Genomic DNA, 55449 nt, shown 5'->3' on the forward strand with positions numbered 1-55449 from the left:
TCGATGGTGATGTCAAGTTCCCCCGATGTCATGTACACCACAGTACGCCTCGTTGGCGGTCGGCGCAAGGCCCGATTTCTCCAATCCTGTTGCTGTGCATAACTTTTCGTCTGTGGATAACTTCTTGTCGGCGGATTCTTCTTGTCGGTGGGGTGTGGTATGGGCTGCTGTTCTTGGCGGAAGGTGTTGTGGTGGTGGGGGTTCCAGCGTCAGGTTGCGTGGTCTCGACGCGACCCTGCGCTATCGCTCCGGGTCGGCTCGACCGGCGGATGGGGACGCCTCGACCGAAATATGAGCGCTGTCAACGAGATTCAGGGCGCTGTCAGTGAAGAACCGAGCGCTGTCAACGAGATTCAGGGCGCTGTCAGCGAAGATCAGGCTAGCCGAACCAGCGTTCCAGAACCCGGGCGACGCCGTCGTCGTTGTTGCCGACGGTGATCTCGTCGGCGGCGGCGAGGGCGGCGGGGTGGGCATGACCCATCGCCACACCGTGGTCGACCCAGGTGAGCATCTCGACGTCGTTCGGCATGTCGCCGAAGGCGATCGTCGACGAGGCGTCACTACCGCTGTATTCCAACAGCTTTCGCAGCCCGGAGGCCTTGTGGGTGTCCGGCAGGGACAGTTCGATCAGGCCGTTGTCGGTGGAGTAGGTGATCTGGGCGAGCTCACCGATCGGACCCGAGAGCCGTTGCGCCATTTCGGCACTGGGCATCCGTGGCGCGCGCACCAGGAGCTTGACGGCGGGTTCGGTGTAGATCTCGTGGTCGCCGACCTCCACATGATCCGGGTTGAGCCAGGCGTGTTGGTATCCGGCGGTGGCGACGAACGGTGCGGTGGCGGCATCGTGGGCCGACTCCCCCACCCGTTCGGCGGCGATACCGCAGCCCGGAAGGTGTTCCAGGGCAAGTTTTCCGAGTTCGAGGAGCACGTCCGGGGCCAGGGTCGCCGCCCACAGCACCCGATCGTTCTCGACGTCGTAGACGATCGCGCCGTTCGCGCACACCGCGTGGCGGACCGGCAGCACCGACGGATCGAACTGATCGGTGATCTCGGCGATCCAGCGCGGCGGACGTCCGGTGGCGAGAACGAAATCGACACCCTGGGCGACGGCGTTGGCCAGCACCGACTTGGTCCGTTCGGACACCACATTGTCGTCGTCGATCAGTGTTCCGTCGACGTCGCTCGCGATCAGGGTCGGTCGCTGCCCGACGCCACTCATTTCTTGGCCTTCCGGTCATGCGCAGCGGCTTTCGCGGCCCGCGCCTCCGCTTTGCGTTGTGCCTCTTCGGTTTCGATCACCGCAGCCTCTTGCGGCGTCGGCGCCGACCCACCCAGGCGGGCCGGGACCCAGAACTCACCGGCCGGATGCGAGTAGCGCTCCTGGATCTCGTGCAGCATCGCCGTCATCGTGTCGCGCACCCCCAGGATCTCGGCATCCATGTCGGCATCGACATCGACGACAATCGGCACGCCATAGCTCACGCGGATCGGAATCCCACTGCGTCCCATGTTCCGCCGACCGCCCTTGGTCCACTGACGCTGAGCGCCCCACACGATCGCCGGAACCATCGGCACACCCGCCTCGGCGGCCATCCGCACCGCTCCGGACTTGAACTCCTTGAGCTCGAAACTGCGGCTGATGGTCGCCTCGGGATAGACCGCGACGATTTCACCGCTGCGTAGGGAATCGACCGCCGCGTGATACGCGTCGGCACCCTGCGAACGATCGACCGGAATGGTGCCGGTGTGCGTGACCAGGAAGCGCATGATGCCGATGTCCATGACCTCGGACTTGATCATGAACCGGATTCGACGGCCGACGGCACGTAAGCCGAGGGCAGCGGGAAGAAAGTCGACGTAGGACGTGTGATTGAGGACCAGCACCGCACCGCCGGAGGCCGGGATGTTGTCGAGCCCGGTGAACTGCAGATCGACGTTCTGCGCACGCCGCAGCGTCGACGCGATGATCTCGAGGGTGCGAAAGACCGGCTCCCGGCGCCGAGGTCGGGACCGGGAACCGGTCGGCCCGGCCGCAGTCATCATGCGGCCACCCTATCGGTAGCCTCCGACAGCGAACCCTCAGTCGTCGCTCGACCGCACGAACTCGGGCTGATCGATGATCCGCACCCACGATCCGTCGGGCCGCTGCACGACCACCTGGGCTCGCGCTCCCGCGCCGTCCTTCGGCGGCGTGGAGGTGAGCGCGATGTCACCGAAATACAGGGTCGGCAGCGGCGGCTCCGGCGTGAAAGTCGGCCGGTCGGCCAGCACCGTCGCCCACAGATCGCGAATGGCATCGCGGCCACGGGTCACCTCTCCCGGCGGGAAGGCCATCACCGCATCCTCGTGATACAGCGAGGCTACAGCGTCGGCGTCGCCCGCATTCGAGAACTCGACGAACAGCCGGGTGATGTCCTCCGGGGTGGCGGCGGTGGGTCGGGTGGCGGTGGGTCGGGTGGCGGTGGGTCGGGTGGCGGTGGGTCGGGTGGTGTCCGTCGACATGAGGTCGTCCTCTCCGGTGGTTGATGTGCTCCTCCAGCATCGAACGCATCCACACATAAGTCCAAGACGCATCTTTGATCTGAACTATCATTGGCAGTTATGGAACTCCGGCAGCTGGAGTACTTCGTCGCCGTCGCACAGTCGGGCTCGTTCACCCGGGCGGCCGAACTCACCCACACCTCACAACCCAACGTCAGCGCCCAGATCCGCGGCCTCGAACGCGAATGGGGCACAGCACTTTTCGAGCGTGTCGGCCGCACCGTCACCCTCAGCGACGCCGGTGCCGCCGCCCTCCCGCACGCTCGCGCGGCGCTGGATTCCGCGGCGGCCGCGGCAACAGCGGTCGCCGACGTCGGGCAGGTCATAGCCGGATCGCTGTCGGTGGGCATGGTCGATGGATGCACCATCGGCGCACTGTTCGATGCCTTCGCCGGGTTCCGGAGGGCTCACCCCGGCGTCCGGTTCTCCCTGTGCGAGGACGAATCCCCGGCACTCGCCGACCGCGTGCGCACCGCCGATCTCGACGTCGCGCTCACCGGCCTGGCCGGCACCACTCCGGCCGATCTGGCCTGCCAGGTGATCATCGCCGAGCACATCGTCGCCGTGGTACCGCGCGGTCATCACCTCGCCGGACGTGCCCGGCTCACCCCCACCGACCTGGCGGCCGAAACGCTCGTCGGGTTGCCGCGAGGCGCCGGCATCCGCACCGTCTTCGATCGCGGGTGTCCGGATCTGCGCATCGACGTCGAGGCCAGCTCACCCGATGCGATCCTGGCCCTGGTCCGCAACGGCGTCGGCGTCGGCATCCTCAGCGAGTCGATCGCGGCCGGTGCCACCGACACCATCCGTGGCCTGCGCATTCGGGGCGTCGACGAGCAGGCGCTGCTGGCCCTGCTGTGGCGCCGGAGTCCCTCACCGGCGGTGGCGGCATTCGTCACCCGGGCCCGCACAGCCTTCGGAGTGGACCGAGTGACGAGGTGACCTACTCCGCCGAACCACCCTCACGCTGCGCACGCTTGGCCGCCTTCGCGGCCTGCTCCTCGGCGTCCATCCGGTTGGCCTCCTCGAGAGTCGGCGCGGAGCCGCCGAGGCGCGCGGGTACCCAGAACGCACCCTTCGGATGATCGGGGTAGCTTTCCTGCAACTCGAGCAGCTTCTCGCTCATCACCTTGTGTAGTTGGGCGGTGAGGGCGTCGGGATCACCGACCGGCTCTATCGGCTCGGCCACCCCGATGGCGATCGGCGTCTTGGTCCGACCCAACCGCTTCGGATGGCCCTTCGTCCACACCCGCTGCGCGCCCCAGATGACGGTCGGGATGATCGGCGCACCCGATTCGATCGCCATCCGCGCCGCACCCGACTTGAATTCCTTCAGCTCAAAACTGCGGCTGATCGTCGCCTCCGGATACACGCCGACGAGTTCGCCGTCCTTCAGGTACTCGACGGCGGTCCGGTAGCTCTCCGCCCCCTGAGCACGATCCACCGGAATGTGCTTGAGCGAGCGCATGATCGGACCCGAGTACTTGTTGTCGAAGACCTCTTTCTTCGCCATGAACCGCACATACCTCTTGCCCTGCAGGAAGGCCGGGATGCCGGCGTAGGTGAAGTCGAGGTAGCCGGTGTGATTGATGGCGACGACGCCGGGCCCGGTCTTGGGCACGTTCTCGACGCCGGACACCGAGAACTTGAGTCCCTCGGCCAGCCACAGGAGGCGCGCGGTGGTGATGACGGACGAGTACACGGGTTCCATGACAGACGAGCTTAGCGAGGTGGTTACGGGTGCGTAGCCGCGTGCCGAGAACTCGGCGCCGACGCGGCCGTCACGGCGCTCACAGCGAGAACCCGGCCATGCCCTGCATCCCGAAGAACATGTAGGCCATGCTCAACGCCATGAACGCCATCGCCAGCCGGTCCGGCCACCCGGACGGCAGGTAGGCGTCATCACCGGCGGTGTGGCTGTGTTCGGAGCCGGTATCGCTGCCCGCTCCCGGGGGCACGACCGAGTATCCGCGGAAGATGTCGCTGAGCCACCCGATCGCCTCGGCGACGAACCACACGATCAGGACGACACTGAGCAGTCCGCTCCACGACGCCATCGGCAGCCACATGTAGATCATTCCGGCCTGCTGAGCGAGCAGCAGCAGCCACAGCAACGAGAACGATCGTCGGCGGGCGAGCAGGCTGACGAGATAGGCCAGGACGAGCGCGCTGATGACGACGAAGAACCACATCTGTGCCCGCGAGACATCCGGCCCCCAGGACTCCGGCGGGCGGAACGACATGATCAGGTACATGTAGATCATCGACAGGCACATGACGATGTGCCCGAGGTGGAACCAGCGATTTCCGTGTCCGCGGATCACGCACGGCACGTGATGCAGAGCCGCGCCGAGCAGCAGGATCGACACGAGGATCGTCAGCCAGGGCGGGAACCAGTCGATCCCCGGTGCCATCTCGTGCATATCGGACTGCATCTCCATCGGCATGCCGGGCATCTCGTCGGCGAGCGTGATCATGGCGTTCCCCTGAACCTGGTCGGTCGTCATCTGCAGGGCGGTCATCACGATCACCCAGGACAGTGGTCGCCGGGGACAGCCCTGCGGTTCCGCGATGTGAGCGCGGTCATGCGTCGACAGGGCCGCACACGCCTCGCCGGAGGCGGCGCCGACAAACACAGCCCTACGGCCCACGACGTCACCACGCCGGGCTCGTTAGATTGGTATGTCGAAGCGACAGGCGCGCAGCCCCGCGCATGCGAAGCAGAAAGGCCCCACGTGCAGATCACCAGCATCGGCCATGCCGGATTCCACATCCAGACCTCGGCCGGGTCGATCCTCTGCGATCCCTGGACCAATCCGGCGTATTTCGCCTCGTGGATCCCGTTCCCGGACAATTCCGAGCTGGACTGGAAGGCCCTCGGCCAGTGCGATTACCTCTACGTCTCGCACCTGCACCGCGATCACTTCGACGAGCAGAACCTGCGGGACAACGTCAGCAAGGACGCGACGGTGCTGTTGCCGGACTACCCGGTGCCGGACCTCAAGCGGGAACTCGAGAAGCTCGGTTTCACCAAGTTCGTCGAGACCACCGACTCGGAGAAGACGACGGTCACCGGCCCCAAGGGCTCCCTCGACGTCATGATCATCGCGTTGCGCGCCCCCGCCGACGGCCCGATCGGCGACTCCGGTCTCGTCGTCGACGACGGCGAGACCGTGGTGTTCAACATGAACGACGCCCGCCCCATCGACCTCGACGTCATCGACGAGCAGTTCGGCCGGGTCGACGTCCATCTGCTGCAGTATTCGGGTGCCATCTGGTATCCGATGGTCTACGACATCCCGCGCCGGTCCAAGGCCAACTTCGCCGCACAGAAGCGTCAGCGGGGCATGGATCGGGCCCGGTCCTACATTGAGCAGGTCGGCGCCACCTGGGTGGTGCCGTCGGCCGGTCCGCCGATGTTCCTCGACGAGGACCTGTTCTCGCTCAACGACTTCGGTTCGGGGATCGAGGGTCCGGACAACAAACGCCCGGGCGACGTGACCTCGATCTTCCCCGATCAGGAGACCTTTCTGGAGCAGATGCGGATTCACGGCACCGACGACGGCGTGAAGCATCGCGGGCTGATGATGGTGTCCGGTTCGGTCGCGAACTTCACCGGCGACGTCCTCGACGACGTCACGCATCCCTATGCGCCGCACGATGTTTTCGGCGAGAACAAACAGGCCTACCTGGAGCGGATGAAGGAGAAGTTCGCCCCCGTGATCGCCGCGGAGAAGGCCGGCTGGGCGTCGGCCGAGGGCGATCCGCTACTGCCACCGCTCAAGGAACTCTTCGAGCCGATCATGGCGGCGTCGGATCTGATCTGCGACGGCATCGGCTATCCGGTCGGCCTGGTGATGGGTGATGAGACGGTTGTCCTGGACTTCCCGAATCGCATCGTTCGCGAGCCGAAGGAGGGAGAGGGCAAGTACCGCTACGGTTTCCGGATCGCCCCGGAGATCGTACGCACCGTCCTGCGCGACGACGAACCGGACTGGGTCAACACCATTTTCCTGTCGACGCGCTTCACCACCTGGCGCATCGGCGGGTACAACGAGTACCTGTACACCTTCTTCAAATGCCTCACCGACGAACGCATCGCGTACGCCGACGGCTGGTTCTCCGAAGCCCACGACGATTCGGCGTCGATCACCAAGGACGGCTGGGAGATCCAGCGACGATGCCCTCATCTCAAGGCCGACCTGGGCAAGTTCGGGGTGATCGAGGGAGAGAAACTCACCTGCAACCTGCATGGGTGGCAGTGGGATCTGCCCACTGGCCGCTGCCTCACCTCCAAGGGACATGAGTTGCGCGCCAAGCATCTCGGCGGCTGAGCATGGCCGACCGCACGTACGGTGGGCGGTCGGTCGCCGACCGCTCCGCCGCACGTCGGCGTCAGTTCCTCGACGCGGCACTCGAAGAGTTCTCGACCGCCGGCTATGCGGCGTCGTCGGTGACGTCGATCTGCCGCACCGCGGCCCTGTCCCGTCGCCAGTTCTACGAACTCTTCGTTGACCGTGAGGCACTGCTGATCGCGCTCTACGACGAGATCCAACAGGGCGCGCGCGATGCGGTGGCGAATGCGTTGTCGGCCAGCGATTCCGATGACCGACGCCATCTGGTGACGGTGGCCATGCGTGCGTTCATGGCCTCGGTGGTCAGCGATCCGCGCCGGGCCGAGGTGGCGTTCGTCCAGATCGTCGGCGTCAGCCCCGCGGTCGAGAGCCACCGTCTGGACGACCGTGAGGTGTGGGTCGGCTTCTTCACCGCCGCGATGGCCGAGTACGCGCATCGAACCCCGACCGATCGGGACGACGATCTGGCGATCGCCTTCGTCGGCGCGCTGACCTCGGTCATCCACCGGTGGAGCACTGATCCGGCGCCCGATCGCGTCGACGCTATCGTGGATCTACTCGCCGACATCCTGCTGTCCTTCATCACCCTCTGAGGCCCGCTGAGATCGAACCTGTCCACGGCAGGTGTTGTGTTCCACCTCACTGCACGGTAGCTTCAGCAAGACAAGTGAGACGTAGGCGTCTCACATTGACGGTCTGGGGTGAGCGAATGCGCGGTTGGAACACGAGACGGATGACACGGGTCGTGGTGGCGATGGCCACGACAGCGATCAGCGTCACCCTGGCGGGAGTGTGTACACCGGATGTCGTGTCGGCCGCGCCGACCACGCAATCGACGGTCGGTGTCCAGCCCGCACTGCCGTTTCCGGTGCCGCCGACCATCCCCGAGTTCGATCACGCCTTCTATCAGCCCTCCCCGACGGTGGTCGCCGCCAAGCGACCCGGCGAGATCATCGCCGCTCGCCGCGTCAATCTCGCTGCCCTGTCGGTGATCCCGATCAATGTGGACAGCTGGCAGATCTCGTATCGATCGACCAATACCCGCAACGAGCCGATCGGCGCCGTGGCCACCCTGATCAAGCCGCGCGGCGCCCTACGGCCGGGGCCGTCCAAGCTCGTCTCCTGGCAGAGCGCAGAGGACTCGACCTCGATGTACTGCGCACCGTCATATGCCCTGCAGCAGGCCTCCATCCCGGGGCAGTTGACCGGATCGGCGGACTCGACATACGAACTGCTGCAGATCACGTCACTCGTGTCGGCCGGCTGGTCGGTGGTGATCCCCGACCACGAGGGACCCGATTCCGCATTCGCCGCAGGACCGCTCGCCGGGCGGATCACCCTCGACGGAATCCGAGGAGCCCGCAACTTCGCTCCGCTGGGATTGAAAGATGACCTCCGCGTCGGGCTGATGGGCTACTCGGGCGGGGCCATCGCCACCGGTTGGGCATCAGAACTGCACAAGACCTATGCCCCCGAACTACCGATCGTCGGAGCGGCCGAGGGCGGCATCCCGGCCGACATCGCCGCCCTGGTCAACCTCGCGAACAACAATGCCGCATCCGGACTGATCCTGGCCGGCGTGATCGGGGTCAGCCGCGAATATCCCGAACTCGAACACTTCTTGCAGCAGCACGTCAATCCGCTCGGCAAAACCCTGCTCGCAACCAAGAATCCGCTGTGCCTGACCTATCAGGCCGCGTTGGCCCCCTTCCTGAACATCAAGGGACTGTTCACCCTGCCCGGCGACCCACTCACCTACCCCACCCCACGAAAGGTGCTGGGCGCGTTGAAGATGGGCACCACCACACCCGACTTTCCGATGTTCATGTACCAGTCCAACCCCGACTGGATCGCCCCGGTCGGCCCGGTCAACCGTCTGGTGGCGACCTACTGTGCCAACCCCGACGCCCAGGTCACCTACACCCGCGATCACTTCAGCGAGCACATCACCCTCGCCGTCGAAGGCTTCGCCCCCGCCGTGGTGTGGATGCGGGATCGCTTGAACGGCATACCCGTTCAAGCGGGCTGCAGCACCACTGATCAGGGATCGATGGCGTTGAACCCGCAGACCTGGCCGGCCTTCGCCAATCTGGTGGGCAACAATCTGGCGGCCATCTTCCAGGCGCAGCTCGGCAATCCACCGGTGACGCCGTGAGGCATGGCCCCCGAACAGTGGTCACCCGAAAGAGCCCCCAGGACCGGGTGAACCCGCGATAGTTGGTGCACCGATTCTTCGCTCACCTCGGGACGAACGGAGCACGCCGTGACCGACGATTCCGACAGCTCTATCAGCACTGCGGAGGGCATCCGACCGCCCGGCCTGGCCGATGCCGTCATCCCGATCATCGCCCTCGCGGTGCTCATCGCGGGATCGTTGGCGCTGTTCGGCCTCGACGCCCTCGACGGACCGATCCAGGTGGCACTCATCCTGTGCTGCGCGATCGTCACCGTCATCCTGTTCAAGAACGGCTACACCTGGGAGCACGTCGAGGAAGCGAGTCGCGGTGCACTGTCGTCGATCACCTCGGCCATCTTCATCCTGCTGGCCGTCGGCGCGTTGATCGGCACCTGGAATCTGTCCGGAACCATTCCCACGCTGGTCTACTACGGCATCCAGATCCTGGCGCCGGGCTACTTCTACATCGCGACGGCACTGGTGTGCGGCATCATCGCGATGTCGATCGGCAGTTCCTGGACGACCGCGGGGACCATCGGCGTCGGCCTCGTCGGCATCGCCGGACTCCTCGGGGTGTCCACAGCGATCACCGCCGGCGCGGTCATCTCCGGCGCATACCTCGGCGACAAACTGTCGCCGCTGTCGGAGACGACGGTGCTGACCGCCCAGATGGTGAAGGTGGACCTCTACACCCACATTCGCAGTCAGGTGTGGACGTCGGTGCCCGCGTTCGGCATCGCCTGCGTGGCGTTCGCGATCCTCGGGGTCGCCGGCCCGGCGGTACAACCGACGCCGGGCGAGGAGGTCGAACTCGCCGGCCTCGACCAGGTCTTCTGGATCAATCCGGTGAACCTGCTACCGCTGGTTCTGCTCATCATCCTGTCGATCCGGAAATGGCCGCCCTACCTCGCGCTCATCACCGCGTCGCTGTTCGCGGCCATCATGGCCCCGTTCACCCAGCACGCCGCACTGGAGAGTTTCGTGTCCGGCTTCGACGGCTCGAGCAACCCCGTGGTCGGGGCGCTGCAGGCGGGCTGGCGGGCGATGGCCAACGGTTTCGTCGCCTCCAGCGGTGTCTCCGACATCGATCGTCTGGTCTCCCGCGGTGGCATGGATTCGATGTTGCTGACCATCTGGCTGATCATCGGTGCCGTCACCTTCGGTGCGCTGCTGGAGAAGTTCGGCCTCATCGCGCGGCTCATCGATCCGATGATTCGGGCCGCCACCACGCGTGGCCGCCTCTACCTCACGGTGTTCGCCACCTGTTTCGGTCTCAATGTGGTTGCCGGAGACCAGTACATCGCACTGGTGCTGCCGAGCCGCATCTATCGGACCGAGTTCATCCAGCGCCGACTCGCACCCCAGAATCTGTCCCGCCTATGCGCCGACAGCGCGACGGTGACCTCTCCGCTGGTGCCGTGGAATTCGTGCGGCGCCTTCATGGGTGCAGTCCTCGGGGTGGCGACGCTGTCCTATCTCCCGTTCGCGATCTTCTGCTTCGTGAGCCCGATCCTCAGTGTGCTCTACGGCTTCATCGGCTTCCGCATCCCGCCCGCGCCACCCGATCTGGAGGAATCCGAGAACGCCTCGCCTGCAACTTGATTGCGCACGCGCACCATCACTCGATCGGGGCGTCTCGCAGGATGTGGCCGTCTTCGGTTGCCGCGGCACAGAGTTCGGATCGGGTGCGCGCCCAGAATCCGACCGACTCACACTTCCGTCGATCCCCGTCGGCGTATCGCTTCGCGTTGCTCGGTGCGGTCCCCATCCGACGTGCCACCGAGCCGAGTTTCTTGCCGCACGCGTATAGCCGCAGCGCCTCGATCTCTCTGGGCGACAACTCCGGTCGCGTGGCGTCGCGGTCGTCGAGCACCGACCGTGCCATCGTCGGGGTCATCCACTTCCGGCCGGACACGGCGGCATCGAGCGCCTCCAGGAGATTGTCGAAGGCGTCGGTCTTGGAGACGACGGCGGCGACCCCGGCCGTCACCATCCGCCGGACATGTCGCGAGCTCGCCAGGGCCGACACCACGACGGCGGCCCGTATCCGCGCGGTGGCGATCCGCCCGGGATCGGCTGAACACGGCTGAACGTGGTGTTGCACACCAACCACTGGTGTGCCACGCTTCATTCTCAATTGTTGTTACTGAACGTTGAGTCGTCGAGGATGGTGTGATCGTGGCGGGTGTCGGGGCCCGGTGGGTGCGCGGTGGTGCCGCGGCCGCGAATCGCAGTGGGGTGTGCGGCCGCGGGGCCTCGGTGGCGTCGGCGGCACCGAATTCGTTTGCCGATCAAAGGGTGTCGATGACCACCGGAGATGGGTGGCGGGTGACCGCGATCAAATCTCAGGAGCGGGTGCGAAGTGTGGCGCCGTTGAATCAGTTGGCAGCAGGCGTGGTTGCTGGAATGGTCGTCGGCTCGATGATTGGAGGGCCTACTGGCGCCCTCGTCGGAGCCGGAATCGGCTTCGCGTTTCCAACCGGTGGCACCGCCCTTGTTCAGTGGCTATGGAAATGAGAGCCGAGATGAGACTGCCGTCGGACAATGAGATCGCCCGGTTCGATCAGCGCGCGCCCCGCGTCGCCCTCGCCACCCGGGTGACGTCCGTCGTCTTTATCCTTTTCGGTGCCGTCTGCATCGTGGCCCCACTGGCTGCAGGCGAACCCGAGGCCATGGTCCCAGGTTTCTCGCTTCTTCTCGTGGGGGCTGCCCTCCTTCTTCTTGCCATCGGCAAGCCTGATGTCGCAGTGTCCTCGACCTACTTCTCGGTCGCTCAGGGACGCGCGTGGTGGAATGGCCTGAAGGTCATTGCGCATTTGTGCGCCTTTGGGTATGCGTGGCTGGCAGTGGGTGCCTTCATCACTCCGTCGTGGGCGCAGATCTCGCCGAGTATCCGGACACCAACTGCGGGTGCGAGTTTCATTGTGATCGCACTTGTGTCGCTGGTGTTGACAATTCTGATGGACTGCAACTACTTCCACCGTCCGGCGCTCGAGGTGTCCCCTCGCGGGGTGACCGTGCAGTATTTCCGCAGACGGCTCCACATCCCCCTTGCCGATATCGGCAAGGTCATGCTGTTCCCCCAAGGAGCCGGAGAGATCCACATCTATCCCGCAGACGGGTGCCTCGTCCAGCGTGAGGTCCGCGGCTACTTCACCCCCTCGACCAAAGACCAATCCATCCCGATCTACGTCCTTCGCAACGGTGTCACCGCCCAACAGGTGACGGAGAACCTCACCCGATTCTCGCGTGCGGCATCAACGCCCCGCAGAGACAGGCGTTCCACGTGACTCGGATTGGAGATGCGCCATACTATTTGCGCCGGGATCGGGGCGGCGGGCCACCATGACCCGCCACACCCCGCGCTGATGCTGATGGTGTTGCAGCACAACATGATCGGCCAGGCTCGGTGCCGGTGAACAAGCTCGACGCCGCTGAACACGGCCGGGTGCTGATGAAGCTCGGGGTCACCTCGCGGGTGCAGGCGGCCATCACGATCCGCGACCTCGGTGACCTGTGAGCGTCAGGCGCTCTCGGCCTGCTCGACCTCGGTGACCGCCGACGACGTCGCCACCACCATGGCGCCGGCGACCGCGACCACGAAGGCGATGACGGCGACCGGTCCCCATCCGGCGCGCACGGTGTCGCCGAGCCAACCGAGCCCGACGGCACTGGGGATCACGGTCTCGCCGACCACGATCGACGCGGCGGCCGCGCTCACCGATCCGGTCTGCAACGCGACGGTGAACAGGTAGAACCCGCCGAGACCGCACGCCACCACCGCGTAGGCGGCCGGGTCGGTCAGCAGGGTCGGTAGGTCGAACGGATCGAGTCCGTCGACGAGGCGGACGGCCACCGCCATCACGCCGAACAGGGTGCCGCCGAGGAGGCCCGCCATCACCGCGACGCGACCGGTGAGCAACCGCATCCCGATGAGGCCGGCCACGAGGAGTCCGAGTCCGACCCCGAGGACGATCCAGTGGCCGGATTCGGTGTTGTCGTGCCCCTCCTCGCCGGCCGACACCCCGAGCACCACCAACGCGACCACGACCGCCACGATGGCCCACCGGTCCCGCATCCGCAGATCGATGTGCAGGACGATCGACGCGAGCACCGCGGTGACCGCGAGATTGGCCGCGATGATGGGCTGTACGAGGAACAGCGGTGCGGTGCGCGCGGCGAACAGATTGCCGAGGAAGCCCAGTCCGTCGAGGACCAGCCCGGCGATGAACGTGGCGGTGAGCATCGCCGCCACGGTGGACCGCAGGCTCGGCGCGCCACGCCCATTCCCAGCGCGGCCACTCGTGACGTCGGGGACACTCGTGGCGCCCTTGGCCTGCAGCACCGATGCCGTTCCGTAGGCGAATGCGGCCACGACCGCCGCGACGATGCCGATCACCATGAGTGTCAGCCGTGTCCGTACCCAGCGGGCCGGTTGGTCAGGTCGGCCTTCTCGACCGCGGTCACCGCACTCGACGACGCCAGCACCACACCGCCCAGGACGGAGGCGACGAAGGCCACGATCGCCGCCGGGCCCCAGCCGTCGCGGACCAGATCGCCGAGGAAGATCAGTCCGACCGCACCGGGCAGAACGGTCTGCCCCACCACCAGGGCGGCCGCGGCGCCGTTGACCGACCCCGTCTGCAGGGCGACGGTGAACAGGTAGAAGCCACCCATGCCGCTGAGCAGCAGCGCATACAGCGCCGGGTCAGTGAACAACACACCCGGCTCAAAGGGGCTGACACCGTCCAGGATTCGCGACGCCACCGCCATCACTCCGAACACCGCACCGGCGATCAGACCGGTCGCCGCGGCAATGTGGCGACGCATCGTGCGCATCACCACCAGTCCGAGACCGAACAGTCCGAGACCTGCCACCAGCACCGCCCAGTGCATCCACCACATGTCGTCGGCGCCTTCCCGGCCCGCCGACACCGCCAGCAGGATCAACGAGAACACCACCACCGCACCGGCGATCCAGTCGCGCGTGCTCAGGCCGACCTTCAGCACCACCATCGCGAGCAGCGCGGTCGCGACGAGGCGCGCGGAAATAATGGTCTGCGACAGGAACAGCGGGATGAGTCGCGCCGAGGCGAGGGTCGCGATGAAACCGACGATGTCGAAGATGAACCCAATCAGGAACGGGACCGTCAGCATCGTCGCCGCCGTCGACCGCAACGACGGATGCGCCTTGTTCGACTCACGGCGTTCCTCACGGATCGCCGCGCGTTGGGCCACCTGATCGGCGCCGAGCGCCTGGAGTACGGCCGCCGCGGCGAAGGCGAATGCGCCGATCACCGCGACGATGATTCCGAGGGTCATCGCGAACTCACATCACGACATTGAGGGGGTGAGCACCTCGGTGCCGACGAAACGCGCGAGTTCCGGCGGCAGTACCACCGAACCGTCGGGCTGCTGATGGTTCTCCAGGATCGCGACCAGCCAGCGGGTGGTGGCCAGCGTGCCGTTCAGAGTGGCCGCGACCTGAGGCTTGCCGGTCTCGTCGCGATAGCGGATCGACAGTCGACGCGCCTGGAAGGTCGTGCAGTTCGACGTCGAGGTGAGCTCGCGGTAGGTGTCCTGGGTGGGGACCCAGGCCTCGCAGTCGAATTTGCGGGCCGCCGACGAGCCGAGGTCGCCGCCGGCGACGTCGATGACGCGATACGGCACGTCGATCGCCGCGAGCATCTCCTTCTCCCAGCCGAGCAGCTTCTGGTGTTCGGCCTCGGCCTCCTCGGGTTTGCAGTAGATGAAGCCCTCGACCTTGTCGAACTGGTGCACGCGCAGGATGCCGCGGGTGTCCTTGCCGTAGGAGCCGGCCTCCCGGCGGAAGCAGCTCGACCATCCGGCGTAGCGCTTGGGCCCATCGGCGAGATCGATGATCTCGTTCATGTGATAGCCGGCCAGCGGCACCTCGGAGGTACCGACCAGGTAGAGATCGTCGTCCTTGTCGAGGTGATAGACCTCGTCGGCGTGCGCACCGAGGAATCCCGTGCCACCCATCACCTCCGGACGCACCAGCACCGGCGGGATCATCAGGGTGAAACCGTTGGCGGCGGCCTTCTGCGCGGCCATCGTCAGCAACCCCAGCTGCAGCATCGCGCCGAAGCCGGTCAGGAAGTAGAACCGCGACCCGGACACCTTGGCGCCGCGTTCCATGTCGATCAGGCCGAGGGATTCGCCGAGTTCGAGGTGATCCTTCGGGTTCTCGATCGGGCGGGGCTCACCGACGTGCTCGAGCACGACGTAATCGTCCTCACCGCCGGGCGGCGCCCCCTCGACGACGTTGGAGATCGCGATGTGCGCGGCCTTCGACGCCTCGTCGGCCTCGGTCTGACGCGCCACCGCGGCCTTGACCTGGTCGGCGAGCTCCTTGCCCTTGGTCAGCAACGCCGCCTTCTCGTCGCCGGACGCCTTGCCGACCTGCTTGCCGAGAGTCTTCTGCTCCGAACGCAGCGCATCGGCCTCGACGATCGCGGCCCGACGCGTCGCATCCGCGGAGAGCAGCTGATCGACCAGTCCGGGGTCTTCACCACGGACCCGCTGGGACTCGCGAACACGGTCGGGGTTCTCACGCAGAATCTTGAGGTCGATCACGAGAAAAAACCTTACGCGAGCTGATCAGGAGTCCCAGAGTCGCAGGTAGTCGTCGCGGCCGAACATCGTCGCCGTGTCGTGCGCGGTGGGCGCCCCCGCGCGGGGATCGGCGCCCGCCCCGACGAGTGCCTCGACCACGTCGTCGACTCCCTTGAACACCGCCCCGGCGAGCGGTGTCTGACCACGATCGTTGGCCAGGTCGACGTCGGCGCCACGCTCGGCGAGCGCGATCACCGTGTCGGCGTGACCGTGATAGGCGGCCAGCATGAGCAGCGAATCCCCGGACCGATTGCGCAGGTCCGGGGGTGCACCGGCGTCGAGATAGGCGGCGAGTTCGGCGGTCGCACCGGCCCGGGCGAGGTCGAAGAGCCGGGTCGCCAACTCGATCACGGCCGGGTCGATGTCCGGTTCGGGGGCGTGGCCTTCGGGCTCATCGGCGTGCGCAGACACGGGTCGAGTCTAGGGCGGACGGCCTCCGGGGCCGTGGCGACGCTCGCCGTGCGGGCCGCACCAGGCATGATGGATGGCGATGAGTGACGAAGCCCACCGTGACGACGACTTTCGGGACGACGACGCACCGGACGATGACGTTCAAGACGCCGCACCGCCGTACGACGATGCGGACGACGATCAACAGAGTCCGACGAGCGATCACCACAGCGCGACGACGAGCCTGGTGAAGCAACCCGACACCGACCCCGCCGACGACCAGCCGACCACACAGTTCCGTCAGGTCGACGCCGACTCCGACCGCACCCGGCAGGCTTGGTCGGAGGTCGAGCCGGTCGACGCCGACCAGGACACGGTCCGGTTCGAGCCGTCCGAGGACGAGTCCGTTCCCGAGCCCACCGCATCATCGAGTTGGCTGCAACGCAACATCGTGCTGATCGGTTTGGCCGCGGTGCTGGTGGGCGCACTGGTCGCCGGGGGCATCGCGGTGGCGATGGGCGCCTTCGACGATCGCGGCAGCGTCGGCGACACCGACATCGGCGAGAGCGAACGCCTCGCGGAGAACGCCTTCACCCAGTCGGGACCCGGGGATTGCCTGACGTGGCCGGCGAACAAGCCCGGTGAGCCGGTGAACGTGCCGTGCGCCGAGGAGCATCGCTTCGAGGTGGCCGGCGCACTGAACACGGCGATCCTGCCCGGCTCGGAGTTCGGTGAGTCGGCACCCTGGCCCGGGCCCGAGCGCTTCGGGCAGATCCGCGACGAGCAGTGCCCGGTGATCGTCAACCGCTACCTCGACGGACGGCTCGATCCGCAGGGCCGTTTCTCCGTCGGCCTCATGTACCCGCCGCAGGATCAGTGGGTCAAGGGTGCCCGCGAGTTGCGCTGCGGCCTGCAGGTGACCGGCGCCGACGGCACGCCGCAGCTGTTCGCCGGGAAGGTCGCCGACCAGGATCAGTCGTTCCAGTGGGCGGCCGGCACCTGCATCGGTATCAATCCCGAAACCCGCCAGGTCGCGGTACCTCCGACGACGGTGAGTTGCTCGGAACCGCACGCCTTCCAGACCACCGGCATCGTCGACCTCGCCCAACGGTTCGGCGACAAGAGCTCCGGACGTCCCTGGCCGGCGGTGAAGGACCAGAACGCCTACCTCGCCACCATCTGCCCCGCCCAGGCCGAACGCTTCGTCGGCGGCAAGGCCAAACTCGACGCCACCACGCTGAACGTCCAGTGGTCGGTCATCGGTGAGCCACGTTGGCTGTCGGGGAGCCGAAAGGTGGTGTGCTATCTGGGTCTACCCGACGGCGGCGGGTTCGCCACGCTGGTCGGCGACGCCCGCGGCACCGTCCTGATCAACGGCAAGCTGCCGGTGGCGCCGTCGCAGGCACCCCCCGGACGGGCACTGCCGACGCCGGTTCCATTGCCGCAGGGCGTCACCCCCAATCCGCTCGAGACTCCCGCCCCGGCCGGCTGAGAAAGGCGCACGATGCCCGTACGGATGCGCGACGAGGAGTTCGAGATCCTCGTCGGGGATGCGCTCGACTCCATCCCGAGCGAATTGACGGATGCGATGAGCAACGTCGTCATCCTCATCGAACCCCGCAACGCCGAGTCCGATCACATCCTGGGGCTGTATTCCGGTGTGGCACTGACGCGACGGACCCATGACTACGGCGGATTCCTGCCCGACACGATCACCATCTACCGGGAACCGATTCTCGCGATGTGCCACACCCGTGAGCAGGTGGTGCATGAGGTCGCGGTCACTGTGGTGCACGAGATCGGCCATCACTTCGGGATCGACGACGAGTGGCTGCACGCCCACGGCTGGGGGTGAGATCGAGTCACTGCCGCCCTCGATCCACCTCACGGGTCGCCGGACAATGGGTTACATTCGCAGACATGCCGCCTGTACCCGATCATGCCGCCCGGGTACAGGCGACGATCTTCGTCGACGAGTTCGAGGCGATGGCCGACTCGCTGGTGGCCGAACTCGACGACCTGCCACCGCGCTCACCTCAGCGGCATCAACTCACCGCCGACCTCTATGAGGTTCGTCGCCACATCGCGCAACTCCAGCACACATTCGGACTCCCCCCGGTCCGAGGCACCTCCGCCTAGCCGCGCCTGAGCGACGGGACGCAGCCTGCTCGGAGCCGGACCGCACTTCTACCCCATCGGATTGTCGTCGACCACCAGGGGCTCGTCGACGACATCCCCGAACGGCGCGCGTGTGGCACCCCACCGATGGCAGATCCACAGCCCGTCCCGGTACTCCAGCTCCACCGAGCCGGTGTTGGGCAGATGTGTTGCGGCGGCAAACTTTCCGTCGATACCCGCCAGCCGGGCGGCGACCAGCCGGATGGCGGCACCATGACTGACCACCACCACGTCGGTGGCGTCCGGTCCGCTCAGATGACGTTGCGCGAGAACGTCGATCGCCGGAAGGTAACGCGCATAGACCATCTCGAGGGACTCGCCGCCGGGGATGCGGGTGTCCGGTGCACCTCCGTACCAGGCGTCGAGGACCGATCGGAACACCCCGTGCGCCTCCTCATCACTGCGATCCTCGAGTTCGCCGGCCTGCACCTCGTGGATTCCCTCGACGACCTCGGGCGTCACCTCCCACACCGAGCCGATCAACTCGGCGGTCTGCTGGGCGCGTCGCGCGACCGAGCTCACCAGCACCGCCGGTGTTTGCCTACCACTTTCCAGCGCATACCGAACGCCTTGGCGCACACCGAAATCCGTCAGCGCGGCACCGGGCAGCGCGGTGTCGAGGCGGCGCATCACGTTGGATGTGGTCTCACCGTGGCGGACCAGATGCAACCGGGCCATCAGTCCTGCCCCTTGCGGATGCGCTCGAGCCACTGCGCCCCGGCGCGGTGATCGGGTGGTGGTGCGCCACCGGGTCGGGTCATCGCCCAGGACCCGAGGTAGGTGATCCGTTCGGCCCGACGGTAGAGCGCCTGCAACGCCTCCGCGACGGCCGCGTCATCGATGTGTCCGACGGCGTCGAGGAAGAAGCGATACTGCCCCGGCATCGTCGTGCCGTTGTCCAGATCGCGCCGGGGACGTGATTGGATGCGGGTGAGATCGATTCCGCGCGAAGCGAATTCGTTCATCGCAGCCATCAGGCTGCCGGGCTCGTTGGACAGTTCGAGGATCACCGACGTGCGGTCGGCGCCGGACACCGGCAGCGGGGCCGCGGGCCGGCCGATCAGCAGAAACCGGGTGAGCGCATCGGTGGCGTCACAGACGCCGTCGGCCAGCACGACCAACCCCGACGAGGCGGCGGCCAGACTCGTGGTGACCGCCGCGTCGGTCACGCCGGCCGCGGCGTCGAGCGCGGCGGCCGCATTCGAGGTGGCGGTGACGAACCCGGCCTCCGGGAACAACCGGGCGACGCTGGTGCGTACCTGCGCCGAGGCGACCGGATAGGCGGCGATGGTGCGCACGTCGTCTGCGGCGACGCCCGGCCGGGCGGCGATGGTGAAGGCGATCTCCAGCTGGACCTCGGCGAACACCTGCACCCGCGGTATCACCGCGCTCGCGACGGGGACGAGGGCATCCATCGTCGCCGGCACCGAACCCTCGAGGGAACTCTCGATGGGCACGCAGGCGAACTCCGCCCGTCCGGAGCGGACGGCGTCGATGGTCGCCACCGGGCTCGGCGCGACGACCTTCTCGATCGCCCCCGGTCCCGTCGCTCCCGCCTCGCCGGACACCGACGCACCCTCGCCGAGCAATGCCGACATCAGGTCCGCGTCGGCGAGGAACCGATCGAGGGCCATCTCGGTGAACGTCCCCGACGGCCCGAAGTAGGCGAACTGTGTCACGACCAGAGCCTAGCCGTTCATCGGACCGGACGAATTTCGCTCAGAGGTATTTCGACCCTTGCCGTTGACGCCACCTCGAATTAGGTTAGGGTTACCTTCGTAGCCGCACAGCAGACCGAGTGAGGACCCGACCATGACACGAGCCATCACCGACCGACCGTCGGATGCCGAGGTGATCGCGACGGCCTGCCGACGCGCCGACTCGGCGATGCTGGCCGTCGAGGTCGCCGGTCGCACCCCCGCATCCGATGCGGCACACCCCGGTGGCCCGACGACGGTGGGCCTGGTCCACCTCTTCGAATCCCAGGCGTTTCTGCTGGTGCCGACCGATTCCGAGGTCATCGAGCTCGCGTCGGGCTCGCCCGAGGGGGTCCCGGCGATGGTCGAGATCACCGACTGCGCCCCGATCGACCTGCGGGAACGCGTGCGATCACTGGTCTGGCTCAACGGAACCGCCCACGCCGTCCCGCGTGACCTGGAACGCGACCTGGCCCTCGAGATCGCCGCCGATCATCCCGACGGCGGACTCCTCGACATCGGCCACGGCCGGTCGATGATCCGCCTGCAGGTCGACAACGCCGTGGTCGCGAGCAGTTCCGGCGCGGCCTGCGTGCAGGCGTCCGAGCTCGCCCTCGCCGACCCGGACCCGTTCTGGGAGTACGAGGGCGACTGGATCGCGCACCTGGATTCCGACCACGCCGACGTCGTCGGGCAACTCGCCCGCAAACTCCCCCGCGACCTGCGCAACGGCCGGGTCCGCCCGCTCGGACTGGACCGCTTCGGCATCCGCTTCCGCGTCGAGGGCTCCGACGGTGACGCCGACGTCCGACTTCCCTTTCCGCGCCCGGTGAACGACGTGAGCGAGTTGTCGCGGGCGTTGCGTTCCCTGGCGGGCTGTCCGTTCATGAACAGCCTGCCCGACTGACCACCCGACGGAGTTCCACCCCGGTCTCGATGGTTGGGCTGGCCACCGAGATCGATGAGGCGAACTCCGGATGTGGTGCCGGTGGATCACCGCGAACCCCTCTGGGGTGATCCACCGGCACACATTCGTCCCACTACCCTGACCGACATGCGCGCCACCCCGCGGACCTGGGTCCGCCCGCGGCCACAGACCGTCGTCCCGGTCGTCACCGATCGCGTGCAGCGGCGGGCGTTGACCATCGAACTCGCCATCGTCGGCGTGTTGACCTTCGGTTTCTCCGCGCTGTCGGCCATCTTGTCGCTGATCGAACTGCAGGTCTCGGTGGGTGTCGGCAATGCGACCGTCGCGCTGAATCCGAGCCGTTCGTCGGTCGGGGCGATCGACTTCCTCCGCCAGCTGATGAGCGCCGCACGTCTCTACGCCATCGCCGCGCTGGGCGCCTACCTGCTCTGGCGCGGTGGGATCGTCGCGCGCCGGGTGGGTCTCGGCCGCATCCGCACCCCCGACATTCCCCCGGGGCTGGTCCTGGCCGCGGTGATCGGGCTGCCCGGACTGGCGTTGGTCGCCGCGGCACGAGCCCTCGGCATGAACGCCCACCTGGTGCCCAGCGAAACCGACGGCGCCTGGTGGCGATGGCCCCTCTACATCCTGCTCGCGATCGGCAATGCGGCCGCCGAGGAGATCGTCGTCGTCGCCTACTTCATCACCCGGCTGCGCCAGCTCGGGGTGGGCGAGAACACCTCGATGGCCGCGAGCGCGGTGCTGCGCGGCGGATATCACCTCTACCAGGGCATCGGAGCGGGCATCGGCAACATCGCGATGGGGGTGATCTTCGGGCGGTACTACCAGCTCACCTCCCGCGTCTGGCCGTTGGTCATCGCACACGCGGTGATCGATGTGGTCGCGTTTGTCGGATATGCACTGGCGCACGACCATCTGGGCTGGGTGGGCTGAGGAGGCCACACCGGGTGAATGACACGGAAGTGGCGGGCCCGTCGGTACATTCGGTGGGATGAACCAGCCAGATCCGCCTCCCGTGGGGCGCCGCGGTTCCGCACCGCCGCCCCCGCGCCGACGGAATCCGGCACCCCAACCCCCGCCCGGCGTCTCGCCCGCGAGGCAGGGCCCGCCACCGCAGAACCCGGCACGTCAGGCCCCACCGCAGCAACCCGGCCGCGACCGGTTCCCCGCACCGGGTCCGCATGGCCACCGTCCGCCACGCCTGCCGGCCGATCAGTCGGGTCAGTTCCCGATACCGCAACGCGCGCGATCCCGGGACGCGGCACCGGCGTTCGCCGAGCCGCCGACCGTGCGGGTCGCCGACCCGCGCGAAGCGGCGCCACCGCCCCGGGCCTATTCGCAATCGGCGTACGCACCGACGCAGAAACCCGAACCGGTTCCCGACCGTGAACGCCGGCCCGTTCCCCCGGACCGCCGGCCACCCGAGCAGCGGCCCCGCGGCCCAGAACAGCGCGGCGCAGACCAACCGCCGCGTCCACCGGCCGCACCCCGTCCGACGGGGTCCGAACCGCCCCGCCGCCGCGCATCGCTGTTTCGCCGGTCCCCAGGCCGGCCGGTCCGGCGATTCACCCGCCGCCGCGTCGGCACGATCTTCCTCGTGGTGTTGCTGGTCGCGCTGGTCACGCCGATCGCGTTGATGTTCTACTACGACTCGAAGCTGCACCGGGTCGACGCCCTCGCACCGTATGCGGGCCGTCCCGCCGACACCCCCGGCACCACGTGGCTGATCGTCGGCACCGACTCCCGCGCCGATCTCACCGAGGAGCAACGGCGCGCACTGGCCACCGGCGACAGCGACGGCTCACGGACCGACACCATCATGATGGTCTACAAGCCGCCGTCCGGGGCCGCGTCGATCATCAGCATCCCGCGTGATCTCTACGTCCCCGTTCCCGGGCAGGGGCAGCACAAGATCAACGCGGCCTTCAGCTTCGGCGGTCCGCAGTTGCTGGTGCAGACCGTCGAACAACTCTCCGGGGTACGGATCGATCACTACGCGGAGATCGGTTTCGGCGGATTCGACCAACTCGTCGACGCCGTCGGCGGCGTCGACATCTGTATCGACACCGCCCTGCGCGACCCCAAGGCCGGCCTGAACCTGAAAGCCGGACGCCAAACCCTTAACGGCACACAGGCCCTCGGGTTCGTCCGCACCCGGAACTTCCCCAACGCCGACCTCGAGCGAGTTCAGAATCAACGAAAGTTCCTGGCCGCCTTGATGTCCAAGGCGACCAGCCCGTCGGTCATCGCCAACCCGTTTCGCCTGTTCCCCTTCGTCAGCGGCGTCGTCGACACCCTCACCGTCGACAATGGCACCCATATCTGGAATCTCGCCATGCTCGCGTGGTGGTTGCGCAGTTCGCCACAGACGGTGACCACCCCCAACGGTGGTGCCGTCGACACCGACGACGGCAGTTCCCTCGCGGTCGACGACTCCACCACGGAGTTCTTCGACGCGATCCGCATGGGCAGGCAGATCCCGCAGCAGTGAGGCCGCGCCGGTGCGGCCGGTGCTGCCGGGCGAATCCTGGTGCGGCCGAGCGCATCAACCAAGGTCAGACTGGCCTCAGTAAGGGTCAACTGAGCCGAAACCGGGCGGATCGGCCGGTAGAATCGGACACATGACCACTACCGAATCGACCAAGTTCCACCAGTTGCTCCACGACCAGGTCGGCCACGAATTCGCCGCGTCACAGCAGTACATCGCCGTCGCCGTCTACTACGACAACCACGACATGCCGCAGTTGGCCAAGCACTTCTATCAGCAGTCCGTCGAGGAACGCAATCACGCGATGATGATCGTGCAGTACTTCCTCGACCGTGACATCCAGGTGGCCATCCCCGGAATCGAGGCCCCGCGAACCGAATTCGACGATTACAAGGCGCCGATCGAGTTGGCGCTCGACCAGGAACGACGGGTCACCCAGCAGATCGTCGACCTCGCCAAGTCGGCCCGCGACAGCGGCGACTACCTCGGCGAGCAGTTCATGCAGTGGTTCCTCAAGGAGCAGGTCGAGGAGGTCGCCACGATGACGACCCTGCAGACCATCGCCGAGCGCGCCAACGGCAACCTGTTCGATCTGGAGAACTTCGTCGAACGCGAGTTCGCCGGCGGCAGCACCGGGGACGCCACGGCACCGGTGGCCGCGGGCGGCAACCTCTGAGAGGGTCCGGTCGAACAACCCGGGGTTGATCCCACGATCTGGGTGAATCTCCGGTGATGTTCAGCCATTCTTCAGCCCTATGCGGCAGGGTGGTCCCATGGCATCACGAAGCGGTAACAGCCCCGCCTCCTCCGGCCGCCCTGCCCGCTCGGGTCACACCAGGCGTACGACCCGATCGACGACGGTGCCGCGGTGGTTCGCGGTGCTCGCCGCGGTCTACGGCAGCCTGCTGACCTTCCTCGCCGTCGCGTTCTACCTGGGTGCGAGCACGTCGAAGACGCACACTGCCGCGGCATTGGTCGACGGGGTGGGCCGGTGGTGGCCGTCGGCGGTGCTCGCCGCGGCACTCATGGCCAGCCTGCTCGTCGGATTCGGTGCGGCCGCGTCGCGTACCCGCCGTTCCCGGGCCGACGGGCGCATCAACGTATCGTGACCTGCCGCCCGCGCAGCCCGTCGCGGGAACTGCGTTCGGCGGTGGTGAGGTCACCGGTCTCGGTCAGCGCCTCCGACAGCCAGGTGTCGAACTGATCGAGTCCGTCGTACCACTCCTCGTGGTGACGTTCGTTGTCCAGATCGAAGACGGGCACCAGCAACCCCAGCGTGCGGAACGACCCGGCGAACCGGGATCCCTCACCCAGCGTCAGCCGACCCGCGGCATGCAGACGTGCCAGCGCCGTCATCACCTCGTCCTCGGGTTCGGGACGCACCCACCGCAGGTGTGCGCGTTCCCCGGCGTCGACCCACCACGGCGCACCCTTGCCGCTCGTCACGGCCAACCGCGCCGTCGGCATGATGGTGTCGTTCGCTCGCTCGAGCATCACCGAGATCTCTTGCGGCACTTCGGTACCCGGTGGGAACCACCACGAGAAATCGCCGTGCACGGTGATCGACAGATCGGCGTCGGGGTTCAGGACGTCGGTGAGACGCAGGTCGGATTCCGTTGACGCACCCCGTAATTCGCCGCCGGGGTCGCTGTGCGCGGCCCAGTCGATGGCGCCGGCGAGCGCGGCATCGAGTTCGTCGGGTTCGGGATCGGACTGCAGCGCCACCAGACCCTCGGTCCGGCCCCGTGATTCCCGGGTGATCGCCGCGACGGCTCCGGGCAGGATGGTCGCCAGGATCACCTCGTTGCGGGTTCCCGCCGGCACCGGGGGCAACACCGCGGTCTCATCCGGCATCACCGACGTCAACTCCACCGGCGGCGGCCCCGGCTCGACGAGGTCGAGGACCGCGGTCGCCGACGACACGAACGTGTGCAGTGCCACCAGATCACATTCGGCGGCGAGCCCGGCGAACGGCCGGGGCGGGGCGACCAGCGCGGCCGCCTGCCGTGCCTTACGCGCCGCGACCCGCTCGGCTCGGTTGCTCCCCGGGCGCGGCCCGCTTCCCCGCTTGCTCTTCTTGCCCATCGGTCCACCTTCTCATGCGGCCCGGCCGAACATGGGGCCCGGCCGTCAGTCGACGGTCACCAACCAGTCACGCACCTTCTGCGGATGATTCGTCGCGATCCACCGCACCCCGAGGTCGGCACACAGCTGCACGTCGGCCAACTCGTCGACCGTCCAGCAGTAGGTCACCCGACCGGCCGCGGCGGCTTTGTCCACCAGATCCGGATGCAACCGCAAGGTCTCCACCGAGGGTCCGATACCCGTCGCCCCGACCGCCGTGGCGGCGCTGCCGCCCAGCACCCGTGCCGTCTCACCGAGCAGGATCGTCGGCAGCATCGGCGCGTGCCGACGGATTCGCCACACCCCCGACGACGAGAACGAGATCACCACGGCCCGACTGTGGTCGGCCGACGGTGGCGTCGCGACCCCGAAATCGTGCAGCGTGGACAGCAGTTGCTGCTCGACGAGACTGCCGAACCGCACCGGATGTTTGGTCTCGATGAACAGCCGGACCGGCCGACGCCAGTCGAGGGTGAGGGTGAGCAACTCGGTCAGCGTGAGCACCTGCGCCGGCTTGCCGGCGTTGTGCCAGCTGCCGAAATCGAGTTCACGCAGCTGCGGCAGGGTCATCTCACTGACCACACCCGACCCGTCCGACGTGCGGTCCACGGTGCGGTCGTGGATGCAGACCAACTCGTGGTCGGCGGTGAGGCGGACGTCGCACTCCAGACCGTCGGCGCCCTGCGCGAGGGCCAGTTCGTAGGCCGCGAGGGTGTGTTCGGCGTGATCGGCCGACGCACCGCGATGGGCGACGACTGCGGGCTTGCCCGACCGGGAGACCTGGTCGCCGATCATGCGGCCACCACCCATCGCCGCTGCGGGGCCACGTCGACGTCGGTGTGATCGAAGATCGCGATCAGGCGTCGGCCCACCCACAGGGCGAACCCCGCCGACACCGCCGCGCTGAGGGCCACCATCAGCACGGCGTTGGCCCCGGTCTGGATGGACCCGGATTCGGCGGCCACCCACCAGGTGATCGCGGCCAGCACGGCCACACCGTTGACCAGGGCCCACGCCACCCACATCGTGCGCAGGCGCGACGAATCGCGGGCATCGCGGCGTCCGTCCATCGCGGCCGCCTCGTAGATGAGCATCGGTGCGCCGACCACGTTGACCAACGGGATCGCGGCGAGCGGGATGCTCATCCATCGCGGCCGCGGATCGAGATACCCCGCCGACGCATACGCCTCTGCGCGCTTGGCGAGCAGCCACCGAACGAAGACGACGGTGGCGTAGACATAGCATCCGAGGGCCGCGGCGCCGGCGACGAACACCAGGATCGTGCTGAAGGTGATCAGCCATTCCGGAAGGGTGGTCGTCCGGTTGATCGCCAGCAGCACATAGCGGAACAGGTGGATCACCGCCGAGACCACCAGGGCCAGACCGACCAATTGCAGCGCGCTGGTCAGCGCTTTCGTCAGGCGCGTCGCCGCCGACGGCCCGTCGTCGGGTGAGCGCGGCGCATCGAGCAGACCCCATTGCGGGATGTAGGCGTAGCGCGGGATCTGATGCGACACCGGCCGGCGCGGCGCGTGTGGCGGCGGCAGGGTGTCGGCGGGCCGTCGCGCGATCCACCGCACTGCCCGGGTGCCGTACATGTGCGGCGCCGACCGGACGGGCGGTGGTGGCGGCGGTGGCGGTCCGGACTGTTGATACCGGGCGACGACGGCACTCGCCTCGACATCGTCGGCGACGACGGTCAGCGGGCCACCGCACCGGGGGCAGCGGTCACGACCCGGGCGATGCGGCGCCTGAATGCGGCAACGGGGGCACAGGTCCAGCATGGTCAGGCAGGTCCCGTTCCAGTCGGACCGGAGGTCTGCACCGGCTTGCCGTTCTCCACCCAGGCGAGCATGCCGCCCCGAACGCATGTCCCCTCGTACCCCACCTGCTGCAGGTACTGCAGCACCCGGAAGGATCGTCCACTCGAATGACAGATGACGTAGAGATCGGCGTCGGGATCGATCTCGTCGAGCCGGCCCGGTACGTCGCCGAGCGGGATGTGGACGGCACCGTGGACGTGCCCGGCGGTCCACTCGTCGTCCTCACGGACGTCGAGGAGGACGCGGTCGGCGTCGGCGGTGAAATCGTCCGGGAGTTCCGTCACGGGAACCTGCGGTATCTCTCCCATGCTCACCGATCCATGTTCGCATAGGCGGCTGCGCGCCGAGGCCCGCCTGCCCAACGCCGCGGCCCGACCCCCTTGGATGCGTCGTGTGACCGTCGATCGGGGGACAGCCGGTTTGACCCGCCCGAACCACCCGTCGACCGACTATGTAGGACTGCATAACGCTATCCACATGCGGCGATACCGCGCTGTGACCTGCATCACGGACCAAGGGTCAAGTTGTGGATGAGACTGTGGAATCTGTGGAGAATCGCACTCCGCATGCCTAACAATTGTGATCGGCATCACTCGATCGGTGCGAACATTCCGCACAGTGTTCACGTCAGTACACGACCACCGACCGGCTTGACAAATCGTCGAAATCCACAGGCCCTGTGGATAACGTGGGGACAACACGTCGCAACTGGATCAATCAATCAACGAAAACGCACACCGCCGGCCCGGTCGAGCGCCCGCACCGCACCACCGATGAGATCCTCGGCGAGGACCGACGCATGCACCTGATCGCCCAGGAGGCGTGTCAGCAGCGGTTTCGGTGCGTCGACGGTGACGATCTCGGCGTCCGGATAGTGTTCGGCCACCACCGACCGCATCACGCCGACACCGTCGACGAGGCCGAGTGCGGCGGCCTTCTCGCCGATCCACACGTCACCGGAAAACAGGGCGGCGTCGTCGCCCTCGAGGCGCTTGCCGCGACGTTGACGTACCCACCGGATGAACGTCTCGTGGAGTTGACCCTGCAGTCCCTCGAGCCACGCCACATCGTCGGCGTTGACCGGCGAGAACGAATCGAGCCGCACCTTGTTCTCCCCCGCGGAGTACAGACGCCGTTCGACGCCGAGTCGCGCGATCACATCGGTGAAGCCGAATCCCGAGGACACCACGCCGATCGACCCGACCAGCGACGTGTGTGCCGCGTAGATCTCGTCGGCGGCGCAGGCGATCCAGTAACCGCCGGAGGCCACGACGTCCTCACAGAACGCGAGGACCCGGACACCCTTCTCGGAGGCGAGCTGACGGATGCGTTCGGCGATGTACTCCGACTGTGTGGGCGACCCGCCCGGCGAGTTGACGACGATGACCACCGCACGCAGATGCTCGGTCTCGAACGCCCGCTTGAGCACCGATTCCACCGACGTCGTCGTCAGCCCGGCGCGCCCGGGCCCGACGTGACCGATCACGCCGTCGAGTCGCACCACCGCGACCTTCTCCGCGCGTGCGCGGCCGAGCTTCTTGGCGATCCGCTTGATCGCTGCAGCAGTCATCTCGCCGAGTCTAGGCGTGTCTCCCATTCCCCTGGCGACCACTGGTCCGCGCACCCACGACCTACACTGCTCACGTGCAGATCCGGTGGCTCACCGCGTTCCTCGACTTTCCCGCGCGGCAGTTCGGCAGTGAGGTCACGTTCTGGCGGGCCATCGCCGGTTCGACGGTGTCGCCGCCACGTGGCGAGCATCGGGAGTTCGCGACGCTGGAACCCTTCAACGGCGATGCGCACCTGCGGGTCCAGCGGATCGAGTCCGGCGTCGGTGGCGTGCACGTCGACATCCACACCGACGATGTGCGGGCCGCGGCCGACGAGGCCGTCGCACTCGGCGCCGTCCTGGCGGCCGACAATGCGTCGTTCCTGGTCATGGAATCACCGGCGGGTCTGCGGTTCTGCCTGGTCCCCGCGGCCGCGACCGCGCGCCGATCCCGTCCGATCCGCTGGCCCGAGGACACCATCAGCATCATCGACCAGGTGTGCATCGACGTCCCGGACTTCCTGTTCGACCGTGAGGTGTCCTTCTGGTCGGAGCTGACCGGACGGCCCACCCTGCCCGCGCGTCGCCCCGAATTCGTCCGCCTCCAGCGAGATCCACGCCTGGCCCTGGGAATCCTGTTGCAGCGCTTACCCTTCGACGGGTCGGCGCCGACGGCGGCCGGGTTGCGTGCGACCGCACATCTGGACCTGGCGACCACCTCGGTCGACGACGAGATCGCCCGCCACGAGGATTGGGGCGCAACGATGGTCGAGCGTTTCGATTCGTGGGCGGTGATGATGGATCCGGCCGGACGCCGCTACTGCATCACCGACCGCAATCCCCGCACCGGCAACTGAGGCGGTGACCGGCGGGCTCAGTCCCCCGCAGCGAGCCAGGCACGCAGTCGGTCCACCTCGTCATCGAGTTCGCCGGCCACGCGACGAGAGGGTTCGACGAAGAGGTCGACGTGCGGTCCGTCGTCGGCGAGTGACCAGGTACCGGCGAGCCGGCCGTCGCAGAGCACGAAACCGGGTGAGCGGCCGTTCGGGGTGACGGTGCGGGCGAACAGTTCCTCATCGGCGATCCGCGCGCGGTCGGCCTGCGCGACCAGGATGTGATCGAACGGCGCGATGAGTCGGACCGGTGCCGGGGTGTCCGCGGGGATCAGATCGAGACCCTCGAGGTCGTAGAGCGTCTGACCGTCCGGGCCGGTGTGGCACTGCAGCTCCCAGTCGCGTTCCATCTCCTCGACGAGGGGCCGGAGTCCACGCAGCCCCGACCACGTCTGGATGGCCGGCACCGACGCCGGACCGAATCCGCGCAGATAGAGCCGGATCAGTTCCCGGCGCGCCTCGTCGCCGACGAGGGCGGGTTCGCCGGGACCGATCCACTCGTCGAACAACCGGTAGGTCACCGCACCCCGGCCCCGCCACAGCCCGCGCGGCGGGATCTGCACCAGCGGAAGGCCGCACCGGGCGACGGCGACCAGGGTGGCGGGTTGCTCTTCGGGGAACCGCTGCGACAGCGTCGCACCGAGTTCGGCACCGCCGACCGCGCGCCCGGCCAGGATGTCGACCGCGGCGGTGATCACCTCCGACGGATCGGCCTCGGACAGACGACCCCGATGGATCGTGCGGATCTCCGCATCGAGGGCCTCCTGCGCGACGGGCCGGATCCAGCGGGCGTCGGCCCCGTCGACGAGGAAGATGGTGCTGCGCAGCAGGGCCATCCGCACCACTTCACGATCGGTGAGCAGATCGTCGAGTTCGCCGGGTTCGAAGCCGTCGATGCGGGAGAACAGCCCGAAGAAGGCCGATCGCGGGTCCTGCGACTGCATTCCGACGATGCGGTCGAGCACCTCGATGGCGTCCTCGTCGGCGCGCGCGAGGAGATGCTGACGGTGCAGCAGGGTGCGATTCCACTGACCGACCGAGATGGGTGCGGGCACGCGTGTCAGCCCGGGAAGGTGATTCCGGTGGCCGCGTGGCAGCGATACCCGTGCGGGTTCTTCGCCAGGTACTGCTGGTGGTAGTCCTCGGCGTAGTAGAAGTGTCCGTCGCCGGCCTGATCGAGCGGGGCGATCTCGGTGGTGATCGGGCCCAGTCCCGCCGCATCCAGCGCGGTCTGGAAGGTGGTCGCCGATTCTCGGGCGAGGTCGGCGTCGGCGGGCGAGGTGGTGAAGATCGCCGAGCGGTACTGGGTTCCGATGTCGTTGCCCTGACGCATCTCCTGCGTCGGGTCGTGGGTTTCCCAGAAGGTCCGCAGGATAGTGCGCAGGTCGAGTCGCGATTCGTCGAAGACCACCAGAGCGGATTCGGTGTGCCCGGTACAGGCGGTGCAGGTCTCCTCGTAGGTCGGATTCGGGGTGTATCCGCCGGCGTATCCCACCGCCGTCGTCCACACACCCGGCACCTGCCAGAAGATCTCCTCGACACCCCAGAAACAGCCGCCGGCCAGCACGACCGCGTGCAATCCGTCGTCGAAGGTGCCGATGCCGGTGCCGTTCTCGAAACCCGCACCCCGCATCGGGTGATGCAGGACGATGTTCTCCGGCGCGAGCGGCACCGGGGTGTTCCGGCCCGGCAATGCCGCGTCGGCATCGATGAGCTGCTGCTTTCCGGACCGGGACGCGAAGAGCTCGTCAAGCCATGACATGGGTCGATCCTACGCAAGGAAATCCCGGCTTCATTTGAGTCGGCCGACCCACTGTGCTTAAGATGACCCACACGGGATGTGACACCGATCACCACGGTGCTTTATTCCCGTCCAGCCCGAGACCTGCTCCACCCGGGTCTCTCACACCCTCAGTGGAGGACCGCGATGGCCACAGATGCGACCCGCAACCTGCGATCGATCACCCGCGGCCCGAGCGCGCCCCGCGCCACCTACGACGTCCGGTCCTCGTGCATGGGGATCGGCGCCAGCATCCTCGGACTCCTCATCCTGCTGGGCATCCTGGCCCTCATGTGAGCCCACATCGACTCCCGGGCAACGTAATTCGGCGTTCATCGAGCGCCTGACACGACCCACAGACCTCAACCAGGGTTGAAGTTTGTTGGGTCGATTTTGTTGCATTCGGTCAACCACTGCGTAAGGGTGGAAGGGTCCGCGATGCGTCGTCCACCCAGACGATTCCGCGCGTGTCGATAGTTGAGAAGCAATACCCCCAGACGGTATGTGCCCAAAGGGTATATGCACAGAGAGGAATACCGTGGCCGAATACACCTTGCCGGATCTCCCTTATGACTACGCGGCACTGGAGCCGCACATCTCCGGCAGGATCATGGAGCTCCACCACGACAAGCACCACGCCACCTACGTGAAGGGCGCCAACGACACCCTGGCCAAGCTGGCCGAGGCACGCGAGGACGGCACCATCGCGGGCAAGGTCTACGGACTGTCGGCGACCCTGTCGTTCCACCTCGGTGGACACACCAACCACTCGATCTTCTGGAACAACCTGTCGCCGGACGGTGGCGACAAGCCCGAAGGCGAGCTCGCCGCGGCCATCGACGATCAGTTCGGTGGCTTCGACAAGTTCCAGGCCCACTTCACCGCCGCGGCCACCACCCTGCAGGGTTCGGGCTGGGCGATCCTGGGCTACGACACGATCGGCGGCAACCTCGTCACCCTGCAGCTGACCGACCAGAGCGGCAACATCCCCGCCGCGATCATCCCGGTCGTCATGCTCGACATGTGGGAGCACGCCTTCTACCTCGATTACCAGAACGTGAAGCCGGACTACGTCAAGGCCTGGTGGAACGTGGTCAACTGGGCCGACGCCGCAGAGCGTTTCGCCCGCGCGACCAGCCAGGGCAAGGGACTCATCGTCCCCGCCTGATCGCTGGACAGACCTCAACGGCGGCCGACCCCGAAAAGGGGGTCGGCCGCCGTTGTCGTCAGAACCGAGGACACCGACCCTCCGTCTGGTGTCACCAATCCTGGTGACACACATCGGTTTTCGTCCGAACAGTTGACACGATCGGCGAGTGAATCCCCCGAACGGCCGATATCGGGGTCGCGACACGTGCGGTTAGCGTCGCACTGCTGTCCCCCGACACCTGATGTCCCCGAAGGAGATTCCGTGCTCAACCGCACCTCGCGAACGCTGGCCGCCGTCGGCCTGTCCGCCGCCGCCCTCGCCGTCGCCGCACCCGCCGTCGCCCATGCCGATGGAACCCAGGACCCGGCGTACAGCCAGCCGCCGACCGCCGACTCGGATCAAGGCACCCAGCTCAACGAACGACGCGCACCGCTGCAGCAATGCCCCGGCGGCGCACAGGGTGGCGAGTACAGCGCGAATCCGTCGTACTTCCCCATCGAGCTCAACAAGCGCGGACCCAGTACGTTTACGTTTGAATACAACACCATCAACATCCCCGACAAGTTCGACATCCTCTACGACGGCAAGCAGGTCTACACCACCGGCTGGCGAGGCACTAACAGTGCAGAAGCCAACCGACAGGGCCACACCCTGAGCGGAGGCCCCAGCGACTCGGTCCGGATCACCTTGCCCGCCGGACGTTCCACCCAGATCGAGGTCCGGGTCAACACCGACGACGTCGACACCAAGTGGAGTTTCAGCGTCGAGTGCCCCAACTAAACTCACACCGCCACAGGGTGTCGCACGCTCACGCGTGCGGCACCCTGTGCCGTTTCCAGGCGTCATTCACCCGACCGGCCCGGTCACGCCGGCCACGTCGGACATGAGAGGCTACGGGTCACTTCACGACAACTGGGGGTCACCACCATGTTCATGGCGTCGGGAGAATCGAGCGGCGCACCGACGGGGCTGCTCCTGGCTGCCGGGATCGCCTGGTTCCTGGTCTTCTACTTCGCGCTGATGTGGGTCAAAGAAGCCGTCAACAAGAACGTCGCGGGCAGGAAGATGTCCGTGAAGTTCATGCAGATCATCGGCGCGGTCGCGGCGGTGCTGACCGTCATCACCCTCGCGCTCTCCTAGCGGCCGACCCTCAGAACACCGGCCTCACCACACCACCGTCGCCGTGATCGCCGCGGCACACGCCACCACGATCACCGCGAGCACCACCCAGTCCCGACGATGGGGCCGCGACGGGTAGGCCGTCAACCGGCCGGTGCCGCCGCGAGCGGTGATCGCTTCGGCCATCTCCTCGCTGCGTCGTAGCGCCGAACTCATCGCGGCGACCACCATGTCGATGATGCCCATCTCCGCGGCGGGATGCCCGGAGTTGGCGGGGGCGGTCGGCCGCAGCCGGTGCGCGGCACGCAGCAGTCGCAGCTCCTCGATGAGCATCGGCAGACCACGCAGGCACAGCGCGATCGACACCGCCCACTCGTCGACGGGCAGCCGCAGCCATCGCAGCGGTCGCATCAGGGTGGCCACCGCGGGCGCGACCTCGGCCAACGGCGTCGTCCAGATCACCAGGATCGACGTCCCCAGCAACACCAGCCCGAGGGCCGTCGCCCGCAGGAAGATCACCACCGCACTCAGCCCGACCGCGGCGTTGACCGCGGCGCCGACCAGGATCAGTCCCCAGAACCACCAGGGCGGTCGGGGGATGGCGCCCAACGGGATTCCGGCGAGCAGCGCGGTGATCACCAGGACCGCCGCCACCATGCCCAACGCCGGCCACGACGGCAGCACCCACGTCATCGCGCTCAGCGCGAACACCACGAGCAGTTTGGTCCCCGCCCAGAGGCGGTGGATCACCGAATCGCCGGGCACCTGCCGCAGCGGCACCGTCCGCATCGTCATTCGATCGTCCCCTCTGCGTTGATCCCCTCTGCGTTGATCCCCTCTGCGTTCATCCCCTCGCCACGCACCGGCCAGGCCGCACCATCCGGTCCCCCGGGCATCTCTTCTCCCCCGGCCGTGAGTTCGCCGCCGACCAGATGCACCCGCCGGTCGCAGACCTGCTCCAACGACGAGAAGTCGTGCGAGATGATCACGATCGTCATCCCCGCCTGCCGCAGGGACGCGAGCACCCCGATCACCTCGGTCCGCGCACCCGGGTCGAGCCCGGCGAGCGGTTCGTCGAGCACCAGGATCTCCGGGGTGCGCGCCAGCAACCCGGCGAGCACCACACGCCGCATCTGACCGCCGGACAGCGAGTCGGTCCGCGCCGCGGCCATCGACCTCGGCAATCCGACGGCCTCGAGGACGCGGGCCACCTCGGTGGTGCCGACCTTCTCACCGCCCGCGGCCATGATCTCGTCGCCGACGTTCTGCTTCTGGATCTGCAGCCGCGCATGCTGGAAGGCCAGCCCGACCTCACCGACCGAGTCGGTGACCTTCTGCCACCCGTCGTCGACGAACAGTTCGCAGGACCCCTCGGTGGGGGCGATGAGTCCGGCCATGATCCACGCCAAAGTGGTCTTGCCCGAACCGTTTCCGCCGACGATGAGCAGTCCGTCGCCGCGATCGACGTGCAGCGAGACGTCGTGCAGTGCCCGCACCTCCCACGGCGAACCCGCAAGGTAGACGTGTCCGAGCCCGGCCAGACGCAACAGCGGACGGCGACTGCGGATGGCGTGGGTGTCGCCGATGGACTCCGGGAGCGCCTCGACGCGCTGGGCCTCCGGTGCCATCCACTCCGGCGGCGTCGGCGCCACCCGGCCGTCGACGATGTGGATCACGCGGTCGGCCGAACGCGCCTCCGACGCCCGGTGGGTGATCAGCACGACGGCCACGCCGCGTCGTCGGGGCAGTTCGGTGAGCAGGGCCATGATCTCTTCCCGACCGACCGGATCGACCATCGAGGTCACCTCGTCGGCGATCAACAGCGCGGGATCGCGGGCCAGCGCACCGGCGATCGCGAGACGCTGCTGCTGACCACCGGACAGATCCGAGGTCTCCCGCTCACCGAGCCCGGCCAGGCCCACCTCGGCCAGCAGCGCATCCACGTCCACCTCGGTCTCCGGTGGCAGACCCCAGACCACGTCGTCGGCCACCCGCGAGCCCAGCATCTGGGTCTCCGGACGTTGCAGCACCATCGCGGTGCCGCCGGCCTGGCCCAGGCCGGCGAGCCCGGGACGGATCACCGCTCCCGCCGACGGCCGACGCCCGGCGAGCACCTTGGCCAACGTCGACTTCCCCGAACCGTTGGCTCCGACGACGGCCACGAACTCACCGGGCTCGATGGTGAGGTCGACGCCGCACAGGATGCGCCGGCCGCCCGGCTCATAGGCGAACTCGACGTCGCGCAGCGTCATCGGTAGGGGTGCGACGACGTCGGAGTCGCGAGCACTCACGGCGGCGTCACCGGCGTCGAGGGTGTCCTCGCTCGGCACATCGGCCAACCGGGCGATGATGGCACCCAGAATCCACCAGGCGACGACGATCGTGATGAACGTCCCGACGGTCCCCGACACGAGCACCCACGCCCACCAGTAGTCGGCGATGTTGGTGCCCAAGCCCTTGAGGAAGTCGCCCACACCGCTCAGGCCCGGGACCTTGGCAACCCAGCGGCCGAGTCCCTCCATGCTGTTGCGCATCGCGGCGAGCACCAGCTCGCGCAGCGGCTTGAGCAGGAACAACACGCCGACGGTGACCGCGGTGACCAGGGGCGCGGTGACAAGTGCCGCCGCCAGCATCGTCGGCACGCCCCGGCCGCGGCGTTTGATCTCGCCGATGATGCCGCCGAGGACCGCCGACCCGAACACCGACAACGCCGCACCCGACCCGGCCATCGCGAACGCCACACCGGTACTGGCCACCGCCGCGGCGACCATGGCACGGGGCCGGGTTCGCGCCGCGATCAGTGCCAGCGGCACCGGGGCGAGCACGCGGACGGCACTGGCCAGCGGGATGACCGCGGCCACCACGACCGCGGCGACGGCCAGTCCGCCGAAGATCGCGATCGTGGCGATCTCCACCGGCCGCAACGGTCCACGCACACCGGCCGACCCCGTCGACGATGTATCGGTCTTTCTTCGCACCCGTCCAGTGTGCCTGTGCCCACCGACGTACCTGCCGGAGACTCCTGCGCCGCGCGATGTAAAAGAACCGTCACATCCGGTGTTTCGAGTTGTCCGGCGCAGGGGCAGGGTGGATTCTTTTTCCACCGGTCGTTCGCATCCGGTTCGCTCGTCACCTGCGCGGAAGGGAGACACCATGCAGTCGATCCCCATCGGACTCACACCCGTTCACCAGGAGGGTGAACTGAACGGCATCCTGATCTCCGGTCGCTGGCCGGAGTCGACGCTGGAATGGACCCAGACGCTCGTCGCCTCGGTCCGCATCGCCTGCCGTCCCGGGTTCCTGCCCACCACCACGATCTTCGGGGTGGTCGAGGAGCATCCCGACGACGCCGACACCGAGACCGTCGGGATGATGGTGGCCGTGGGCAACGTCGTCGACGACAGTTTCCTCGAGGCCGGACGTTTCCTCACCAATCCGCCGGCGCTGTTCATGTTGCATCCGCCGTCGCGGACTCGCCCGTCGCTGCCGGAATGCGCCGACGTCGCCTCGGGCTGTGTGCTGCTGCCGGGACTGCCGGAGTTAGGACTCGAACACCGGGCCGGCTGGGCCGAGGCCGAGGCCGACGGAACCGTGGTGACGTTGCGCAACAAGGTCGGCATCGATCCCAACGCCGACCCCGACACCGCGGTGCTCGCGATGTTGCTCGCGGCGTGAGCATCCGGATCGGTTCTTCAGGGCACCCTAACTCTTGTTTTTGAGTCCCCTACCTGCATAAATACGGAATATCGAGACGTTGCACTCGCCACTGAGGGCTGTCTAACCTGGCCTTCATGATCGCTGCCCTCCTATTGAGCTTCGGCGTGATCTTCGTCGCCGAACTCGGCGACAAGTCGCAGCTGATGGCCATGACGTACGCCCTGCGCTACAAGTGGTGGATCGTGCTGGCCGCGATCACCGTCGCCACCACCGCGGTGCACGCGGTGTCGGTCTTCTTCGGGCATTTCCTCGGCCTGTCGATCCCGTCGGATCTGATCTCGATCATCGGCGGCCTGGCGATGTTGATCTTCGGTCTGTGGACCCTGCGCGGCGACGACCTCGACGACGACGAGCAGAGCAAGGCCGACCGGGTCGGCGCCTCGGTGTTCTTCGCCGTGATGTCGTCGTTCTTCCTCGCCGAACTCGGCGACAAGACGATGCTGGCCACCATCACCCTGGCCACCGACAACAACTGGCTCGGCGTCTGGATCGGATCGACCATCGGTATGGTCGCCGCCGACGCCCTGGCCATCGCCGTCGGCGCCGTCCTCGGCAAGCACCTCCCCGAACGCACCATCGCACTCGGTGCCGCCGTACTGTTCTTCGTCTTCGCGGCCTGGCTGCTCTACGAGGGCCTGTCGGTGGCCTCGACCCCGGTCATCGTCGGCACCGTCACCGCGGTTGTCGTGCTGATCGGCGTCGGCTCGGTCTACATCCACCGGGTGCATCGCCGGCGGGTGCGGGCCCGACTCGACGAGGCCCAGCAGGTGCTCGCACACGCGCACGGCGAAGGACCGGGCGGGGACGAGCCGGGCCACTGAGTGCGGCAGGGTCGGGATGAGCGGCCGGCCGGCGACTGTCTAGGGTGACGGGGTACCGAGCGAACGCTCGGCCGCTCACCCCGAAAGGACTCTCGATGGACGTCTCCGGTTCCTCCGTCATCGTCACCGGCGCCGCATCCGGCCTCGGCGCCGCCACCGCCGCCCGTTTCGCCGCCGCAGGCGCCGAGGTCTTCGGCCTCGACCTGCAGCCGTCGATCGACAAGGCCGAGCCCGTCGGCGGTGTCACACTCATCGCCACCGACGTGACCAGCGAGGACGAGGTCCAGGCCGCGATCGACACCATCGCCGCGTCCGGAGCACCGCTGCGTGTCGCGGTGAACTGCGCCGGTGTCGGTTGGGCCTCGCGCATCCTGAGCAGGAAGGGTCCTCACGACCTCGAGTTGTTCCGCAAGGTCATCGACATCAACCTGGTCGGCACGTTCAACGTGATGCGACTGGCCGCCAACCAGATGCAGAAGGAGGCGCCCGTCGACGACGACGGTGCCCGCGGCGTCATCATCAACACCGCGTCGGTGGCGGCCTTCGAGGGCCAGATCGGTCAGATCGCCTACGCCGCATCCAAGGGCGGTGTGCACGCGATGACCATCTCCGCGGCGCGCGACCTGGCCCAGGTCGGTGTGCGCGTGTGCACGATCGCCCCCGGGACGATCAGCACCCCGATGCTCGCGGGCATCACCCCCGAGTTCCAGAAGACCCTGGCCGAGGCGATCCCGTTCCCGCAGCGACTCGGCGAGCCCACCGAGTACGCGCAGCTCGCGGAGTTCATCGTCACGCACAACTACCTCAACGGCGAGACGATCCGGATGGACGGTGCGCTGCGGATGGCACCGCGCTGAGGCGAGAACACGCCGACCCGGTGCGGGCCCGCTACCCCTTGCGGTGGCGGGCCCGCACCGCGATGTCGGGTGAATCCTGTTCCCCGACAACGGGTGTGACGGCCTCGGAGGTGGTCGCCTCGGTGGTGATCGTCTCGGAGGTGATCGTCTCGGCGGCGAGCGCCTCGGAGACGGCCAGCAGCGGTTCGGCATCACCCTCGAGGGTGTCGGAGGTGGCCGGCAGCAGGTGGCGCACGGCACCGGCCCGCGGCCCCTGCGCCAGCCGTTCGTCGACGGCCCGAAGGATCATCCGGGCCGCGACGTCGGCCTCGGCATAGTCGAAGACCGGTGGGAGAAACGGACTGAGCTGGGTCAGCGCGTCCCGGATCTCGACGACGCGGCGGTTCAGCAATGCGGTGGGCGACAAGGCGTCCGCACCCGGCAGCACCACCTCGGGAACCGCGTCGGTGACCAGCGTCCACAGCGGCAGCAGTCGGCGCGAGGCGTTGCGGCGCCGTCGGCGTGAGGCGAGTTCACGCCACCGGGCCTGCACCATCGGGTAGCTGATGCCGAGAAGGAATCCGACGACGCCGAGAACGGCGATCACCCGGCTCGCGGTCAACAGCCCCTGCAGGTGCACCAGTCCGCTCGCGTTTCCGAGGACGTAGACGATCTCGGTGATCGCGGCAGCGGCGAGCAGTCCCAGCCCGCCGATCAACATCGACAACGAGTGCCGCAGATAACCTTCCGCCAGCGCCAGGTACTGCCAGACGCTGCGCAGGCAGGCCAGGAACCCGTAGGCGAGATACCCGGTCGCGATCAGATAGAACGCCGCGTAACCCCAGTTGGTCAGGGTCCATTCGCTCATCGACGCGGTGCGCATGTCCGACGGCACCAGGTAGAGGCTGACCTGCAGCCCGACCAGCGCCGCGACCAGCGGAACCGCCTCGACTCCGGCGCGGCGTTCCCGCGTCACCCGATCGCGTGGATAGAAGAACACGACGATCAGACCGGCCACCCCGATCGCCAGCAGGCCGTACAGCGCGACCCGGGCGGCCCCGGCGAACACGACGTCGTCGAGGGTGCGCGCCGCCGACGCGTTGGAGACCGCGAATGCGAGGGTGAGGGCCGCCACCGAGATCGTCATCGCCACCGCCTGCAGTCCGCCGCCGGACCGCCGGATCTGATCGAGCCGCCAGCACAACGCCGAGACGAACACCACCACGGCGAGCACGTTGACGGTCGCGGCCGCCGCCGTCCACTGCGCGGCCATCACAGCCATCCCTTGTGGCCTCCCAGCAGACGCTGCAGTCCACGAACATCGGTATCCGATGCGCTGCGCCCGACGCCGTCATTGGCCTCGGCGGCCCAGGTGAGGATCATCGAGGCGATGGTCTCGGCCTCCGCCTCGCGGACATCGTCGTAGCAGGTGCGCCGCAACGTCGCCTCGGTGTCGGCGGCGCTGAGCCCGGCCATCACGGTCGGCAGATCGCTGAGCATCTGATGCCCGGCGATGAGGTGGGCGAACTCGTGGATGACGATCTGATCGCGATGCCAGCGGGTGGTGTTCGCCTGATGGAAGAAGTAGTCGGCGTCCTCGGCCGCGAGCCAGATCCCGTTGGGGACGCCGGCCGGCAGGGGATGTGCGACGACGCGGATCGGACGACCCCGCCGCTGTCCGTGGCGTTCACAGAGCTGATCCACGTCGAGCGGGAGGTCGAGGTCGAGGCCACTCAGCGTCGACCTGCACAGCGACCACATGGCCCGGCGACTGCGCATCACCGAACCGTCCCCCGCCTGCGACGAAGGTTTCCGCGAAGGCCGACGGCGGTTACCGAAGCCGATCGTCAGTCCTGGGTTTCCTTGCCGCCGACGACTCGCAGCAGCGCATCACCCTGGTCCTCGGTGAGTCCGGCGGCGACGATGTCGGGCGGATCCTTCGGCAGGCCCTGCTGTTCGCGCAGCACCTTGATGAGTTCGTTGACGACGGTCACCGAATCGCTGGACAGCCCGGCCAGACGGAACGCGGCGAGCTGCACGTTGGTGTCGGCCTGCAGGCGCATCAGGTCGATCTCGTCGCGCGTGCGCTGGGCCGCGCGATCCTCCAGGAAGTAGTGGACGTCGACGCCGAACGCCGCGGCGATGCCCTCCACCGTGCGGAACGACGGCGACTTGGCCTTCCCCGAGCGCAGCTGGCTGAGGTAGGACTCGCCGAGGCGGAATCCACGTTCGGTGGATCGCGCCGCGATCGCCTTGGCGCTGTAGGCGCGTCCGTTGGGTCCGGGAACGGTACGGAACAGTTCCTCGAGCCGGCGGGCGAAGAGTCCCGGGTCGGTATCGACCGGTCGCTCGGATCCTGTCGCACGATCTGTGGACATGTCATCCCCTCGAGTGGTCATCATCTACTCTCCGAAACTAAAGCTTGCATGTGCAAACATTAAATACCTCAAACTGGATCGCGCGCAACGGCCGCTATCATCAATAATTACCCGACGGCCGCATACATACGCAGAGCGAGGCCACTGCCAGCGCGGCTGACGTTACTGTGTTGTTGGTCACACTTCTGATACCGGGCGTGTATCGCGCTGTGATCACACCGTGATCACGCAGAGACGAAAGCCGCCGTCGGGTGAACCGGCGATGAACGAACGATGATGAACAGACGAGGGACGGAGAGGGTTTTCGTGGCGGGACGACGACTGCGGCTGACGCGACTGCTCGGCGCCGCCACGATCGCCCTCACGCTCGGACCCGGCGTCGGCCTGGCCGCCGCACACCCCTGGCATGACTCGCCGGGCCACGGCAGTGGCACCGGGACCGGCACCGGGACCGGCACCGGCACGGGTCCGGGAAGTGGCCACCACTGGCCGACGACCACACCGTCGACCGGGACCACCACCAGCGAGCCCACCACGACCGACCCGACCACTACCGATCCGACCACGACCACCTCGTCGGGAGGCCTCACGGTCACCCCGGGCGGGCCCGGCGCCGGAAGTGGCAGCGGGCACGGCACAGGCGGAGGTGCGGGTGCCGTGGTACCCACCCTGCCGACCACGACGGTGCCGTCGGCGAACCTCGGGTCGGCACCCGGACGACCGGCCACCCCCGGTCCGAGCGGCGCCGATCCCGGCTCGGGCAATCCCGGCGCCGCCAATCCCGGCGCACCCGCCACCGGTCCGGCCGCCGCACCCCAAGCCCCCCAGGTCGCCGTGCCCCGGGTGGCCCCGGCGGCACCGAACGGCTCGGTGACCGCCGCGCCGTCGGCCGGCATCAACCCTCCGGCACCGCAGGCCGATCCCGCACCCGCGACCGCCGGCGAGCCCGCCGTCACACCTGCAGGCACGTCGGGGCCCACCCCTCACGTCCCGCAGGCCGCGCCCGGCACATCGGTGGCGCTGGTGAGCGTGCGCGATTTCCTCGGCGACGTCGCGCCCGGCCTGCTCCTGCTGCTGGGTGCCGTCGCACTGATCGGCAGCGGACCCTTCCTCGAGGCCCTACGCTCGATGCGCGTGTGAGTCCGACGCCGTTGTGCGCGAATCGGATCCGCTTTGCCGAAACGCCAGCAGGTCGTCGCGCAACGGCAATGCCCGGGCAGCCGGCTCAACCATCCACTCGCGCAACACCTTCGTCGCCCGGACGTCGTCCTCGTTGTACTCCAGCAACCGATCACGCTGGGAGAGGTCGACATCGACACCGTCGAGTCCGACGGCCCGCTTGTACCAGTCCATCGACGCCGCACCACCGGCCTCGGCGTCACGCCAGGTGAAGCCGGCCACCGGCGCAATGCGCTTGAGTCCCTTGCCTTGTGGACAGACGAAGTTCGCGCCCACCGCCTCGTAGATGTCCACCCACTCGTCCGAGGCGATGAAGTCCTCGACGTCGGCCCGGGGCGGAATGCCGTCGGCGTCGGCGAACCGGTCGACCGTCGACCGCAGCCACCGGTTCTCGGCCTGTTGCGAATAGCAGTATGCGGCAAACGTTTTGCCCTGGGCGTGGGCGCCGGCACGTTCGGCCATGAGCCAGGTCCAGAACTCGGCGAATGAGCGCGCCTCATCCCTGGTCGGCAGTGGCTGCCAGGTGACGAACGCACGGTAGATCACCGGCCGGTCGCTCTCGACGCGATCGGTGAGCAGCGTGCCCCACATGTACGCGCCGTCCTCGCCGTAACTCTCCATGTCGACGTCGACCTCGACGTCGGCGCGGCGCACCTGCGGCTCCTCGACACGACGGATGAGGGGGATGTCGGCGAGCCAGGCGATCGCGGTGGACACCGCATCGTCGAAGGCGATGTTCGACGGCCACGATTGCGGCGCCGGACCGCGGTGGCGCGCCAGCTGGTCGATGGTGGTCACCCCCGACTCGACGAGCAGGTCAGCCTGATTTCCCGACGCCACCAGGCTGACATCGCGACGCTGCACGAGTTCGGGTTCGCAGCGCGGCCACCACGGGCAACTCCGGCACTCCGAGACCCGGCGGGCGGCGGTCAGCACGTCGCCGGAGGCCACCGCCTGACGGCGGGTGAACACCTCCCGGTACTCGCGCAGCAGCGTCCCCGTCCGGTGGACGACGATGCAATCGGCATCCAGCCCGATGGAACCGCCGAGCAACCTCGACTCGTCACCCGACGGTGCCAGTCCCAGATCCAGCAGCATCTGGGTGAGGTGCGCCAATCGCATCTGATCGCGGCGATGGTTACGCCCGGTGCGGTACGGATCGTGGGTGGGCAGCCAGCCCCACAACGGACTGGTGAGAAACGGGGTGGCGTCGGGGGTGAGGTCTCGGCGCACCTTCGCCGGATAGGACACACGATGGTTGACGACGATGACCGGCAGGTACCCGTCGCCGACGCGCGCCAGGAGTTCGGAGTGGCCACGCCGGCCGCCGTCGACGTCGGTGGGCAGGGTGGCATTCCAGATCCACGACGCCCCGTCGGCGCAGGCCCGCAGGGTCGCCGCGACGCGTTCGGATGTGCGTTCCGGCCCGATGATGACGAAGGTGCCCGGCGGTTGATCGCTGTGCATGGCGCGCAGGAGATCGCGGACCCGGTCGCGGTGGGAGTTGGCGGCCTCGGTGCGTCGGACGGCCTCGGCGGTGCGGGGACGGTCGGCGGCCAGTTGCGGATGCGACACATCCAAGGCGAGCCGGTGCTCACAGCCGGCGAGGTCGCGCGCATGCAGGATGGCCGGCCTCACCCCCTCACCACCTCTCCTCATCGTGATCGGGCGGCCGTGGGTGTTTTGGCTTCCTGTCCACCGCCTCCTCCCGAGCCTATGCAATGCTTGATCGGGTTCACGTCACCACCGGTCCGGCCCCTCCGCGGGCACCCGGGTGAACCGGCCACCGGCAGTCCGCAGCGAAAGGTCCCTGATGGGTGTGTTCTCGTCCGACGGAAAGAGCCGATCTCAGCGTCGCGCCGAGGCCAAGGCGCTGAAGAAGAAGGCCAAGCTCGAGGCGAAGTTCGAGTCGAAGGACCGTCGCAAGGCGGAGAAGTCCCGGCTCAAGGCCGAACGCAAGCTCCGCGACAAGGAACGCAAGGCCGACGCCAAGGTGGCCGAGAAGGTGGCGCGCAAGTCCGCCAAGGCCGAGCGCAAGGTGGCGAAAGCCCAGGTGAAGGTCGCCGAGGCGGAGACCAAGACGGTCGCCGCCAAGGCCAAGGCCGCCGCCGACGCACGTCCCCTCAGCCCGGCCAGTGTTCGTCGGTACCTCACCGTTGCGCGGCTGGTGGCTCCCATCGTCGCGCCGATCGTCTACCGCGCGGCGGTGGCCGGACGCGGCCGGATCACCTCCCTGCAGGCCGATCGTGCCGGTGTCTCGCCCGAATTGCTGCGCCAGTACTCGGGTCACGGTGCGCCGTTGGCCGCCCGCATCGCGTCGACCCGGTCCGCGCTGGAGAAGGTGTCCGCTCAGGACACCTCGCACGATGCGAAGACATTCGTCGACACCATGGGCGGGCGACTGGACAACCTGTCGATCGCGGTGGAGGCGTCGGAGGCCATGTCGTCCGGACAGCGCCGCACCGCCCACCGCGCGATCGAGGATGAGCTCGGCGCCATCGACGCCGACATCCTGGCACGCCTGGGTGTGCGGGCCTGACCGAACCGCGCGTGCGGCTGCCAGGCAACGCTCCGGTGTCCTCTAGGATCGGGTGAAAGGCCCGGTGACACGCAAGGGAGCGACCTCACGATGACGGAATCGGATCCTGTGGACCCCGTCGACCGACCCGCACCCGAGAACTCGGGCGCGACACCCGCCGGCGAGAAGGCCGCAGCGAAGAAGACTCCCGCGAAGAAGAGTCCGGCCGCAAAGAAGGCTCCCACCAAGAAGGCGGTCGCCAAGAAGGCTCCCGCGAAGAAAGCCCCGGCCAAGAAGGCGGTCGCCAAGAAATCCCCCGCCAAGAAGGCCCCGGCCGCCAAGAAACCGGCCCCGGGCGCCGGGACCGCACCGGCCAAGAAGGCTCCGCCCAAGACCTCACCGAACGCCGGATCTCCCGCGGCGGCACAGAATCCGGCGGCATCGTCGTCGCCGAGGCCGATGCCCAGCGCGCGACGTTCGCGCAGTTGCGCGCCGGCGCCCCCACCGAACTCCCGTTCCCGATCCGCGTGCCGGTGATCGCCGCCGCGATCATCACGGCGCTCTCGGTGATCGGGGTGCTGCTGCGGCGCCTGCGCCACTGAGCCGGGGCCCAGAGCGTCAGGCGGAGTGCGCGATCCGGGCGAGGACCGCGTCGGCCACCGCGTCGGGTCGACGCTCCGGAATCCAGTGGTCGACACCCTCGAGCACGATGAAGTCGTAGGGCGCATCGACCATCGCCGCACATCCGCGGGCCCCCGCGCGCGACAGGTAGATGTCGCCATCGCTCCAGATGTAGGTGGTGGGGACCGTCGTCTTGCGACGCGTCAGTTCGCGGTCCATGTACCGCATCGCCCGGTACCAGTTGAGGCCGCCGGGCAGGGCACCGTAGTCGACGATGTCGATGCGCAGCTGATCGACAAATCCCTTGGGCCCGAACCGTTCTGCGCGTTCACTCGCCAGCGCCTTGGGCAGTAGCCACTCCACCAGGCCCGGGATCTGGAAAACACCCATGTACCACGACCGGAGCAGTTGCCCCCGGGGCATCGCGCGCATGTAGGCACCCGGGTGCGGGACGGCGAGCGTGGTCAGCGTCGCCAACCGGTCCGGGTACTGCGAGGCCACCGCCCACGCCACGATCGATCCCCAATCATGGCCCACCAGATGCACTTTGGGGGCTTCCACGGCGTCCGCGAGGGCCACCACGTCGGCCACCAACTCGGCGATCCGATAGTCACGCACCTTCGCGGGGCGGGCCCGTGGCGAGTACCCGCGCTGATCGGGGGCGATGGTGCGCAGGCCCGCGGCATTGAGGAGCGGGGTCACCGATCTCCAGCAATCGGCACGCTCGGGGAATCCGTGGAGCAGGATCACCGGTATCGACGTCTCATCGCCGTCGGCGATCGGCCCGGAGTCGACGACATCGAAAACGTAGCCGTCCCTGCTGAATTCGGTGATCTTTCCCGGCATGCCGACCTCCACTGCCCACCCGATGGCCCACTGTGTCGCTTTCGGATGGTACATCGTCGGGTTCAGCGATTACGCGAGTACGCAGCCGGTGAGATCCCGACGATCCGCGTGAATGCCCGTGTGAGATGCGCCTGATCACTGAATCCGAGGCGCACAGCCGTATCCGCCCAGTCGATGGCACCACCCGCGTTGGCGACCGCCGCGACGTCGAGCATCCGGAATCGCTGGATGACCCATTTCGGCCCGATTCCCACGTAGTCGCCGAATTGCCGCTGCAGTGTCCGCAGGCTGACGCCGGCGAGCGCGGCCAGGTGCTCGGCCCGGGTGAGGTCCTGATTGTGTTCGGCGGCGTCCACCAGCGCTCCGACCTCCCCGATCACCGGATCCGCACGCGGCCCGAGCCGCTCCAGCCAGTCACATGCGGCGTCGACGAGATCGGTGTCTCCACGCTCCGGGTCGAGGAGTGTCGCCGCGATCGGCCGGTCGTCGACGCCCAGCACGGTCTCCAGCGGCACCACCGATCGGGTCAGGGCACTCACCGGCGCGTTCGAGAACGCACGAAAACCGCCCGGGCGGAACGCAATTCCCACGGTGTGTCCGCGACCGGCGAGGGTTCGCGAGAAGTGCAGATCCCCCACCCCGTTGACGTTGAGTCGTCCGCCCTCGGCGGCGAGATGCACCACCGGTTGCGGAATCACTTGCTGCACAACGGGTGTGTCCACGGCCCAGCGGACGATCCAGACATAGTCCAGCCACGGCGCCAGGTCCGGCGTCGGCCGATGACGGGTGATCTGCAGCGGCTCGGCACCGACGGAGCCGATGATCGCCGATCGGCCGCGTCCCTCCGGCTCATCGGTGCCACCGGCAGCGTCGGCGGATGCGTTCTCGCTCATCGTCTCCAGTGTCGGGCGTGATGTCGTGTTTGTTCAAGACCCGGCTGCGGCGACGCGGCAGCCTGAGAACATGACAACCACGACGACACATACCGCAACGGGCACATTCAAGGTGACCGGCTGGAACGAGGCCCCCGTCTACACCCGCGACGACCGCACCGTCGAGATCAGCGGCGTTGCCTACCCGGCGCACGGGTTCACCCGCGCCGACGTGTCCTACGACTACTCCGGCGACATTCACGGGACCGGCACGCTCGCCTATCTGATCGCCTACATCGAGGGCACCGAGGCCCCGACGCTCGGTCTCCAGGCCTTCGAGGGGTCCATCGACGGGCACGACGGAACACTGGTCCTGCGCCACGACGGTTCCCACGATGCCACCGGGGTGCATGAACGTCTCGACATCGTCGACGGGCTCGGCTCCGGCGGCCTCGCCGACATGCGTGGCCACGCCGAGATCGAGATCGCCGGCCATAGCGACGACGGGTATCCGATCACCTTCCACTATTCGATGGGCTGAGCAAACCAGGGACGACAACAGCCGCGACCGGAATGGTCGCGGCTGTTGTGCCGGTTCGTGCCGGATGGGTCAGATCAGCTTGTAGACCGTCTGCCCGCCGACGGTGATCGCGGTGAAGTTCTCCGACACCCAGGTGGAGATCTCCGAGTTCCCGCCGGGACCGCCACCGGAACCACCGATGTAGTAGGCGATCTGGCCGTCGGCCACCATCTGCTTGAACTCGTCGAGCGTCGGAGCGGGGTCGCCGCTCCAACCGCCGATGGCCATCACGGCCTCACCCGAGGCGATCTCGATACCCGCTGCCGACTGCGAACCGTTGGTCGCCGCCGCCCACTTGGTGTCGGTGGCCTGCAGGAGCTTCACCAACTCGGCGCTGGTCGACGCGCCACCGGGGCCACCCATGCCGCCACCGCTCGGACGTTGTCCGGTCTGCTGGCCGCTGCCCTGGCCTGCGGTCGAACCCTGACCCTGGCTCTGCGTCGAGCCCTGGTTCTGGGTCGAGCCCTGGTTCTGGGTCGAGCCCTGGTTCTGGGTCGAGCCCTGGCCCTGGTTCTGGGTAGAACCCTGGCCCTGCGTCGAACCCTGGTTCTGTCCGGGCGGTGTCCCGCCGCCGCCGCGGTTACCTCCGCCGCCGGGGCCACCCATGCCGCCACCTTCCATGGAGGTCTGGACCGCGGTGGGGATCGAGCCGCTGTGCGCGGTCGCCGCGGTGGCGATCGAGAAGGCCGCCGTTCCACCGAAGCCGGCGAGCGATCCGGCGATCAGTGACGCCGCCACGAGCTTCTTGAGTCCGAGCACGGAGCCGGCGATGACGCCCACGATTGCGACCACGGCGACCACACCGATCAGCCAGCGGCACCACACCGGACCCCAGTCGTTGCGATCGAGCAGGACGATCGACCACGCGGCGGCCAGTCCGATCATCGCGGCCATCGCGATGCGGCCGTCCCAGTTGTCACGTCGACGCCAGGCGAAGACGGCTCCCATGCCGACCAGGGCGCCGATCGCCGGGGCGAGGGCCACCGTGTAGTAGGGGTGGATCGTGCCGCTCATGTAGCTGAAGACCATGCCGGTCACCAGCAGCCAGCCACCCCAGGTGACGATGGCGCCGGACTCGATCCGGTTCACCCCGTTGCGGTAGGAGAAGATCGGGAAGCTGCGGATCATCAGGTACACGCCGAAGGCCACCACGAACAGGGCCACGGGCAGCAGCCAGGAGATCTCATTGCCCATCTCCGAGCCGAACAGCCGATCGAGGCCGGTGGAGCCGCCGAACGAACCGCCGGCCGTACCACCGCCACCGCCGGGCCCGTTGCCCTGGCCACCGCTGATGCGTCCGACGCCGTTGTAGCCGAGGACCAGATCCATGAACGAGTTGTCGGTGGAGCCACCGATGTACGGCCGCGAACTCGCCGGCACGATCATCGTGACGACCACGAACCAGCCGGCCGAGACGACCAGCGCGAGTGCCGCACCCAGCAGGTGGGCGATCCGCTTGATCCATCCGTTGTTGGCGAAGACCAGGTAGGCCAAGCCGAAGGCCGGCAGCACCAGCAGACCTTGCAGCATCTTGGTGAGGAACGCGAAGCCGAGCGCCACACCGACCAGTGCCAGCCAGCGGCCGGAGTTCGTCGCGATGGCCCGGGCCATGCAGTATCCGCCGGCGACCATGAGCAGGACCAGCAGCGCGTCGGGATTGTTGAATCGGAACATGAGCGCCGCGGCCGGTGTGAAGGCTAGGACGGCACCGGCGATCAGGCCCGCTGCGGTGCCGTGGCGCGGATCGGTGAAGACCCGACGCATCGTCGCGTACATCAGTGCGACGGCCAGCATGCCCATGACGGCCTGCGGGGCGAGGACCGCCCACGAGTTCATCCCGAAGATCCGCACCGACAGTCCGGTCACCCACAGCGAGGCCGGCGGCTTGTCGACGGTGATGAAGTTCGACGGATCGAGGGCTCCGAAGAACCAGGCCTTCCAGCTCTCCGATCCCGCCCATGCCGCGGCGGCGTAGAAGGTGTTGGCGTAGCCGCTGGCCGAGAGATTCCACAGGTAGAGGAATCCGGTGGCGGTCAACAGTCCGGCCAGGGAGAGCTTGCTCCAGGGCACGGCACGTCGGGATCGCCGGTGCGCCGGTGGCGCGGCATCGTCGGCCGGCGGCGACGTGCTCGGCCGGTCCAGAATTGCGGTCATCACTCCTCCTGAGCGGATCGGGGTCTTCGTCGCGTGCTCCGCTCCGATAGGCGTCACACGCGCACTGCGTCGAGTACCAGAGTGGGTCGCCGGGCTCCGCTGAGACTGGACACCGACTGGGAGAAGTCTGTGAACGCCGAAGTGTTCTGTTCGTCACAAAAACCACGGTCAACCGGCATTGTGGTTGGCATTGCGGCGCCCAGAGGCCAATTCTGGATACGAGAGTTCCCCTTTATGACGAGGTTCAGATGGCTGCGCACACCACGTACCGGCGATTCGCCGCGTTCTATCCGTGGTCGACCAACCCGCTGATGCGTCGTGGCGATCGACATCTCGCCCGCGCCGGTTGGTCGGCCGTGCTGGTGACGGTGCTGGCGATCCCGCTGTGTATCTGGGCGGCCACCACCACCTATGACTCGGTCACCGCCCGTGCCGACCGCGCGATTCCCACGACGGCGACGGTCCTCAGTGTCGTCGAGGCCGACCCGACCGCGATCGACACGTCGGGCACGGTGTCCTGGAAGAACACCGACGGAGTGCACACGGCGATCACGTCGGTACCGCGCGGCACCGCAGAGGGATCGTCGATCGACATCTGGACCACCGCCGACGGTTCGCAACTGCAGCAGCATGCGGGCGCGTTGGAACGGGCCATCGGTGCCATCTGGGTCGGCATTCTCAGCTGGGCGCTGGTTCTCGCCATTCTGATCGGCGCGGTGGCACTCGTCCGACGACGCGTTGCGCGCGCCCACGCCGATCAGTGGGACCGGGAGTGGCGTCAGGCAGGCAACGCCAACGGTTGGGCCGCGCACTAGCGGCGCGGACGATAGAGAGATGGCTGAGGCCCGGAAAGCTGGCCGACTGCCCGGCAAGGAGCCGAAACTCACTCCCCTGCAACAGATACGGCTATAAGATGACTACGAATCAGGCCGGTACTGGATCACCGAGTTGATGGAGCTCTACCCGTTGAAGCGATCCTCGATCTACGCGACGATCACAGAGAGCGAGCGACGTTCGACGGAGAGTTCGAGCGGGCGGCCAACCCCTCCGACTGTGCTAGCATCAGTAGTGCCCAGGCAGTAGCCGAGGGAAGTGACCCGGCAGCCATCCGGACGGTTGGTGAGCCGGGTTTCGCGCTGTCTGGACCACTGTTCAAGAACCGTCGACGTGGATCACCGATCGAATGACTGGCTCTACTCTTCTGCGCCAGTCGCCACCTTTGACGTAGCACCACACGACCGCGTCGGAAATCCAGAGCAATGGTTCCTGGGTCGGTCTTTCGTGGCGGTAGGACAAATCGGGAACCCGGTGCCGGCGGACCGCGGCATAGAGCGTTGCACGGTCGGCGTCGACGAGACTGTCGTCCTGCTCGATCACCAGTGATGATCCGCCGTCGCCCGCGAGATCGCGCACGACTGCATCGAGTGCATGCCGTCTCCCCTGCCGCTGATCTCGTATCGTGGTTGTGTCGTACACCCGCACGCCCAGGTCAAGATCGCAGATCGCTGAACAAATCTTGCGGCGGCGAGGGTCCGACTCTTTCGTGAAGTGAATCCGACGTTGACCATTCGCCCGCAACGCCTGCATCGCTTTCCGGCTGGCCACCAGCGAGGTGGGATCGCTGATCGTGCAGGCGACAACAAGTCCTCGCACCTTGCTCTCGTCAACGAATGCGTGCATTGCGGGAGATTATCACCCAAATAACACGCTGCTACCTGCGGAAAAGCACCTCAGCCCGGACCGGCCACCACGGACGGCGATGCCGGCGTCGTCACCGGACGGGGCGCCACCGGAACGAAGGCGTTGACCGCACGACCCCGCAGGGTCGGCGAGATCTCGTTGATGAAGGCCAACACCTCCCGACCCTCCGCCGGCGGATAGGGCGTCGGGACGTAGTCGTTGTACGCCTCCGTCCGCGAGACGCGCGTCGGGATCACCCGGAAGTCGACTCCCCGAACGTCCTTGCCGGACATGTCGAATCGGGTCTGGAGGATGAACGTCCGCTTGTCCGTCGGATTGCTGTTGCCGCCGAAGGCGAAATTGCCGAACGAGTAGGCGATGAGCTTGCCGCGGTAGATCTCCATCGACTGGATCACGTGCGGGTGGGTGCCGACCACCAGATCGGCACCGCTGTCGATGGCGAGGTGGGCCAACTCGGTCTGCACGCTGTACGGCACGTGTTCGGACTCGATTCCCCAGTGCATGAACGGGATCACGACGTCGGCGCCGGCCGCGCGCAGGCGATGGATGTCGGTCACCAGTTTCCGGCGCATCGCCGGATCGTCAGTCCACGCCTGATAGCCGACGAAGCCGAACGTCACACCCTTGACCGTCGTCAGATTACGGATGTCGTAGGTCGATCCCTCACCCTCGTAGCCGGTGCCGAAGTATTCGACGCCGACGCCCCGCAACGCCGCGAGGGTGTCGTCGAAGCCGGCCTGGCCGTAGTCGAAGGTGTGATTGTTGGCGACGGTCACCACGTCGATCCCGCCCGCCGGCAGCGTCGCGGCGAGGGCAGGCTCCCCGTGGAAGTGGTACACCTCGCCCTCGCCCTTGTACCGCTGATTCAGCCGACGGGTCAGTGCCACTTCGAAATTGGCGACGGTGAGGTCGTCGGCGTCGAGGAATCGTTTGACGTTCTGGAAGAAGTAGTCGGGGCGTCGCCCGCTCTGTTCCCAGAGCGTCGGCAGCGAGTTCGAGGTGGAGAACTTGTCGTCGGTACCCAGGATGTTGTCGCCGGTGAAACTGAGGACCAGTTGCTGCTCGACGGGTGGGGGCTCGACGACCGCACTCGTCGATCCCGCGTGTATCGCCACGGCCCCGGTCGGTACCGCCGACGCCGCCGCCACGGCGACGACGACAACCGCCAGCACCACACCCACTCCGACAGCGCGCCATCGGGCTCTTTCACCGAACACCCTTGCATCCAACACGATTCACGTCTCGGGCGCGCGTCGTACAAACGGTGGAAATCGGCGGTGGCGCCCTGACGCGGGTCAGCGGCCGGGCAGGTACTTCAGTGCGCGCATCGCCATCGGGGTCAGCGCACGATAGACGTCCTTGGGGATTCCCGGTGCGCGGTCGATGCCGAGGAAACGTTGTTCGGCGATCGTCTGGGGCTCGGTGTACTTGAGCAATCCCTCCTCGCCGTGACGCCGCCCGACACCGGAGATGCCCATGCCGCCCATCGGGGCGGCCGTCGACGCCCACGCCGCGGCGTATCCCTCGTTGATGTTGACGGTGCCGGCGCGCAGTTTCTCCGCGATCCGCTGGGCTTCCTCGCTGCTGCCCGCGAAGACGCTCGCGTTGAGGCCGTAGTCGGTGTCGTTGGCGAGTTTGATGGCCTCGTCGATGGAATCCACCGGATAGATCGACACCACCGGACCGAAGGTCTCGTTGCCGTAGCAGGTCATCGCGTCGGTCACGCCGGTCAGGACGGTCGGCTCATAGAAGAACGGGCCGAGATCCGCGCGGCGTTTGCCACCGGCAATCACCGTGGCGCCCTTGGACACCGCGTCCTCGACATGCGCCTCGGTGGTGTCGACCTGCGCCGCCGAGGCCAACGAACCCATGTCGGCACGGAAGTCATAGGTCGCGTCCAGCTTCATGTTGCGCACGTATGCACCGAACTTCTCGGTGAATTCGTCGGCGATGATCGCGTCGACGTAGAGCCGCTCGATGGAGATGCACAGCTGTCCCGAGTTCGAGAAACAGGCCCGCGCGGCGCCCTCGACGGCCCGGTCGATGTTGGCACCGGCGGTCACGATCATCGGGTTCTTGCCGCCCAGTTCGGCGGAGAACCCGATGAGGCGTTGACCGGCCTGCGCCGCCAGGGTCGCGCCGGTCGTCGAGGAGCCGGTGAACATCACGTAGTCGGTGGTGGCGACGATGGCCTGCCCGACGACGCTGCCCGGGCCGGGAACGACGGCGAAGAGTTCCTGCGGCAGACCCGCCTCGTACAGCAACTCGGCCAGCGCCAGGGAGCAGTACGGGGTCTGGCTGTCCGGCTTGATGACGACGCCGTTGCCGGCGATGAGCGCGGCCACGGCGTCGGACACCGCGAGCGTCAGCGGATAGTTCCAGGGACTGATGACGCCGACGACGCCCTTGGGCTGGTAGCGCACCCGCACATTGGTCGCCCCCGGGATCAGGCCCTTGACCTTGTGCTCGGCCAGCGCCTTGGGCCCGACGGTGGCGTAGTGCCGCGCGGTGAGGGCGACGTCGATGACCTCTTCCTGCGCGTAGATCCGGGCCTTGCCCGACTCCGCCTGCGCGATGTCCATCAGCGAGTCGGCGTGGCGGTGCACGAGCTCGGAGAACTTCGCGATCACCTTGGCGCGGTCCGCAGCCGGCCGCGCGGCCCACCCTTCCTGCGCGACGCGCGCCCGGGCGACGGCGGTTTCGAGGTCCTGGGCCGTCCCCACCGGAATCGTGGCCATCTCGACGCCGCTGAACGCCTCGAGCACCGGACGGGTCGGACGCTTGTCGGCGTCGTCGATGGCCACCAACGCGCCCAATCGCGCGAAGTACGCAGACGTGGGTTTCGGCATGACGGGACTCCTCGGTGAGTGGTGCGGTCGGAAAGGTCAGACGGCGGCGACGAGGACGATGCCGTCGTCGTCGGAGTAGAGCGTGTCTCCGGGGGCGAAGGTGATCCTACCCAGTTCCACCGGGACATCGCGTTCACCGACACCGGTCTTGGTCGACTTGCGCGGGTTGGTGCCCAGGGCCTTCACACCGATGTCCATTCCGCCGATCGTCTTGGCGTCGCGGATCGCACCGTTGACGACGATGCCGACCCAACCGTTGGAGCGGCCGAGTTCGGCGATGAGATCGCCGACCAGCGCGGTGTGCACCGACGCATCGCCGTCGATGACGAGGACGCCACCGGGGTTGGATTCGCCGAGGATGGACTTCAGCAGCGCATTGTCCTGGAAGCATCGGACGGTGCTGACGGTTCCGACGAATTCGCGGACGCCACCGTACTGGGTGAACTGGGTGTCGCAGCTGCGCACGTCGGCGCCGATCTCGTCGACCAGATCCGCGGTCGGGGTGAAAGTGAGCTCACTCATGCCGACCAGCATAGGTGTTACCCGCGGG

General features: G+C 67.5%; 60 protein-coding genes. 28 read left to right on the forward strand and 32 right to left on the reverse strand.

Annotation, left to right across the window (positions count from 1 at the left end):
• Positions 1-379: 379 nt before the first annotated feature.
• Genes ABLE92_RS23000 through ABLE92_RS23010 form a run of 3 tightly spaced genes read right to left on the reverse strand, consistent with a single transcriptional unit; the run spans position 380 to position 2502 of the window.
• Entirely contained in the window at positions 380-1219 is an 840-nt protein-coding gene (locus ABLE92_RS23000) for an HAD family hydrolase (protein WP_348807121.1), read from the reverse strand.
• A complete protein-coding gene (locus tag ABLE92_RS23005) occupies positions 1216-2043 on the reverse strand; it encodes a lysophospholipid acyltransferase family protein (protein WP_348807122.1) in 828 nt (275 codons plus the stop codon). Before ABLE92_RS23005 ends, ABLE92_RS23000 begins: the two co-directional genes overlap by 4 nt.
• 36 nt (positions 2044-2079) lie before the next feature.
• Positions 2080-2502: a YybH family protein gene (locus ABLE92_RS23010; RefSeq protein ID WP_348807123.1), complete on the reverse strand. Its 423-nt coding sequence runs from the start codon at positions 2500-2502 to the stop codon at positions 2080-2082.
• Positions 2503-2601: 99 nt separating this feature from the next.
• Between ABLE92_RS23010 and ABLE92_RS23015 the strand changes: the two genes are divergently transcribed.
• Positions 2602-3483 carry a LysR family transcriptional regulator gene (locus tag ABLE92_RS23015; protein WP_348807124.1) on the forward strand — a complete coding sequence of 294 codons (882 nt, stop codon included), beginning with the start codon at positions 2602-2604 and terminating at the stop codon, positions 3481-3483.
• Between the two features lies 1 nt (position 3484).
• Here the strand turns inward: ABLE92_RS23015 and ABLE92_RS23020 are convergent, their stop codons facing one another.
• Both ABLE92_RS23020 and ABLE92_RS23025 read right to left on the reverse strand, forming a co-directional pair.
• Entirely contained in the window at positions 3485-4252 is a 768-nt protein-coding gene (locus ABLE92_RS23020) for a lysophospholipid acyltransferase family protein (protein ID WP_348807125.1), read from the reverse strand.
• 79 nt (positions 4253-4331) lie between these two features.
• Positions 4332-5192, reverse strand: coding sequence for a DUF5134 domain-containing protein (locus ABLE92_RS23025; RefSeq protein ID WP_348807126.1), 861 nt, complete (start codon positions 5190-5192; stop codon positions 4332-4334).
• Between the two features lie 84 nt (positions 5193-5276).
• Here ABLE92_RS23025 and ABLE92_RS23030 point away from each other — a divergent pair, with 84 nt between their 5' ends.
• From ABLE92_RS23030 to nhaC, 4 genes are all read left to right on the forward strand, one after another.
• The gene (locus ABLE92_RS23030; protein WP_348807127.1) at positions 5277-6875 is read left to right on the forward strand and encodes a Rieske 2Fe-2S domain-containing protein; all 1599 of its coding nucleotides are present in this window, start codon (positions 5277-5279) and stop codon (positions 6873-6875) included.
• A gap of 2 nt (positions 6876-6877) precedes the next feature.
• The gene (locus ABLE92_RS23035) at positions 6878-7489 is read left to right on the forward strand and encodes a TetR/AcrR family transcriptional regulator (RefSeq protein WP_348807128.1); all 612 of its coding nucleotides are present in this window, start codon (positions 6878-6880) and stop codon (positions 7487-7489) included.
• Between the two features lie 116 nt (positions 7490-7605).
• The gene (locus ABLE92_RS23040; RefSeq protein ID WP_348807129.1) at positions 7606-9051 is read left to right on the forward strand and encodes a lipase family protein; all 1446 of its coding nucleotides are present in this window, start codon (positions 7606-7608) and stop codon (positions 9049-9051) included.
• 108 nt (positions 9052-9159) lie between these two features.
• Positions 9160-10674, forward strand: coding sequence for a Na+/H+ antiporter NhaC (nhaC, locus tag ABLE92_RS23045; RefSeq protein WP_348807130.1), 1515 nt, complete (start codon positions 9160-9162; stop codon positions 10672-10674).
• Between the two features lie 16 nt (positions 10675-10690).
• On the opposite strand, the gene ABLE92_RS23050 is transcribed toward nhaC, so the two are convergent.
• Positions 10691-11065: a helix-turn-helix domain-containing protein gene (locus ABLE92_RS23050; RefSeq protein WP_348807131.1), complete on the reverse strand. Its 375-nt coding sequence runs from the start codon at positions 11063-11065 to the stop codon at positions 10691-10693.
• Between the two features lie 311 nt (positions 11066-11376).
• Here ABLE92_RS23050 and ABLE92_RS23055 point away from each other — a divergent pair, with 311 nt between their 5' ends.
• The gene (locus tag ABLE92_RS23055) at positions 11377-11589 is read left to right on the forward strand and encodes a hypothetical protein (RefSeq protein ID WP_348807132.1); all 213 of its coding nucleotides are present in this window, start codon (positions 11377-11379) and stop codon (positions 11587-11589) included.
• Positions 11574-12362: a hypothetical protein gene (locus ABLE92_RS23060; protein ID WP_348807133.1), complete on the forward strand. Its 789-nt coding sequence runs from the start codon at positions 11574-11576 to the stop codon at positions 12360-12362. The genes ABLE92_RS23055 and ABLE92_RS23060 overlap by 16 nt, the downstream gene beginning before the upstream one ends.
• 233 nt (positions 12363-12595) lie before the next feature.
• Here ABLE92_RS23060 and ABLE92_RS23065 read toward each other — a convergent pair whose 3' ends face one another.
• Genes ABLE92_RS23065 through ABLE92_RS23080 form a run of 4 tightly spaced genes read right to left on the reverse strand, consistent with a single transcriptional unit; the run spans position 12596 to position 16119 of the window.
• Positions 12596-13474, reverse strand: coding sequence for a DMT family transporter (locus ABLE92_RS23065; protein WP_348807134.1), 879 nt, complete (start codon positions 13472-13474; stop codon positions 12596-12598).
• Between the two features lie 5 nt (positions 13475-13479).
• Positions 13480-14394, reverse strand: coding sequence for a DMT family transporter (locus ABLE92_RS23070; RefSeq protein WP_348807135.1), 915 nt, complete (start codon positions 14392-14394; stop codon positions 13480-13482).
• Positions 14395-14406: 12 nt separating this feature from the next.
• Positions 14407-15669 carry a serine--tRNA ligase gene (gene serS, locus ABLE92_RS23075; RefSeq protein ID WP_348807136.1) on the reverse strand — a complete coding sequence of 421 codons (1263 nt, stop codon included), beginning with the start codon at positions 15667-15669 and terminating at the stop codon, positions 14407-14409.
• A 24-nt stretch (positions 15670-15693) separates the two neighbouring features.
• Positions 15694-16119: an ankyrin repeat domain-containing protein gene (locus ABLE92_RS23080; RefSeq protein ID WP_348807137.1), complete on the reverse strand. Its 426-nt coding sequence runs from the start codon at positions 16117-16119 to the stop codon at positions 15694-15696.
• A gap of 79 nt (positions 16120-16198) precedes the next feature.
• Here ABLE92_RS23080 and ABLE92_RS23085 point away from each other — a divergent pair, with 79 nt between their 5' ends.
• The 3 genes from ABLE92_RS23085 (at position 16199) to ABLE92_RS23095 (ending at position 18237) form a co-directional block, all read left to right on the forward strand.
• On the forward strand, positions 16199-17590 hold the full coding sequence (locus ABLE92_RS23085) for a septum formation family protein (protein WP_348807138.1): 1392 nt from the start codon (positions 16199-16201) through the stop codon (positions 17588-17590).
• Positions 17591-17602: 12 nt separating this feature from the next.
• Positions 17603-17953: a metallopeptidase family protein gene (locus ABLE92_RS23090; protein ID WP_348807139.1), complete on the forward strand. Its 351-nt coding sequence runs from the start codon at positions 17603-17605 to the stop codon at positions 17951-17953.
• Between the two features lie 65 nt (positions 17954-18018).
• Positions 18019-18237: a hypothetical protein gene (locus ABLE92_RS23095; RefSeq protein WP_348807140.1), complete on the forward strand. Its 219-nt coding sequence runs from the start codon at positions 18019-18021 to the stop codon at positions 18235-18237.
• 48 nt (positions 18238-18285) lie between these two features.
• On the opposite strand, the gene ABLE92_RS23100 is transcribed toward ABLE92_RS23095, so the two are convergent.
• Together ABLE92_RS23100 and pheA are read right to left on the reverse strand one after the other, a co-directional pair.
• Complete coding sequence (locus ABLE92_RS23100; protein ID WP_348807141.1) at positions 18286-18954, reverse strand: histidine phosphatase family protein; 669 nt, start codon at positions 18952-18954, stop codon at positions 18286-18288.
• Complete coding sequence (pheA, locus tag ABLE92_RS23105) at positions 18954-19955, reverse strand: prephenate dehydratase (protein ID WP_348807142.1); 1002 nt, start codon at positions 19953-19955, stop codon at positions 18954-18956. Before pheA ends, ABLE92_RS23100 begins: the two co-directional genes overlap by 1 nt.
• Positions 19956-20088: 133 nt before the next feature.
• Between pheA and ABLE92_RS23110 the strand changes: the two genes are divergently transcribed.
• The 5 genes from ABLE92_RS23110 to ABLE92_RS23130 all read left to right on the forward strand — a co-directional run bounded on the left by ABLE92_RS23110 (position 20089) and on the right by ABLE92_RS23130 (position 24498).
• Positions 20089-20880, forward strand: coding sequence for a DUF2470 domain-containing protein (locus ABLE92_RS23110; RefSeq protein ID WP_348807143.1), 792 nt, complete (start codon positions 20089-20091; stop codon positions 20878-20880).
• Between the two features lie 147 nt (positions 20881-21027).
• Positions 21028-21834, forward strand: a complete 807-nt coding sequence (locus ABLE92_RS23115; protein ID WP_348807144.1) for a CPBP family intramembrane glutamic endopeptidase — start codon at positions 21028-21030, stop codon at positions 21832-21834.
• A 58-nt stretch (positions 21835-21892) separates the two neighbouring features.
• A complete protein-coding gene (locus ABLE92_RS23120) occupies positions 21893-23392 on the forward strand; it encodes an LCP family protein (RefSeq protein WP_348807145.1) in 1500 nt (499 codons plus the stop codon).
• 130 nt (positions 23393-23522) lie between these two features.
• The gene (locus ABLE92_RS23125; protein WP_348807146.1) at positions 23523-24065 is read left to right on the forward strand and encodes a ferritin; all 543 of its coding nucleotides are present in this window, start codon (positions 23523-23525) and stop codon (positions 24063-24065) included.
• A 97-nt stretch (positions 24066-24162) separates the two neighbouring features.
• On the forward strand, positions 24163-24498 hold the full coding sequence (locus tag ABLE92_RS23130) for a hypothetical protein (protein ID WP_348807147.1): 336 nt from the start codon (positions 24163-24165) through the stop codon (positions 24496-24498).
• Here the strand turns inward: ABLE92_RS23130 and ABLE92_RS23135 are convergent.
• From ABLE92_RS23135 to ABLE92_RS23155, 5 genes are all read right to left on the reverse strand, one after another.
• The gene (locus ABLE92_RS23135) at positions 24485-25474 is read right to left on the reverse strand and encodes a DUF5926 family protein (protein WP_348807148.1); all 990 of its coding nucleotides are present in this window, start codon (positions 25472-25474) and stop codon (positions 24485-24487) included. The genes ABLE92_RS23130 and ABLE92_RS23135 overlap by 14 nt on opposite strands.
• Before the next feature lie 45 nt (positions 25475-25519).
• Positions 25520-26308, reverse strand: coding sequence for a glycerophosphodiester phosphodiesterase (locus ABLE92_RS23140; RefSeq protein ID WP_348807149.1), 789 nt, complete (start codon positions 26306-26308; stop codon positions 25520-25522).
• A complete protein-coding gene (locus ABLE92_RS23145; RefSeq protein WP_348807150.1) occupies positions 26305-27297 on the reverse strand; it encodes a DUF4328 domain-containing protein in 993 nt (330 codons plus the stop codon). The genes ABLE92_RS23140 and ABLE92_RS23145 overlap by 4 nt, the downstream gene beginning before the upstream one ends.
• A 2-nt stretch (positions 27298-27299) precedes the next feature.
• Complete coding sequence (locus tag ABLE92_RS23150) at positions 27300-27644, reverse strand: rhodanese-like domain-containing protein (RefSeq protein WP_348807151.1); 345 nt, start codon at positions 27642-27644, stop codon at positions 27300-27302.
• Between the two features lie 413 nt (positions 27645-28057).
• The gene (locus tag ABLE92_RS23155) at positions 28058-28906 is read right to left on the reverse strand and encodes a S49 family peptidase (RefSeq protein WP_348807152.1); all 849 of its coding nucleotides are present in this window, start codon (positions 28904-28906) and stop codon (positions 28058-28060) included.
• Between the two features lie 74 nt (positions 28907-28980).
• Here ABLE92_RS23155 and ABLE92_RS23160 point away from each other — a divergent pair, with 74 nt between their 5' ends.
• Complete coding sequence (locus ABLE92_RS23160) at positions 28981-29742, forward strand: VOC family protein (protein ID WP_348807153.1); 762 nt, start codon at positions 28981-28983, stop codon at positions 29740-29742.
• A 17-nt stretch (positions 29743-29759) separates the two neighbouring features.
• On the opposite strand, the gene ABLE92_RS23165 is transcribed toward ABLE92_RS23160, so the two are convergent.
• On the reverse strand, positions 29760-30833 hold the full coding sequence (locus ABLE92_RS23165; RefSeq protein WP_348807154.1) for a winged helix DNA-binding domain-containing protein: 1074 nt from the start codon (positions 30831-30833) through the stop codon (positions 29760-29762).
• A 5-nt stretch (positions 30834-30838) separates the two neighbouring features.
• Positions 30839-31540 carry a peptide-methionine (S)-S-oxide reductase MsrA gene (msrA, locus tag ABLE92_RS23170; RefSeq protein WP_348807155.1) on the reverse strand — a complete coding sequence of 234 codons (702 nt, stop codon included), beginning with the start codon at positions 31538-31540 and terminating at the stop codon, positions 30839-30841.
• Positions 31541-31705: 165 nt separating this feature from the next.
• Here msrA and ABLE92_RS23175 point away from each other — a divergent pair, with 165 nt between their 5' ends.
• The 4 genes from ABLE92_RS23175 (at position 31706) to ABLE92_RS23190 (ending at position 33848) form a co-directional block, all read left to right on the forward strand.
• Positions 31706-31855 (forward strand): hypothetical protein, encoded by a 150-nt coding sequence (locus tag ABLE92_RS23175; RefSeq protein ID WP_348807156.1) that lies wholly within the window; start codon positions 31706-31708, stop codon positions 31853-31855.
• 241 nt (positions 31856-32096) lie between these two features.
• Entirely contained in the window at positions 32097-32726 is a 630-nt protein-coding gene (locus ABLE92_RS23180; RefSeq protein WP_348807157.1) for a superoxide dismutase, read from the forward strand.
• A gap of 243 nt (positions 32727-32969) precedes the next feature.
• The gene (locus ABLE92_RS23185; RefSeq protein ID WP_348807158.1) at positions 32970-33488 is read left to right on the forward strand and encodes a hypothetical protein; all 519 of its coding nucleotides are present in this window, start codon (positions 32970-32972) and stop codon (positions 33486-33488) included.
• Positions 33489-33641: 153 nt separating this feature from the next.
• A complete protein-coding gene (locus ABLE92_RS23190) occupies positions 33642-33848 on the forward strand; it encodes a hypothetical protein (RefSeq protein ID WP_348807159.1) in 207 nt (68 codons plus the stop codon).
• A gap of 24 nt (positions 33849-33872) precedes the next feature.
• Here the strand turns inward: ABLE92_RS23190 and ABLE92_RS23195 are convergent, their stop codons facing one another.
• Positions 33873-34622: an energy-coupling factor transporter transmembrane component T family protein gene (locus tag ABLE92_RS23195; RefSeq protein ID WP_348807160.1), complete on the reverse strand. Its 750-nt coding sequence runs from the start codon at positions 34620-34622 to the stop codon at positions 33873-33875.
• Entirely contained in the window at positions 34619-36805 is a 2187-nt protein-coding gene (locus ABLE92_RS23200) for an ABC transporter ATP-binding protein (protein ID WP_348807161.1), read from the reverse strand. Before ABLE92_RS23200 ends, ABLE92_RS23195 begins: the two co-directional genes overlap by 4 nt.
• A 175-nt stretch (positions 36806-36980) precedes the next feature.
• On the opposite strand from ABLE92_RS23200, the gene ABLE92_RS23205 reads away from it, so the two are divergent.
• From ABLE92_RS23205 to ABLE92_RS23215, 3 genes are all read left to right on the forward strand, one after another.
• Positions 36981-37502 carry a peptidase gene (locus tag ABLE92_RS23205; protein ID WP_348807162.1) on the forward strand — a complete coding sequence of 174 codons (522 nt, stop codon included), beginning with the start codon at positions 36981-36983 and terminating at the stop codon, positions 37500-37502.
• A 116-nt stretch (positions 37503-37618) separates the two neighbouring features.
• Complete coding sequence (locus ABLE92_RS23210) at positions 37619-38365, forward strand: TMEM165/GDT1 family protein (protein WP_348807163.1); 747 nt, start codon at positions 37619-37621, stop codon at positions 38363-38365.
• A gap of 95 nt (positions 38366-38460) precedes the next feature.
• A complete protein-coding gene (locus tag ABLE92_RS23215) occupies positions 38461-39222 on the forward strand; it encodes an SDR family NAD(P)-dependent oxidoreductase (protein ID WP_348807164.1) in 762 nt (253 codons plus the stop codon).
• A gap of 31 nt (positions 39223-39253) precedes the next feature.
• Here ABLE92_RS23215 and ABLE92_RS23220 read toward each other — a convergent pair whose 3' ends face one another.
• From ABLE92_RS23220 to ABLE92_RS23230, 3 genes are all read right to left on the reverse strand, one after another.
• Positions 39254-40483: an MAB_1171c family putative transporter gene (locus ABLE92_RS23220; RefSeq protein WP_348807165.1), complete on the reverse strand. Its 1230-nt coding sequence runs from the start codon at positions 40481-40483 to the stop codon at positions 39254-39256.
• Positions 40474-40980 (reverse strand): hypothetical protein, encoded by a 507-nt coding sequence (locus ABLE92_RS23225; protein ID WP_348807166.1) that lies wholly within the window; start codon positions 40978-40980, stop codon positions 40474-40476. The genes ABLE92_RS23220 and ABLE92_RS23225 overlap by 10 nt, the downstream gene beginning before the upstream one ends.
• Before the next feature lie 68 nt (positions 40981-41048).
• Positions 41049-41600 carry an XRE family transcriptional regulator gene (locus ABLE92_RS23230; RefSeq protein WP_425476225.1) on the reverse strand — a complete coding sequence of 184 codons (552 nt, stop codon included), beginning with the start codon at positions 41598-41600 and terminating at the stop codon, positions 41049-41051.
• A gap of 285 nt (positions 41601-41885) precedes the next feature.
• On the opposite strand from ABLE92_RS23230, the gene ABLE92_RS23235 reads away from it, so the two are divergent.
• Positions 41886-42719 carry a hypothetical protein gene (locus ABLE92_RS23235; RefSeq protein ID WP_348807168.1) on the forward strand — a complete coding sequence of 278 codons (834 nt, stop codon included), beginning with the start codon at positions 41886-41888 and terminating at the stop codon, positions 42717-42719.
• Here the strand turns inward: ABLE92_RS23235 and ABLE92_RS23240 are convergent.
• A complete protein-coding gene (locus ABLE92_RS23240; RefSeq protein WP_348807169.1) occupies positions 42699-44417 on the reverse strand; it encodes a TM0106 family RecB-like putative nuclease in 1719 nt (572 codons plus the stop codon). The genes ABLE92_RS23235 and ABLE92_RS23240 overlap by 21 nt on opposite strands.
• A gap of 154 nt (positions 44418-44571) precedes the next feature.
• Between ABLE92_RS23240 and ABLE92_RS23245 the strand changes: the two genes are divergently transcribed.
• On the forward strand, positions 44572-45297 hold the full coding sequence (locus tag ABLE92_RS23245; RefSeq protein WP_348807170.1) for a DUF6474 family protein: 726 nt from the start codon (positions 44572-44574) through the stop codon (positions 45295-45297).
• 90 nt (positions 45298-45387) lie between these two features.
• The gene (locus ABLE92_RS23250) at positions 45388-45813 is read left to right on the forward strand and encodes a hypothetical protein (RefSeq protein WP_348807171.1); all 426 of its coding nucleotides are present in this window, start codon (positions 45388-45390) and stop codon (positions 45811-45813) included.
• A gap of 81 nt (positions 45814-45894) precedes the next feature.
• Here ABLE92_RS23250 and ABLE92_RS23255 read toward each other — a convergent pair whose 3' ends face one another.
• Both ABLE92_RS23255 and ABLE92_RS23260 read right to left on the reverse strand, forming a co-directional pair.
• Positions 45895-46743 carry an alpha/beta fold hydrolase gene (locus ABLE92_RS23255; RefSeq protein ID WP_348807172.1) on the reverse strand — a complete coding sequence of 283 codons (849 nt, stop codon included), beginning with the start codon at positions 46741-46743 and terminating at the stop codon, positions 45895-45897.
• A gap of 62 nt (positions 46744-46805) precedes the next feature.
• Complete coding sequence (locus tag ABLE92_RS23260) at positions 46806-47636, reverse strand: AraC family transcriptional regulator (RefSeq protein ID WP_348807173.1); 831 nt, start codon at positions 47634-47636, stop codon at positions 46806-46808.
• 70 nt (positions 47637-47706) lie between these two features.
• Here ABLE92_RS23260 and ABLE92_RS23265 point away from each other — a divergent pair, with 70 nt between their 5' ends.
• Positions 47707-48156, forward strand: coding sequence for a DUF3224 domain-containing protein (locus tag ABLE92_RS23265; protein ID WP_348807174.1), 450 nt, complete (start codon positions 47707-47709; stop codon positions 48154-48156).
• A gap of 69 nt (positions 48157-48225) precedes the next feature.
• Here the strand turns inward: ABLE92_RS23265 and ABLE92_RS23270 are convergent, their stop codons facing one another.
• Positions 48226-50349: an ArnT family glycosyltransferase gene (locus ABLE92_RS23270; RefSeq protein ID WP_348807175.1), complete on the reverse strand. Its 2124-nt coding sequence runs from the start codon at positions 50347-50349 to the stop codon at positions 48226-48228.
• Positions 50350-50597: 248 nt separating this feature from the next.
• On the opposite strand from ABLE92_RS23270, the gene ABLE92_RS23275 reads away from it, so the two are divergent.
• Positions 50598-51164, forward strand: a complete 567-nt coding sequence (locus ABLE92_RS23275; protein WP_348807176.1) for an Rv1733c family protein — start codon at positions 50598-50600, stop codon at positions 51162-51164.
• Positions 51165-51501: 337 nt separating this feature from the next.
• On the opposite strand, the gene ABLE92_RS23280 is transcribed toward ABLE92_RS23275, so the two are convergent.
• From ABLE92_RS23280 to rraA, 4 genes are all read right to left on the reverse strand, one after another.
• Positions 51502-52029 carry a hypothetical protein gene (locus ABLE92_RS23280; RefSeq protein ID WP_348807177.1) on the reverse strand — a complete coding sequence of 176 codons (528 nt, stop codon included), beginning with the start codon at positions 52027-52029 and terminating at the stop codon, positions 51502-51504.
• Between the two features lie 50 nt (positions 52030-52079).
• Entirely contained in the window at positions 52080-53267 is a 1188-nt protein-coding gene (locus tag ABLE92_RS23285; protein ID WP_425476222.1) for a CapA family protein, read from the reverse strand.
• A 78-nt stretch (positions 53268-53345) separates the two neighbouring features.
• Positions 53346-54899 carry a succinic semialdehyde dehydrogenase gene (locus ABLE92_RS23290; RefSeq protein WP_348807179.1) on the reverse strand — a complete coding sequence of 518 codons (1554 nt, stop codon included), beginning with the start codon at positions 54897-54899 and terminating at the stop codon, positions 53346-53348.
• Between the two features lie 36 nt (positions 54900-54935).
• Positions 54936-55433 carry a ribonuclease E activity regulator RraA gene (gene rraA / locus ABLE92_RS23295; RefSeq protein WP_348807180.1) on the reverse strand — a complete coding sequence of 166 codons (498 nt, stop codon included), beginning with the start codon at positions 55431-55433 and terminating at the stop codon, positions 54936-54938.
• Positions 55434-55449: the final 16 nt, after the last annotated feature.

The organism is Gordonia oleivorans (genome assembly GCF_040044975.1).
GTDB classification, from domain to species: domain Bacteria; phylum Actinomycetota; class Actinomycetes; order Mycobacteriales; family Mycobacteriaceae; genus Gordonia; species Gordonia oleivorans.

Excerpts from the sequence above, each read along its gene's own strand:
- ABLE92_RS23210 (WP_348807163.1), top strand. The coding sequence starts at position 37,619 with ATGATCGCTGCCCTCCTATTGAGCTTCGGCGTGATCTTCGTCGCCGAA.
- ABLE92_RS23000 (WP_348807121.1), bottom strand. The coding sequence starts at position 1,219 with ATGAGTGGCGTCGGGCAGCGACCGACCCTGATCGCGAGCGACGTCGAC.
- ABLE92_RS23035 (WP_348807128.1), top strand. The coding sequence starts at position 6,878 with ATGGCCGACCGCACGTACGGTGGGCGGTCGGTCGCCGACCGCTCCGCC.
- ABLE92_RS23130 (WP_348807147.1), top strand. The coding sequence starts at position 24,163 with ATGGCATCACGAAGCGGTAACAGCCCCGCCTCCTCCGGCCGCCCTGCC.
- ABLE92_RS23245 (WP_348807170.1), top strand. The coding sequence starts at position 44,572 with ATGGGTGTGTTCTCGTCCGACGGAAAGAGCCGATCTCAGCGTCGCGCC.
- ABLE92_RS23055 (WP_348807132.1), top strand. The coding sequence starts at position 11,377 with ATGACCACCGGAGATGGGTGGCGGGTGACCGCGATCAAATCTCAGGAG.
- ABLE92_RS23020 (WP_348807125.1), bottom strand. The coding sequence starts at position 4,252 with ATGGAACCCGTGTACTCGTCCGTCATCACCACCGCGCGCCTCCTGTGG.
- ABLE92_RS23100 (WP_348807141.1), bottom strand. The coding sequence starts at position 18,954 with ATGGCCCGGTTGCATCTGGTCCGCCACGGTGAGACCACATCCAACGTG.
- rraA (WP_348807180.1), bottom strand. The coding sequence starts at position 55,433 with ATGCTGGTCGGCATGAGTGAGCTCACTTTCACCCCGACCGCGGATCTG.
- ABLE92_RS23250 (WP_348807171.1), top strand. The coding sequence starts at position 45,388 with ATGACGGAATCGGATCCTGTGGACCCCGTCGACCGACCCGCACCCGAG.
- ABLE92_RS23145 (WP_348807150.1), bottom strand. The coding sequence starts at position 27,297 with ATGCTGGACCTGTGCCCCCGTTGCCGCATTCAGGCGCCGCATCGCCCG.
- ABLE92_RS23070 (WP_348807135.1), bottom strand. The coding sequence starts at position 14,394 with ATGACCCTCGGAATCATCGTCGCGGTGATCGGCGCATTCGCCTTCGCC.
- ABLE92_RS23005 (WP_348807122.1), bottom strand. The coding sequence starts at position 2,043 with ATGATGACTGCGGCCGGGCCGACCGGTTCCCGGTCCCGACCTCGGCGC.
- ABLE92_RS23090 (WP_348807139.1), top strand. The coding sequence starts at position 17,603 with ATGCCCGTACGGATGCGCGACGAGGAGTTCGAGATCCTCGTCGGGGAT.
- ABLE92_RS23220 (WP_348807165.1), bottom strand. The coding sequence starts at position 40,483 with ATGGCTGTGATGGCCGCGCAGTGGACGGCGGCGGCCGCGACCGTCAAC.
- ABLE92_RS23275 (WP_348807176.1), top strand. The coding sequence starts at position 50,598 with ATGGCTGCGCACACCACGTACCGGCGATTCGCCGCGTTCTATCCGTGG.
- ABLE92_RS23115 (WP_348807144.1), top strand. The coding sequence starts at position 21,028 with ATGCGCGCCACCCCGCGGACCTGGGTCCGCCCGCGGCCACAGACCGTC.
- ABLE92_RS23050 (WP_348807131.1), bottom strand. The coding sequence starts at position 11,065 with ATGGTGACGGCCGGGGTCGCCGCCGTCGTCTCCAAGACCGACGCCTTC.
- ABLE92_RS23120 (WP_348807145.1), top strand. The coding sequence starts at position 21,893 with ATGAACCAGCCAGATCCGCCTCCCGTGGGGCGCCGCGGTTCCGCACCG.
- ABLE92_RS23260 (WP_348807173.1), bottom strand. The coding sequence starts at position 47,636 with ATGAGCGAGAACGCATCCGCCGACGCTGCCGGTGGCACCGATGAGCCG.
- ABLE92_RS23015 (WP_348807124.1), top strand. The coding sequence starts at position 2,602 with ATGGAACTCCGGCAGCTGGAGTACTTCGTCGCCGTCGCACAGTCGGGC.
- ABLE92_RS23225 (WP_348807166.1), bottom strand. The coding sequence starts at position 40,980 with ATGCGCAGTCGCCGGGCCATGTGGTCGCTGTGCAGGTCGACGCTGAGT.
- ABLE92_RS23205 (WP_348807162.1), top strand. The coding sequence starts at position 36,981 with ATGCAGTCGATCCCCATCGGACTCACACCCGTTCACCAGGAGGGTGAA.
- ABLE92_RS23255 (WP_348807172.1), bottom strand. The coding sequence starts at position 46,743 with ATGCCGGGAAAGATCACCGAATTCAGCAGGGACGGCTACGTTTTCGAT.
- ABLE92_RS23195 (WP_348807160.1), bottom strand. The coding sequence starts at position 34,622 with ATGACGATGCGGACGGTGCCGCTGCGGCAGGTGCCCGGCGATTCGGTG.
- ABLE92_RS23140 (WP_348807149.1), bottom strand. The coding sequence starts at position 26,308 with ATGATCGGCGACCAGGTCTCCCGGTCGGGCAAGCCCGCAGTCGTCGCC.
- ABLE92_RS23135 (WP_348807148.1), bottom strand. The coding sequence starts at position 25,474 with ATGGGCAAGAAGAGCAAGCGGGGAAGCGGGCCGCGCCCGGGGAGCAAC.
- ABLE92_RS23155 (WP_348807152.1), bottom strand. The coding sequence starts at position 28,906 with ATGACTGCTGCAGCGATCAAGCGGATCGCCAAGAAGCTCGGCCGCGCA.
- ABLE92_RS23065 (WP_348807134.1), bottom strand. The coding sequence starts at position 13,474 with ATGGTGATCGGCATCGTCGCGGCGGTCGTGGCCGCATTCGCCTACGGA.
- ABLE92_RS23190 (WP_348807159.1), top strand. The coding sequence starts at position 33,642 with ATGGCGTCGGGAGAATCGAGCGGCGCACCGACGGGGCTGCTCCTGGCT.
- ABLE92_RS23290 (WP_348807179.1), bottom strand. The coding sequence starts at position 54,899 with ATGCCGAAACCCACGTCTGCGTACTTCGCGCGATTGGGCGCGTTGGTG.
- ABLE92_RS23175 (WP_348807156.1), top strand. The coding sequence starts at position 31,706 with ATGGCCACAGATGCGACCCGCAACCTGCGATCGATCACCCGCGGCCCG.
- ABLE92_RS23095 (WP_348807140.1), top strand. The coding sequence starts at position 18,019 with ATGCCGCCTGTACCCGATCATGCCGCCCGGGTACAGGCGACGATCTTC.
- ABLE92_RS23150 (WP_348807151.1), bottom strand. The coding sequence starts at position 27,644 with ATGGGAGAGATACCGCAGGTTCCCGTGACGGAACTCCCGGACGATTTC.
- ABLE92_RS23040 (WP_348807129.1), top strand. The coding sequence starts at position 7,606 with ATGCGCGGTTGGAACACGAGACGGATGACACGGGTCGTGGTGGCGATG.
- ABLE92_RS23125 (WP_348807146.1), top strand. The coding sequence starts at position 23,523 with ATGACCACTACCGAATCGACCAAGTTCCACCAGTTGCTCCACGACCAG.
- ABLE92_RS23270 (WP_348807175.1), bottom strand. The coding sequence starts at position 50,349 with ATGACCGCAATTCTGGACCGGCCGAGCACGTCGCCGCCGGCCGACGAT.
- ABLE92_RS23230 (WP_425476225.1), bottom strand. The coding sequence starts at position 41,600 with ATGACCACTCGAGGGGATGACATGTCCACAGATCGTGCGACAGGATCC.
- ABLE92_RS23215 (WP_348807164.1), top strand. The coding sequence starts at position 38,461 with ATGGACGTCTCCGGTTCCTCCGTCATCGTCACCGGCGCCGCATCCGGC.
- ABLE92_RS23085 (WP_348807138.1), top strand. The coding sequence starts at position 16,199 with ATGAGTGACGAAGCCCACCGTGACGACGACTTTCGGGACGACGACGCA.
- ABLE92_RS23010 (WP_348807123.1), bottom strand. The coding sequence starts at position 2,502 with ATGTCGACGGACACCACCCGACCCACCGCCACCCGACCCACCGCCACC.
- ABLE92_RS23240 (WP_348807169.1), bottom strand. The coding sequence starts at position 44,417 with ATGAGGAGAGGTGGTGAGGGGGTGAGGCCGGCCATCCTGCATGCGCGC.
- ABLE92_RS23110 (WP_348807143.1), top strand. The coding sequence starts at position 20,089 with ATGACACGAGCCATCACCGACCGACCGTCGGATGCCGAGGTGATCGCG.
- ABLE92_RS23280 (WP_348807177.1), bottom strand. The coding sequence starts at position 52,029 with ATGCACGCATTCGTTGACGAGAGCAAGGTGCGAGGACTTGTTGTCGCC.
- msrA (WP_348807155.1), bottom strand. The coding sequence starts at position 31,540 with ATGTCATGGCTTGACGAGCTCTTCGCGTCCCGGTCCGGAAAGCAGCAG.
- ABLE92_RS23265 (WP_348807174.1), top strand. The coding sequence starts at position 47,707 with ATGACAACCACGACGACACATACCGCAACGGGCACATTCAAGGTGACC.